Genomic DNA, 56,978 nt, shown 5'->3' with positions numbered 1-56,978 from the left:
CTGCCGATCGTGGACGGCGACGCGATGGGCCGCGCCTTCCCCGAGGCGCAGATGGTGCTGCCGACGCTGATCGGCGTGCCGAACACGCCGATGGCGCTGGCCGACGACAAGGGCAACACGCTGGTGCTGGAGACGGTGTCCAACGTGTGGGCCGAGCGCCTGGCCAGGGCGGCGTGCGTGCAGATGGGCTGCCAGGTCTCCTGCGCCGACACCGTCATGCGCGGCGACCAGCTGCGCGACGGTCTGGTGCCGGCCACGCTGACGCTGGCCGAGGACCTGGGCCGGGCCGTGCGGCTGGCCCGCGCCGGGCACGCCGACCCGGTGGCGGCGGCCCTGGACGTGCTGGGCGGCCTGAAGCTGTTCACCGGCAAGGTCGTGGACGTCGAGCGCCGCACCACCGGCGGCTTCGCCCGCGGCCAGGCCCGTCTGGAGGGCACCGGCACGCTGGAGCTCAGCTTCCAGAACGAGCACCTGCTGGCCCGCCGGGACGGCGAGATCGTGGCCACCACGCCCGACCTGATCTGCGTGCTGGACACCGACTCGGGCGAGCCGGTCACCACCGAGGCCATGCGCTACGGCCTGCGCGTCACCGTCATCGCCGTGCCCTGCGACCCGCGCTGGACCTCGCCGGGCGGCCTGGAACTGGCCGGGCCGCGGTACTTCGGCTACGACTGCGACTACCGGCCGCCGGCCACGACCCCGGCGTAGACCCAGCGGCCGTCCAGCCGGACGAACCTGCTGTGCTCGTCGAGCACGCCCGGCACCCGCCGGTTGACGAAGTGGGCGCGGAACCGCACGGTGCCCTCGGTGTGGACGGGGCTGCCGCCGGTGCTCTCCAGCACCTCCAGCTCCGTCCACGCGACCTTCCTGTCGAGGTCGAGGCGGGCCGGGCGGTCGGCGGGATGCCAGGTGGCCATGAGATAGGCCTCGTCGCCCACGGCGAACGCGCTGAACCTGGACCGCATGAGCGACTCCGCGGTGGGGGCCGACCCCTCACCGCGGTGGTATCTCCCGCAGCAGTCCGCGTAGGACGCGGGCAGACCGCAGGGGCATGGACGAGGAGGCATGCCCCCCATTGTGCCGCCCCCGCGCCGCCTTGCGCTCCGCCCGGCGCGCGCGTGGGGTCAGCCTTGCGCTCCGCCCGCTACCGGCGTGCGGGTCGGAGGCGGGCGGCCAGCTCGGTCAGGGTGGCGCCGAGCGGGGCGTCGAGCAGGAGCGCGGCGTCGGCGTCGGCGCCGGTCGGGCCCTGGTTGACGATGGCGACGGGCAGCCCGAGCTCGGCCGCCCTGGTGACGAAGCGCAGCCCCGACCTGATCGCCAGCGACGACCCCAGCACGAGCAGCGAGCGCGCCCCGCCCACGAGCGCGAAGCACTCCGCCACCCGGTCCCTCGGCACGTTCTCGCCGAAGAAGATCACGTCGGGCTTGAGCAGACCGCCGCAGGAGACGCAGTCGACCACCTGGAACCCGGCGACCTGGGCGTCGGTGAGGGCGGCGTCGCCGTCGGGGTTGACGCGGCCCTCGGCGGCCCAGCGCGGGTTGGCCGCGCTGAGGCGGCGCTCCAGCTCGGCGCGCGGGGTGCGTTCGCGGCACGACAGGCACACGACGCGGTCGAGGCCGCCGTGCAGCTCGATCACCCGGCGTGCCCCGGCGGCCTGGTGGAGCCCGTCGACGTTCTGGGTGACGATGCCGGTCAGCAGGCCGCGCCGCTCCAGCTCGGCCACCGCGCGATGGCCGGCGTTGGGTGCGGCCCGGCCGATCTGCCGCCAGCCGACGTGGCTGCGCGCCCAGTAGCGCCGGCGCGCCTCGGCGCTGCCGGTGAAGCGCTGGTACGTCATCGGCTCGGCACGCCGGGACCGCCCGGTCGGGCCCCGGTAGTCGGGAATGCCGGACTCGGTGGACAGCCCGGCCCCGCTGAGCACCACGACGCCGCCACCGGCCACCAGCTCGGCCAGCGACGCCATCGCCGGTGCCGTCACGGGCGCCGTCACGGATGCCGTCACGGGTGCTGTCGCAGTCTCTTGCACACCCTCCATGATGCCCGGTCAGAGGTAGTTGCTGAGCTCGATCAGGTTCCCGTCGGGGTCCCGCAGGTAGACGCTCCTGATGGGGCCGAGGGCTCCGGTCCGCTCCACCGGGCCCTCCTCGATCCCGACGCCGTGCCGGGCCAGCTCGTCCATGACCGTCTCGACGGGGTCGGCGGTGATCAGGCACAGGTCGGCGCTGCCGGGCACGGGCCGGGCCGCCTTCGGCTCGAACTCGCGTCCCGCCTCGTGCAGATTGATCTTGCTCTGCCCGAACGCCAGCGCCCGCCGCCCATCTCCGAACGTCACCGCCTCCATCCCCAGCACCGCGGTGTAGAAGCGCACCGCGGCCTCGACGTCGGCGACGGTCAGCACCAGGTGGTCCAGGCGGTCGATCCTCATGTGGTCCCTCGCTCCTCGATCGGTTCTCCGTCCCATAGTCTGCGCATCTCGGGACACGTACGCAGCAGCTCCCCCAGCGGCCCACGTCCCGCCACGCGGCCCCGGTCGAGGACGACCACCTGGTCGGCGCGTTCGAGCGCGGCCCGGCGGGAGGAGACCACCAGCAGCGTGGCGGGGCCGTGCCGGGCGACGCGCTCCCACAGCAGGTTCTCGGTCCCGACGTCCAGGGCGGACGACACGTCGTCCACGACGAGCAGGTCCGGGGCGCGGACCAGGGCGCGGGCGGCGGTGGCGCGCTGCACCTGGCCGCCGGACAGACGCACGCCCCGGGGGCCGACGACGGTCTCCAGGCCGTCCGGCATGGCGGCCAGGTCGTCCTCGAAGGCGGCCAGTTCCAGGGCGCGGGCCAGGTCGGCGTCGTCCGCGGGCAGGCCGAGGAGCAGGTTCTCGCGCAGGGTCTCCGAGAACAGGCGCGGGATCTGGCTCGCGTACGCCGCCCGTCCCGGCACCAGGAACGCGCCCGGGTCGGGCACCGGGCGGCCGTTCCAGGTGATCGTCCCGGTGTCGAGGGGCAGCAGGCCGAGTACGCCGCGCACGAGCGTGGTCTTGCCCGCGCCGACGGCCCCGGTGACGACGGTGAACGTGCCGCGCCGGAGCGTCAGATCCACGTCGTGCACCCCGCGGCCACCGGGGTGCACGACGCTCAACCCACGCACCTCCAGCACCTCCAGCGTCGTCGGCGCGATCGGCCCCTCCCCGCCCGAGGGCGGCTCCATAGGCGGCGTGGAGAGGCGGGGGCCGCGCCTCAGGGGCGACCTTCCCGCAGGTGGGGGCGAGGTGGGACGGGGGTGCGGAGTGCGACTCGGGGGCGGTGCTTCCGGCGGTGGGGTGGGACGAAGGTGGAGGGGGTGGTTGCGGGTCAGGTCGGGGGTGTCATGGTGGGGGGCGAGCAGGGCGGTCAGGCGTTCGGCGGAGACGTCCGCCCGGGGCAGGCGGTACAGGATGGAGCCGATGGTGCGGGGCAGGGCGGTGAGCCAGCCGACGTAGCTGGTGAACAGCGCGAGGTCGCCCACGGTGAACTCGCCGCGCCGCATCGCCCCGGCGGCCAGCAGCAGCACGACGCCGACGCCCAGCTCGACCGTGGTGCCCGTGGCGGCCTCCAGCAGGTCGGTGGCCAGGCGGCTGCGTACGGCGGCGTCCCGGCGGCGGGCGTTGAGCGTGCGCAGGCGGTCCAGCGCCGCCCGCTCGGCCCCGGCTGTCTTCAGCGTGAGCACGCCGCCGAACAGTTCGCCGACGAAGGCCGTCACGCCCGCGCCCAGTTCCCTGGCCCGCTGGTGCCGCCGTCTGATCACCCGTCCCATGAGCCTGCTCAGCACGCCGATCGCGAGCATCGGCACGACCAGCGTCACGGTGACGACGGGGTCGATCGAGACCATGACCGCCAGCGCCACCCCGCCGAACAGCACGCCTCCGGCCAGGGGGACGGACTCGTCGGCGAGCTCGACCAGCTCGGCCACGTCGTCGCGCAGCCGGGCCAGCGACTCGCCCGGGGAGCGCGGCAGCCGGGCGGCGACCGGGCCGCGCGCGGTCAGCACCGAGCCCAGGACGTTGGCGCGCAGCAGCGTGGCCGCCGCGTCCCACCAGTAGGAGCCGTAGGACCAGGCGAACACCAGGACGATCCCGCGGACCAGCTCGACGCCCGCGAACGCCGCGCACAGCCACAACGACTGCCGCAACGTCGCCGGGCTGTGCCCGCTGATCTGGTCGAAGAGCTGCCGCAGCACGAGGCCGCCGCCGAGCGGCAGCACGTGGACCGGCAGCCAAAGCAGGATCTGCAGCACGTACAGGCGCACGTCGAAGCCGATCAGGCGGCCCGCCACCGCCAGGGCCCGGCGCGCGCTCACCGGCTCGTCCCGGCGGGGTCCGGGAGCCGGCCGAGCCTGAGCCCGGCGCGCGTTCACCGGCTCACCCCCGCGGCGTCCAGGAGCCGGCCGAACCTGCTGCCGGGGTCGGCGGCCAGGTCGGCGCGGCGGCCGTACTCGACGAGCTTGCCGCGTTCCAGCACGGCGATCTTGTCCACGTGCGCCAGCGAGGAGAGCCGGTGCGCGATGAGCACGCCGGTCCGCCCGTCCAGCAGCCGCCGTACGCCGTCCTCGACGTGCCGTTCGGTGGCCGGGTCGAGCCTGCTGGACGCCTCGTCCAGGATCACCAGGCCGGGGTCGGCCAGGAAGGCCCGCGCGAAGGCGAGCAGCTGGGCCTCCCCCGCCGACAGGCCGCCCGGCTCGCCGTCGAGCCCGCCGGGCAACGCGGCCGGCCGGCCGCCCAGCCCCACCCCGGCCAGCACCTCCAGCAGGTGAGCGTCGTCGTGGCGGGGGTCGGTCAGGGCGCCGAACAGGGTGAGGTTGTCGCGGACGCTGCCGTCGAACAGCCGTACGTCCTGGGTGACCACGCCGACCCGGCGGCGCAGCGACTCCGGGTCGCACTCGCGCAGGTCGAGACCGCCGATCTCGACGGTTCCGCCGGTCGGGTCGTACAGGCGCAGCAGCAGCTTGGCGAGGGTCGTCTTGCCGCTGCCGGTGCGTCCGACCAGGCCCAGGCGTTCGCCGGGCGCCAGGGTGAGGGTGATGCCCGACAGCGCGGTCTCGCCGTCGTCGGGGTAGGCGAAGCTCACGTCGTCCAGCCGCAGGCCGAGCGCGCCCGAGGCGGGCAGCGGCCGGGGCGCGGCGCGGACGGGCAGCGCGGGCCGCTCGGCCAGCAGGGAGCCGATGCGGGCGAACCCGGCCAGCGCCCCCTGGAACTGCCTGAGCTGGTCGATCAGCCGCTCGAACGGCGTGCGGATCATCAGGGTGTACTGGAAGAGCAGCACGGCGGTGCCGACCGTGAGCGCCCCGGCGTCCAGCAGCCAGGCGGCCAGGGCGAGCATCAGCGCGGTCCCGGCCGCGAACGCCACGTTCGTGGCCGCGAGCAGGCCGCCCGCGATGCGCGAGCCGTGCCACTCGGCGCGGAACCAGGCCCCGGCGACCTGGTGGAAGCGGCCGAGCGCGTGCCCGCCCGCGCCGTTGGCCCGCAGGTCCTCGGCTCCGGCCAGCCGCTCTTCGAGGTGGCCGTAGAGCGCGGCGCTCGCCTCCCGCGACCGGGTCGCCGACGGCACGGCGAGCCGCTGCGCGCCCGTCATGGCGAGCCCGGTCAGCAGGCAGTAGGCCAGCAGCGCCGCGCCCAGCCGCCAGTCGACGGTGAACACGACGGCGAGCACGCCGGCCAGCAGCAGCAGCCCGGCCACGACGTCGAGGACGAAGGCGACGACGAACTCGGCCACGGCCGCCACGTCGCCGTCGACGCGTTCGATCAGCTCGCCGGGCGAGTGGCGGGCGTGGAAGGCCAGGTCGAGGCCGAGCACGTGCCCGGCCAGGTGTTCGCGCAGGCGGTTGGTGCCGTCCCAGGCCAGGCGGCCGGCGAGCCAGGCGGCGGCCATGCGGGCGGCCTGACCGGCGGCGGCCAGGGCGAGGTAGGCGAGCGCGATCACGATCAGGTGGCGCAGCCCGGCGCCGCCGGCGGCGTCGTCGACGAAGCGGCGGGTGACGTGCGGCGCGGCCAGCGGCAGCGCGGTGGCCGCGGCGGTGGCGGCGCCCAGCGCGAGCGCGGCGCGCGGGGCGGGCCGCAGGTGGCGCAGGGCCTGCCGGGCGGGTCTAGCTACCTGCGGACGGGTCCTGGTGAGCGGGGATCTCAAGAAGCGTCATGCCCTCTGAATAGGTGGGTGTCCTGTGCTGGGAGGTCATGAACGCTGTCCTCATCGATCCGCTCCTTCGTCCGGCGATCGGTGCCGCCGGGAAGTACAACAGCCGCCCGCGGCGCGCCGCAACCGGTTTTGGCCGCCTACGGGATCTATACGCCGCCTATACAGCCGCTGCTCACGCTGAGCACCGAACGGCCTTACACCCCCCGCGGAGGTTGGACGGTGTTGAAGAAACCCAGGCGGCTGACTCCCTTACCGCCGCTCGTCGTCCTGTTGCTGACATCCACGGCCCTCGTGCCGCTTCCCGCGCGGGCCGCCCCGCCCGCGCCCGCCAAGGCGCAGGCGGCGGTCGCCTGCCCGGACGAGATGCCCACCGAGATCTCCGCCCGGCTGGCCGCCGCGGTCTGCGGCAAGCGGATCAGGGCGGCCTCGCTGACCACCGAGACCGACGAGTTCTTCGTCAACCCGGCCGGCACGGTCACCCAGGAGCACCGCTACCGCCCGGTCCGGGTCAAGCGGGGCGAGGCGTGGGTGCCCGCCGACCCGACGCTCGCGGCGGGCCGGGACGGCACGGTCGCGCCGAAGGCCGCGGCGGTCTCCTACAGCTTCTCCGGCGGCGGCGACGGCCCGCTGGTCACCGCCGCCGAGCGGGGCACCCGCCTCACGCTCGGCACGCCGCTCGGCTCCCTGCCCGAGCCGGTGCTGGACGGCGCCACCGCCACCTACCCCGACGTGCTGCCGGGCGTGGACCTGGTGCTGACCGCGGACGTGGACGGCTTCGCCGAGAAGCTCGTCGTCAAGACCCGGCAGGCCGCGGCGAACCCGGCGCTGAAGGAGCTGACGTTCGCCACGTCGGTGAAGAAGGGCGAGGTCAGGACCGACAAGCACGGCAACGTCTCGATCCTCGACGCCGAGGGCGAGCCGGTGTTCGGCTCGGCGGCGCCGGAGATGTGGGACGCCGCCACCGAGTCGGCCATGACCCGCAACCCGGCCACCCCGGCAATGGCCGCCCAGCCGGGCCGGCGGGCCAGGATGGGCGTGCGGCTGTCGGGCCGCGAGCTGCGCGTCACCCCCGACGCCGCGCTGCTGGCCGACCCCGCCACGGTCTACCCGGTGACGATCGACCCGAGCTTCACCTCGGCCAAGTCCGGCTGGACGTACGTGGACTCGGCCTATCCCACCAGCGCGTACTGGAACTCGGCGAACGACGCGACGGCCGGCACCAGCAACGGCGGCGGCTACAAGCGGCGCTCGTTCTTCAACATGGGCCTGTCGGGCCTGGCCGGCAAGCACATCACGGCGGCCACGTTCAACATCAAGGAGACGTGGGCCTGGTCCTGCTCGGCGCGGAACGTCGAGCTGCACAGGACCGCGGCCGTCGGCTCGGGCACGACGTGGAACAACCAGCCCGCCTCGAACCTGAACATCGGCGCCAAGAACGTCGCCTACGGCTGGTCGTCGGCCGGTCAGGGCGGCGCGTCGAGCTGCCCGGCGGCCTGGGTCGGCTGGGACGTCACCAGCGCGGTGCAGAGCGTGGTGAGCGCGAACGGCACGTCGGTCACCTTCATGGTCAAGGCCGGCAGCGAGACCGACAACTACTACTGGAAGCGCTTCGCCAACAACCCCAACATCGCGATCACCTACAACTCGCTGCCGGGCACGCCGTCGGCCCTGGCCGTCGCGCCCTGCTCGGTGTGCGCCAGCCCGGCCGTGGTGGGCGCGGCGCAGCCGACGCTGTCGGCCAAGGTGAGCGACGCCGACGGGCAGGCGCAGCGGGCCGACTTCGAGATCTGGACGGCCGACCACGCGACCAAGGTGACCGGCGGCTCGGCCGCGAACGTGGCGAACGGCGCCACCGCCTCCTGGAAGGCCGGCACGGCCCTGGCGAGCACGTCGTACGCCTGGCGGGTGCGCTCGCACGACGGCACCGACTACGGCCCCTGGTCGGCGTGGTTCGCCTTCACGGTGGACGCCGCCCCGCCGCCCGCCCCCGAGGTGTCCTCGAACGACTACCCGGAGGACGCCTGGGCCAAGGGCTCGGGCCAGGCCGGCCAGTTCACCATCACGCCGGCCTCGGCCGACGCGTCCTCGGTGTTGTGGTCGTTCGACGGCGGCGCCCAGCAGTCGGCCGCCAATTCCGGCGCGCCTCACACGGTGAGCTGGACGCCGCCCGCTGACGGCCCGCACACGCTCAAGGCGTGGGTCAAGGACAAGGCGGGCAATCTGTCGGAGGCGACGACGTACGCGTTCAACGCGGGCGGCTCGGCGGTCACCTCGCCCAAGGACGGGCAGTCCACCGCCCGCCGGACGGTCCTGTCGGCCACCGGCAGCGCGGGGCTGAGCGCGGTCACCTTCTCCTACCGGCGCGGCGAGGCCGACTCCTGGCACCAGGTGCCCGCGGCCGACGTGCGCAGGAAGTCCGACGGCTCGGCGGTCGCCTGGCCGGTGGCGATGAGCGCGGGCGCCTCGCCCGAGCTGGTCTGGGACGCCACGCACACGCTGGCCGAGGACGGCTCGATCGAGATCAGGGCCGAGTTCGTCACCTCCTCGGGCACGGCCGCCTCCCAGCCGGTGGACCTGGTCGTGGACCGGGACGGCGAGGGCGCCTCCACCCAGCCGGTCGGCCCCGGCTCGGTCAACACGCTGACCGGCGACTTCAGGATGGCCGCCACGGACGCCAACGTGTACGGCATCGGCCTGATGCGCTCGTTCTCCTCGCGTGACCCGCGCAAGGGCTCGGCGCTGCCCGGCGTGGCGGCGATCTTCGGCACCGAGTGGACGCCGACCGGGCTCGCCCAGTCGGGTCAGGGCACGTTCGCCCAGCTCCGGGCCACCTCCGCCACCTCGGTCGAGCTGAGCGGCGAAGGCTCGGCGGTGGCCTTCACCAAGAACGCCGACGGCTCGTACGAGCCGCAGCAGGACGCGGCGAGCCTGAAGCTGACCTTCGACGCCGCGGCCGACCGCTACACCCTGTCGGACACGAACTCGGCCGAGCGCACGGTGTTCGCCAAGGTGGACGCCGCCGCGCCGATCTACCTGGTGCGGGCGGTCTACCCGGCCAGCGGCAAGGGCAGCACGGCGTTCGTGTGGCAGTCGGTGACCGGCTCGGACGGCAAGGCGCTGGCCCGGCCGGTCAAGATCATCGCGCCGTCGTACACGCAGGCCGACTGCGACGTGGACACGCTGGCGAGCCTGCCGCAGGGCTGCCGCCTGATCAAGCTGGACTACGCCACGACCACGACCGCGGGCGCGCAGCTCGGCGACGTGGCCGGGCAGGTCAAGGCGATCAGCCTGTGGGAGGGCGGCGCGAGCGCGCCGCTGGGCCTGTCGGAGTACCGCTACGACGACCTGGGCCGCCTGCGCGAGCAGTGGAACCCGGCCACCCCCGACATCAGGACGCGCTACGACTACGACCTCGGCGGCCGGGTGAACCGCTACACCCCGCCCGGCGAGCTGCCGTGGACGTTCGGCTATGGCAAGGCGGGCAACGCCGACACCGCCGCGGACGGCATGCTGCTCGCGGTCTCCCGCCCGACGCTGCGGCCCGGCACGCCGAGCGAGACGAACGGCACCGCGGTCACGTCGGTGGTCTACGACGTGCCGATCAGCGGGACGGGGGCGCCCTACGGGATGAGTGAGACGGCCACGGCCGCCTGGGGGCAGAGCGACTCCCCGGTGGACGCGACCGCGATCTTCCCGGCCGACCAGGTGCCGGCCAACCACACCGGGCGCGGCGGCCTGGCCGCCTCCGACTACGGCCGGGCCACGATCACCTACCTGAACGCCTCCGGGCAGACGGTCAACCGGGTGGAGCCCGGCGGCGCGGTCTCCACCAGCCAGTACGACGCGCAGGGCAACACGGTGTTGTCGCTGTCGGCCGGCAACAGGGCGCTCGCCCTGGCCCAGACGCCGGACGCGGGCGCCGAGCTGACCCGGCTCGGGCTGCTCAACGCCTCGCCCGCCGACCGGGCGCGGCTGCTGGCCGAGGAGTCCGCCTACAGCTCCGACGGGCAGCGGATGGTCTCCGAGCTGGGCCCGCTGCACCTGGTCACGCTGAACGGCACGCAGGTCGCGGCCAGGAAGCACACGGTCAACACCTTCGACGAGGGCCGGCCGGCCGACGCCAAGGTGTCGAACCTGGCCACGACGGTGGCGGTGGGCGCGTACGTGCCCGGCGCGACCTCGGACGCCGACGTGCGCACGAGCCGGACGTACTACGACTGGAACACCGGCAAGAGCGTCAGGACGGTGGAGGACCCCGGCGGCCTGGCGATCACCAAGACGACCACGTACGACTCCGACGGCCGGGTGGTCGCCACCACGATGCCGAAGTCGTCGGGCGACGACGCGGGCACCACGACCAGCGAGTACTACACCGCCGACGGCACCGGCGCGTGCGGCGGCAAGGCCGAGTGGGCCGGGCAGCTGTGCCGGACGAGGTCCAAGACGGGCGTCGGCGACAGCGGCACCCGTCCTGCCGAGCTGGTCACCAAGGTGTACGCCTACGAGCCCGGCGGCCGCGTGTCGTCGGTGACCGAGACGGCCAACGGGGTGACCAGGACCACGACGACCACGTACAACCCGGCGGGCGACATCGTGAAGACCGTCGTGTCCGGCGGGGCCGGGACGGCGGTGCCCGAGGTGAGCACCACCTACGACGCGGCCGGGCGCGGGGTCAGGACCACGGCCTCCAACGGCACCTCGATCACCCGCGAGTACGACGCGCTGGGCCGCCAGACGTCCTACACCGACGCCGACGGCGGCGTGACCAGGGTCGAGTACGACGCCCTCGACCGCATCACCAGGAAGACCGACGGCGCGCCCTCGACGGTCACCTACGCCTACGACGACGTGCGGGGCGCGCTGTCCACCATGACCGACTCGGTGGCCGGGACGTTCACCGCCACGTACACCGTCGACGGCGCGATCAGCCACGAGAGCCTGCCGGGCGGCCTGTCCTACGACCTCGCCCGGGACCCGTCCGGCGCGCCGGTCTCGCGGGTCTACCGGACGGCGGCGGGGACGCGGCTGCTGGACGACTCGGTGACCTGGTCGATCCACGGCCAGCAGGTGAGCCACAACGGGCTGTCCGCCCAGAAGATCGGCTACGACAAGCTGGGCCGGATCGCCTCGGTGGACGACACCGTGAGCGGCCTGTGCTCGCGCCGGGCCTACGGCTACGACGCCAACTCCAACAGGACGGGGCTGACCACGAGCGCCTGCGACGGCTCGGGGGCGGTCACCGAGAACCACGCCTACGACGGCGGCGACCGGCTGGCCGACGCCGGCTACGAGTACGACGCCTACGGCCGCACCACGGCCACGCCGGCCGGGCTGAAGGCGGAGTACTACACCACCGACCTGGTCCGGCAGATGACGTCGGGGGCGGTGCGGCAGTCGTACACGCTGGATCCGGAGCTGCGCCGCAACACCACCACGCTGGAGCAGCTGTCCGGCGGCACGTGGAGCGCGGCCGGCAAGCGGGTCGAGCACTTCGACGCCGACGACGACACGCCCGCCTGGGTCGTGGAGGGCGGCGCGGTCACCAGGAACGTGCACTCCATCTCCGGCGGCCTGGCCGCGGTCACCTCGGCGACCGGCGACGTGCGGCTGCAGCTGACGAACCTGCACGACGACATCAACGTGATCCACGCCGACGGCGTGCCGCTGGCGCTGGACTTCGACGAGTTCGGCAATCCGCGCGCCGGTCAGCCCGCGATGCGCTACGGCTGGCACGGCGCGGCCGAGCGGGCCGCCGACACCCCCGACGGCACGATCCTCATGGGCGTGCGGCTCTACCAGCCCAAACTAGGACGGTTCCTACAGACCGACCCGGTGGAGGGCGGCAGCGCCAACGCCTACGACTACGCCAACCAGTCGCCGACCTCCAACGCCGACCTGGACGGCAAGAAGTGGTACTGGTGCACCAACTTCTGGCACTTCGCCTTCAACCACTGCGGCGTCAGCTACGCCTACTACCACGGCAGCTGGCGTTACGTGCACTGGAAGAAGACGCCGGCCGGCTGGTGGGTGCGCGGCGTGTACTACGACTACTGCACCAAGTCACCCGACAAGCCGCTCGGCTACGACTTCCGCCAGGCGTGCATGATGCACGACTACGGGTACGCCCTGCGCAACATGGGGTATATCCACAGCAAGTACCAGGTGGACTACATCTTCTATTACGTCCTGTACTGGGGCGTCTGCTCCCACTACTTCTTCAAGGGGACATGTCGCAGCATCGCGTACGCGTACTTCCTTTCGGTGGTCGCCTTCGGCCACCCGTGACCTAGGATGAGCCACCGGCGGGAGCTACCACGAAAGGCTCCCGCCGGTGCCTTTTTCTCCCGGTCGGCGCAGGGTTGACGGGAGTCGGACGTTGATGCACATTGAAGCAGCTTTGATCTTCCTTGTGCACCAACGTCCTTGCGGGGAGCGCGATGGAGTTCGCCGTACTTGGGCCGCTTCACGTCTCGGATGACCAAGGGCCGCTGCCGCTCGGCGTCGGCAAGCAGCGCACCCTGCTGGCCGAGCTCCTGTGCCGGGCCGGCCGCCCGGTCTCCCCCGCCACGCTCGTCGAGGCCCTGTGGGAGCAGCGCCCGCCGCGCACCGCCGCCGACAACCTGCGCCTGTACGTGCACCAGCTCCGCCGGACGCTCGGCCAGGACCGCATCACCCGCACCGACGCCGGTTTCGTCCTGGCCGTGCACCCCGGCGAGCTGGACGCCGAACGCTTCGAGACCCTGGCCGGCCGCGGCGGCGACGCGCTGTCCGGCGGCGACCACGAACAGGCCGCCACGCTGCTGCGGCAGGCGCTGGCGTTGTGGCGCGGGCCCGCCTACGCGGGGCTGAACCTCACCGCCGGGCTGCGCGACCACGCCCGCCGCCTGGAGGAGGAGCGCCTGGCGGCCCTGGAGCACCGGATCGAGGCCGACCTGGCCCGCGGCCTGCACGCCGTGCTGATCGCGGAGCTGACCGAGCTGGTCGCCGAGCACCCGCTGCGCGAACGCCCGCGCCGCCAGCTCATGCTCGCCCTGGCCCGGTCGGGACGGCAGGCCGAGGCGCTGGCCAGCTACCGCGAGGCCCGCCGGGTGTTCGCCGCCGAGCTGGGCCTCGACCCCGGCGCCGAGCTCAACCGCCTGCACCAGGCCATCCTCACCGGCACCCTCGACCCGGCCCCCGGCGGCGCCGCCGGTCCCGCGGCGCGCTCCCCCGCCCAGCTCCCGACCGACATCTCCGACTTCACCGGACGCGGCGAGCAGCTCGCCCAGCTCACCGCCCTGCTCGGCGACGAACCGCCGCAGGGCCCCGGCCAGGTGCGGGTGTGCGTGATCGCGGGCATGGGCGGCGTCGGCAAGACCACGCTGGCCGTGCACGCCGCGCACCGCATCGCCCGCCACTACCCCGACGGCCAGCTGCACACCAACCTGCACGGCGCCGAGGCCAGCCCCGCCGACCCCGGCCAGGTGCTGGCCGCCTTCCTCACCGCGCTCGGCGTGCCGCGCTCCACGCTGCCCGAGAGCGTGGACGAGCGGGCCGCGCTGTTCCGCAGCAGCCTGGCCGAGCGGCGCATGCTGATCGTCCTCGACAACGCCGCCTCCGAGCAGCAGGTGCGCCCGCTGCTGCCGGGCACGTCCGGCTGCGCCGTCATCATCACCAGCAGGGCCAGGCTGAGCGGCCTGTCCGGCGCGGCCCTGATCGAGCTGTCGGTGCTGCACCTGCGGCAGGGCGTGCGCCTGCTGGCCAGGATCGCCGGCGCCGGGCGGGTGGAGGCCGAGCCGGAGGCGGCGGCGGAGATCGTCCGGCTCTCCGACGGGATCCCGCTGGCCGTGCGGGTGGCCGGGGCCCGGCTGGTGGCCCGGCCGCACTGGCCGCTGACCCGGCTGGCCGGGCAGCTCAAGGACGAGCGGCGGCGGCTCGACCAGTTCGCGACCGGCGACCTGGCGGTGCGGGCGAGCCTGGCGCTCAGCTACGTGGGGCTGGAACCGGCCGCGCGGCGGGCCTTCCGGCTGCTCGGTACGCTGGAGGCGCCCGACTTCGCCGGATGGGTGGCGGGCGCGCTGCTGGACCTGCCCGTGCCGGTGGGTGAGGAGCTGGTGGAGTCGCTGGTGGACACCCAGCTCGTGCTGATCAGCGGCGTCGATCCGGCCGGGCAGCCGCGCTACCGCTTCCACGACCTGGTCCGCCTGTACGCCCGCGAACGCGCCGAGCTGGAGGACCGGCCCGAGGCGGTCGCGGCGGCGCTCGGCCGGGCCTTCGGCGGCTGGCTGGCGCTGGCCGAGCAGGCGACCGAACGCGTCCAGGGCAGCTCCTCGGCCATCATCCACGGCTCGGCCCCGCGCTGGAGCTCGCCCGACGGCACGCCGCTGGAGATCCGGCAGGACCCGATGGCCTGGTTCGACACCGAGCGCACCGCGCTGGTCGCGGCGATCCGCCAGGCGTGCGCGCTCGGCCTGGCCGAGGTCGCCTGGGACACCGCCTGCTGCGCCGAGCGCTACTTCGACGTCAGCGGCCTGTTCGACGACTGGCGGGCGCTGCACGAGCGGGTGCTGGCCGCCTGCCTGGCCGCCGGCGACCGGCTGGGCGAGGCGGTGATCCGGCGCGGCCTCATGCACGCCACCACCTGGACCGAGACCGGCGGCGCCATGGCCGCCCAGTACGACGGCGCCGAACGCCTGATCGCCATGTTCACCGAACTGGACGAGCGGCGCGGCCTGTCCGACGCGTACGTGCTGCGCGCCTGGGGCGAGGCCGCCAGGGGCGACATGGCGCAGGGCCTGCGCTCGGGCCGCATCGCGCTGGAGCTGGCCGAACGCAGCGGCCACCAGGGCGGCGAGGCCAGGGCGCACGTGTGCATGGCGGTCGCCTACGGCACCAGGGACATCAGGATGGCCATCGTCCACCTGCTGCGCGGCCTCGACCTGGCCACCAAGCTCGGCAACCCCCGCTTCGAGGCCACGACCCTGCAGTTCCTCGGCCTGGCCCACGCCCACGCCAAGGAGTTCGAGGCCGGGCTGGAGTACATGGTGCGGGCGCTGGCCATCTACCGGCAGATCCGCGACCCGCTGCTGGAGACGATGGGCCTGGTCGCCCTGGCCAAGCTGTACGCCGGCCACCACGACCCGCGGGCCAGGGCGGTCGCCGAGGCGGCCGAGCTGCTGAGCCGCTCCCACCGGCTGGCCCACCACCGGGCCGACGCGCTGTGGGTGCTGGGCGGGGTGGACCTGGCCGAGGGCCGGGTGAAGGAGGCCGTCGCGCACCTGGAGGAGTCGGTGAACCTGTGGCGCGCGCGGGGCTGGCAGGAGTTCCTGGCGGGGGCGCTGGACAGCCTGGCCGAGGCGTACACGGCGGCGGGCGACCCGGCGGCGGCGGCCGCGGCCCGGCGGGAGGCTCGCTCGCTTGCCGGTTCTCCTCAGACGGGTTGAGTATCCGAGCGCTCGTGTCCCCGCCCCCGCCGCGGGCATGCTGGCCGTCAGGACCAGTGTGAGGAGAGAGATGCCGCGTTCCGCCCTGCTGTGGGCCGTGATCCTGATCGCCGGAGGCGTCGCCGCCGTGGCCGTGTGCGTGCTCACCGCGCCCGCGGTCGCGCCCGGCGCGCCGAAGGACGTCCTGGACTCCCCGGCGCTTGTGCCGGCCTTCGCCGCGCTGGCGGTCCTGGCCGGGCTGGCCGCGTGGGCCGTCCCGCATCCGTTGTGGGGGGCCGTCGCCGCCGCGCCGTTCTTCGTGCACTTCGCCGCCGGGGTGGTGAGCGAGCTGCGCGGGGGCGGGCAGGGGTTGTGGCCGGTCGGGCTGATGTTCCTGATCGGCCTGACGTTGCTGCCCCTGGCCGCCTCGCTCGTCACGTCGCTGATCGCCAGATCGCGCTGAGCCCCACGGCGACCGTACTGCGTACGGTACGATCGCCTACCCGCTCCCCATTTGATGTGACAAGAAGGGATTCCGTGGCCATCAGCGCCAAGTCCGACGCCGTACGCACCCGATCCGCCGATCACACCGCCGCCGACAGCCACGACGTCATCCAGGTCCGCGGCGCCCGCGAGAACAACCTCACCGGCGTCGACCTCGACCTGCCCAAGCGCCGCCTCACCGTGTTCACCGGCGTGTCCGGCTCGGGGAAGTCCTCGCTCGTCTTCGACACGATCGCCGCGGAGTCCCGGCGGCTGATCGACGAGACGTACACCACGTTCGTCCAGAACTTCATGCCGAGCCTGGCCCGTCCCGACGTGGACTCGCTGCGGAACCTCAGCGCGGCGATCATCGTGGACCAGGAGCGGATGGGCGCCAACGCCCGCTCGACCGTGGGGACCGCCACCGACACCTACACGATGCTCCGGATCCTGTTCAGCCGGCTGGGCTCCCCCCAGGTGGGGCCGCCGTTCGCGTTCAGCTTCAACCGCGCCGAGGGCATGTGCCCCGAGTGCGAGGGGCTCGGCAAGGTCGCCGGCGTCGACGTCGACGAGCTGGTGGACCGGGACAAGTCGCTGAACGAGGGCGCCATCAAGGTCCCCGGGTACGCGGTGGACACCTGGTACTGGCAGATCATGGTCGGCTCGGGCCTGTACGACCCCGACACCAAGCTGCGCGACTTCACCCCCGAGCAGTGGGCGGACCTGCTCGACAAGCCCGCCACGAAGATCAAGTACGGCACCAGCAACTTCACCTACGAAGGGCTGGTCACCAAGGTCAAGCGCCAGTACCTGGCCAAGGACCGCGAGTCGATGCAGCCGCAGGCGCGCGCCTTCGCCGACCGGGCGCTCAAGCTGACCGGCTGCACCGCCTGCGGCGGCTCGCGCCTGAACGAGGCCGCCCGGTCCTCCCGCATCGACGGCCGCAACATCGCCGACTGCTCGGCCATGCAGATCAACGACCTGGCCGAGTTCGTCAAGGGCATCGGCGACCCGAGCGTCGGCCCGGTGCTCCAGGGGCTGCGCGACACGCTGGACTCGCTGGTCGAGATCGGCCTCGGCTACCTCAGCCTCGACCGCGAGTCCGGCACGCTGTCGGGCGGCGAGGCCCAGCGGGTGAAGATGGTGCGGCACCTCACCTCCAGCCTGACCGACGTCACCTACGTCTTCGACGAGCCGACGGCCGGGCTGCACCCGCACGACATCCAGCGGATGAACAACCTGCTGCTGCAGCTGCGCGACAAGGGCAACACCGTGCTCGTGGTCGAGCACAAGCCCGAGGTGATCGAGATCGCCGACCACATCGTGGACCTCGGTCCCGGCGCGGGCACCGGCGGCGGCCGCATCTGCTACGCCGGCGACCTCGACGGGCTGCCCGGCTCGGGCACCCTGACCGGCCGCTACCTCGGCCACCGGGCCGCGCTGCGCGCCTCCGTCCGCCCGGCGAAGGGGCAGCTGGAGGTGCGCGGCGCCACGCTGCACAACCTGCGCGGCGTCGACGTGGACATCCCGCTCGGGGTGCTCACCGTCGTCACGGGCGTGGCGGGCTCGGGCAAGAGCTCCCTCATCCACGGGTACGTGTCCGGCCGCGAGGGCGTGGTGGTCGCCGACCAGTCGCCGATCCGCGGGTCGCGGCGCAGCAACCCGGCCACGTACACGGGCGTGCTCGACCCCATCCGCACGGCGTTCGCCAAGGCCAACGGGGTCAAGCCGGCCCTGTTCAGCGCGAACTCCGAGGGCGCCTGCCCGGCCTGCAAGGGCATCGGCCTGATCTACACCGAGCTGGCGATGATGGCCGACGTGGCCTCGGTGTGCGAGGCGTGCGAGGGGCGCCGGTTCACGCCGGAGGTGCTGACGTACCGGCTGCGCGGCAAGAACATCAGCGAGGTGCTGGAGATGCCGGTGGCCGAGGCCCGCGCGTTCTTCCCGAGCGGCCAGGCCAGGACGATCCTCGACCGCCTCGACTCGGTCGGCCTGGGCTACCTCGGGCTCGGCCAGCCGCTCACCACGCTGTCGGGCGGCGAGCGCCAGCGGCTCAAGCTGGCCATCCACATGGCCAGGAACGGCACCACGTACGTGCTGGACGAGCCCACCACCGGCCTGCACCTGGCCGACGTGGACCAGCTCCTGGCCCTGCTCGACCGGCTGGTGGACGACGGCAACACGGTCATCGTCATCGAGCACCACCAGGCGGTGATGGCCCACGCCGACTGGATCATCGACCTGGGGCCCGGGGCGGGCCACGACGGCGGCCAGGTGGTGTTCACCGGCACCCCGGCCGAGCTGGTGGCGAGGGGCGACTCGCTCACCGCCGTGCACCTGCGCGACTACGTGGGACAGGCGTAGCGCGACGCCCCCCGGGCCACCGGGCTCGGGGGGCGCGGCGTCAGCCCTGCCTCAGACGGCCAGGCGGGCGAGGATGCGGGCGAACTCCGGCGGCGGGGCCACCACGAGCCTCGTCTGCCCCTGCTGCAACACGATGTCGGCCTTGATCAGCGTCAGCCGTCCCTGGTGCCACCAGTAGACCTGCGCGCTCAGCCCGCCGGTGCGGGCCGCGTGCACCCGCAGGCGTTCGATGGCGCGCACCACCCCGATGCCGTCCACCGGGCGCACCAGCACCGTGTACGGGTCCGGCAGCACCACCAGCACCCCGTCGGCGGGCACCGTGAGGTGGTCGCCGAGCCAGCGCAGGTGCGTGGCGGCCGACGGTTGGGCGCCGGTCAGCCGGGTCACCGGCGTGCCGCCCAGCTCGATGCGCTCGACCTGCAGCCGCTCGGCCCGCCGGACGTTCGCCACGGCCAGGTCGAGCGCCTGAGCCGTCGGGACGGGCCAGCAGCCGGCCTCCTCGGGCCGCACCAGGCGGGAGCCGACGGTCAGCAGCTCCACCAGGTCGGCGTTGAGGTGCCGCCCCACCACCCGGGTCAGGTCGGGGACCTCGTCCACCGCCTCGACCCGGGTGCGCAGCAGGGGCGCGGCCTGGTCGAGGTCGCAGGCGTCGTAACGCTCGTCGGCGGTGGCCAGGGCGTGCGCGAGGTGCTCGGAGACCAGCACCGGCCAGTCCTCCCTGGCCCGGCGCCCGGCCTCGCGGCGCAGCCCGGTCAGCCTCACCACCAGCTCCGCGACGCCGTCGCCGCGCAGGGTCAGCGACGCGCCGTCGCGGGCGAACTCGCACACGAACCCCAGGGACTCCGCGACGAGGCCGAGCAGCGAGTCGAGGTCGACGTCCTCGATCGGCCGGCGGGAGGGCTCCCGGTCACGCCTGAAGAAGCTCACACACCGTCCCCTCTGTCGGATTCGTCCCTTTAGGTGTCTTCCTACCTTGCCTGCTCGCCGTCGCGGAACGGACCAGCCAGGGAGCACGATTCGGTATCGATAACCCCAAGCTCCCCCAGCCACACGCTCATCTGTGGTGACCCGTGCCCCACCGGAAGCCCGGCCACCACGGGCACCCCGAGCGGCGCGAGCCGGTCGGCCAGCACCGGGTACGGATCGCCACAGTCCACCCACGACCCGAGCGCGATCCCCCGCACGCCGTCGAACGCCCCGGCCTGCAGCAGCTGCGTCAGCATCCGGTCGATCCGGTACGGCTCCTCCCCGATGTCCTCCAGCAGCACCAGCTTGCCGTCGAAGGAGGGCTGGTACCGGGTGCCGCACATCGAGGCCAGCAGCGACAGGTTGCCCCCGGTGAGCACGCCCTCGGCCCGTCCGGGCACCAGCACCCGGTCGCCCCGCACGGTCGCGCTCTCCCCGGCCAGCGCCGCCCACAGGCTCTCCCACGAACGCGGCTCGGGGCCCTGGTCGGCGGCGATCGTGTCGCAGGCCGTCATCGGCCCGTGCAGCGTGGGCACGCCCAGCTCGATCGCGAAGGCGTTGTGCAGGGCCGTGATGTCGCTCGACCCGACCAGCACCTTGGGCCCGGCCGCGCGCATGGCGTCCCAGTCGAGCAGGCCGAGCAGCCGGGCCGCGCCGTAGCCGCCCCGGCCGCAGAACACCACCGACACGGCCGGGTCGCACCAGGCGGCCTGGAGGTCGGCGGCGCGGGCGGCGTCCTGGCCGGCCAGATAGTCGAGATCCTGGCGGTCGAGCGCGTGCGCCCCCGCCACCACCTTCAGCCCGAGGGCCTCCAACCGCTCGACGCCGCGCTGGAACAGCACGGGTGAGGGCGGCCCCGACGGCATGACGATCGCGACGGTGTCACCTTGCTGCATCGGTCAACTCCTGCACGCCTGGGAGCGCCGGGGCCCGGGTAAGCACCGAAACGCTGATTGGCTCGTTCACCTGCCAAACGGTGTCACACTTGTGGTCCAGTATGCGACTTCCGCCCCACATCCTCGTGGTCAACGGCATCAAGGTCCGCAGGCCCGTCTTCCTGCTCGGCGCCCCGCACTCCGGCGCGGACCTGCTGGCCCGCGCCCTCAAACGCTCCCCCGGCTTCCACGTCACGACGGGCCGCGCGAGCGTGGCGCACGTCGTGTACGCCTTCGCCCGCAAACCGTCCATCGGCCGCACGTCGGGCGCGGTCCGCGTGCTGCGCGACGCGCTGGCCGAGTCCTGGCAGGTCTCCCCGCGCTCGTGCGGGCAGTGCGCCGAGCCGTGCCGGGAGGCGGGCGGCGTGACCGGCAGCGGACCGTGCGTGGAGCCCGGCGAGGTGACGCGGTTCGGCGACGGCAGCCCCGACCTGCTCTACAGCGCGCCCGTGCTGCTGCAGGCGTTCCCCGACGCCCGGTTCGTCCAGCTCATCAGGGACGGCAGGGACGCCGTCGCCGGCATGCTCGCCGACCCGGCCTGCCTGGCCTGGTTCAAGCCCGCGATGCTCTCCGACAGCACCGAGTTCCCCAACGCCTTCCTCGGCGTCAACAAGGACGAGCACCTCGACCGGTGGAAGGGCATGCCCGCGGCGGGCAAGGCGGCGCTGCGCTGGCGCAGCGCCGTGCGGCTGAACGCCGAGCTGCGCCGGGAGCTGCCCGAGCGGCAGCTGCTCACCATCCGCTACGAGGACCTGGCGCTCAAGCCCGCCGACACGCTCGCCGCGCTCACCGAGTTCCTGGAGACGCGGGTGTCCAAGATCGCGCTGTACGGCTCGCGCGTCCCCGAGGTCGGCGCCTGGCGGGCCCGGCTGCGGCCGGCCGACCTGGAGCTGGTGGAGAAGGTCGCCCGGCAGGAGCTCACCCGGCTGGGCTATCTCCCGAGCTGAACTGGGTGCGGTAGAGCTCGGCGTAGTGGCCGCCGCGCGCCAGCAGCTCCTCGTGCCGGCCCCGCTCGGCCACGCGCCCGTCGTGCACGACCAGGATCTCGTCGGCCTCCCTGATCGTGGACAGCCGGTGGGCGATGACCAGCGACGTACGGCCGTGCAGGGCCGTCTTGAGCGCGAGCTGCACGGCCGCCTCGGACTCGGAGTCGAGGTGCGCGGTCGCCTCGTCGAGCACGACCACGCGCGGCGCCTTCAGCAGCAGCCTGGCCAGCGCGAGCCGCTGCTTCTCGCCGCCGGACAGCCGGTAGCCGCGGTCGCCGACGACGGTGTCGAGCCCGTCGGGCAGCCCCTCGACCAGGTCGCCGATCTGCGCGGCCCGCAGCGCGTCGCGGATCTCCTCCTCGCTCGCGCCGGGCCTGGCGTAACGGAGGTTGGCCCCGATCGTGTCGTGGAACAGGTGGGCGTCCTGCATGACGACGCCGACGGTGTCGCGCAGCGAGTCGAGCGTGGCCTCGCGCACGTCGAGCCCGTTGATCCGGACGGCCCCCTCGTTGACGTCGTAGAGCCGGGAGAGCAGGGAGGTGATGGTGGTCTTGCCCGCGCCGGAGTGGCCGACCAGCGCGATCATCTCGCCGGGCCGGGCGGTGAAGGAGACGCCCTTCAGCACCTCCTGCGACGGGCCACCGGAGTCCTGGCGGGCCACCGACTCCAGGGAGGCCAGCGAGACCTCCTCGGCCGCCGGGTAGCGGAAGCGCACGTCGTCGAACTCGATGGTGACCGGGCCCTCGGGCACCGGACGCGCGCCGGGCCGCTCGGCGACCATCGGCTTGAGGTCGAGGATCTCGAAGACGCGGTCGAAGCTGACCAGCGCCGTCATCACGTCGACGTGCACGTTGGACAGGGACGTCAGCGGGCCGTACAGGCGCATCAGCAGGGCGGTCAGGGCCACCAGCGTGCCCAGCTCGAAGGCGCCGCCGACGGCGAGCACGCCGCCGATGCCGTAGACCAGCGCGGTGGCCAGCGCCGCGACCAGGCCGAGCGCGACCCGGAAGACCGTGCCGTACATGCCGACGGTCACGCCGACGTCGCGGACGCGCCCGGCCCGGGCGGCGTAGGTGGCCGCGTCGTCCTCGGGCCGGCCGTAGAGCTTGGCGACCATCGCGCCGGCCACGTTGAAGCGCTCGGTGGTGACCGAGCTCATCTCGGCGTCGAGCTGCATCTGCTCGCGGGTCAGCGCGGACATGCGCCGGCCGACGTACTTGGCGGGCACGATGAAGATCGGCAGCAGCACCAGCGCGACCAGCGTGACCTGCCACGACAGCGCCAGCATCGCGCCCAGCACCAGGACCAGGCTGACCACGTTGGACACCACGGACGACAGCGTGCTGGTCAGCGCCCGCTGGGCGCCGATCACGTCGCTGTTGAGCCGGCTGACCAGCGCGCCGGTCTGCGCCCGCATGAAGAAGGCCACCGGCATGCGCTGCACGTGGTCGAAGACCTCGGTGCGCAGGTCGTAGATGAGCCCCTCGCCGATGCGCGCGGAGAACCAGCGCTGCGCCAGCGTCAGCGCGGCGTCGAGGACGGCGAGCGCGGCGATGGCCACGGCCAGGCCGATCACCACGTCGGTGCGGCCGGTCATGATGCCGTCGTCGATGATCGCCTTCATCAGCAGCGGGTTGGCCACCACGATCACCGCCCCGGCCACCACGAGCAGCAGGAACGCCGCGATCTTCCTGAGGTGCGGGCGCGCGTGCCTGCCGATGCGCCGGACCGTGCCCGGCGCGATGCGCTGCTTGGTCACCGAGCCGTCGCGGCGCAGTGACATCCAGACCTGAGGGCCGAAGCCCCCTCCCATCATCGCCATACGGGGGATCCCTCCTCCTCCCCCGGATTCAGCGTCGCGAGGACCTCCGGCGATTCCGCGATCCGCTCACGGCGAACCGGAGCCCCGCCTCCGGCCGGCCGTCCTAACGCGGGCCGAACAGGGCCTTGATGCGCTTGGCCTGCTCTCTGCCCTCGGCCGCACTCTGCTCCTCCAGGGTGCGCGCCCGCGCCCCCTGGAGGAGGCGCTTCGTCGCCGCCGCCGCGTCCCGGTTCGTCGACAGCAGCTCCGCAATCTTGTTCTGTACGGTCTTGTCCAGGTCGCCCCCGGCGACCACCTGCTCCGCGAGGCCGATGCGCATGGCCTCCTCGGCGTACACGTTCCTGGCGGTCAGGCAGATGTCGATCGCCTTGGCCAGTCCGACCAGCTCGACCAGCGGTTTGGTCCCCGTCAGATCCGGGACCAGGCCCAGTGCGGGCTCTTTCATGCAGAAGGTGATGTCGTCGGCCACGATGCGCAGGTCACAGGCGAGCGCGAGCTGGAACCCCGCGCCGATCGCGTGCCCCTGCACGGCGGCGATGGAGACGATCTCCGGGCGGCGCAGCCACAGGAAACCGTCCTGTGCCTGACGTATGCGCTGCTCGAAGGCCTCGCCGTCGGTTGCGGCGGCCGAGCTGAACGAGCCCTGTCCGGGCACTCCCTCCGGTGTGAACATCCGCAGGTCGATTCCTGCTGAGAAGGACGGTCCCTCACCTTTCACGACGACGACGCGCACCTGTTCGGGAAGGCTCTCCCCGATGCGAGCCAACGCCGACCATGTCGCGAACGTCTGGGCGTTGCGCTTTTCCGGCCGGTCCAGCGTGATCGTCGCTATCTCACCGTCCACCTCATGGCGAAGCCCGATCTCCGCCAGCCTTTCGGCAGAGACGTCCTCCGCGTTCCCCCCGCGCTGTGGTGCCTGTGCTTCCGCCATCGCCTGCTCCCTGTGTCCGGTCGCGCACGGGGTGCGCCACCAAGGCTGACCGTCGCGCCCGAGCTTACAGAATATGATTCTGGCTCGGGCGCGACAGCGGCTGACTAGGGACGGGCGGCTGCGGTCGCACGTTCCGAGACAGCCGTCAGCGCTTGGTCTTGCCTCGGGTCGCCCCGCCGCGCCCGCGCAGAGTCACACCGGACTCGCTAAGGATGCGGTGGATGAACCCGTAAGACCGACCGGTCGAAGCGGCCAGGGCGCGGATGCTCTCGCCCTGTGCGTAGCGCTTCTTGAGATCGCCGGCCAGTTTTTCCCGGTCGGCCCCGGTGACCCGGGTGCCCTTCTTCAGTGTCTCGGCCACGAGTACCTCCTGTAGTGCCGGACTTCCGCAGCGTTACTCCGCCATGATCAGTCATTTCAGCGGGATCGGCTACCTACTCCACGGGAAAAGATCCGTACCCACTCAAATTAAGATCAGGCAAGTGCCACAAGATCGGAAAATTCGTCGCTCCACGCGTCTTCAGTTCCGTCAGGCAGCAAGATCACCCTATCCGGTGACAAGGCGTCAACGGCACCCTCGTCATGGGTGACGAGGACGATTGCTCCTGAATACGACCTCAGAGCGTTGAGAACCTGCTCGCGGCTGACCGGATCGAGGTTGTTCGTGGGCTCGTCGAGCAGCAGGACGTTGGCGCTCGACAGCACCAGGATCGCCAGCGCGAGCCGGGTCTTCTCGCCGCCGGACAGGACGCCGGCGGGCTTGTCGACGTCGTCGCCGGAGAACAGGAACGAGCCGAGGACCTTGCGCAGCTCGGTGTCGGTGAACTCGCCGCCCGCCGAGCGCATGTTCTCCAGGAGCGTGCGGGAGGGGTCGAGGGTCTCGTGCTCCTGGGCGTAGTAGCCGACCTTCAGGCCGTGGCCGGGCCGCAGCTCGCCGGTGTCGGGGGACTCGATGCCGCCGAGTATGCGCAGCAGCGTGGTCTTGCCGGCGCCGTTGAGGCCGAGGATGACGACCCTGTGACCTCGGTCGATGGCCACGTTGACGTCGGTGAACACCTCCAGGGAGCCGTAGGACTTCGACAGGCCCTCGGCCATGAGCGGCGTGCGGCCGCACGGCAGCGGCTCGGGGAAGCGCAGACGGGCGACCTTGTCGCTCTGGCGCTCCTCCTCGGTGCCGGCCAGCAGGCGGTGGGCGCGGCGCATCATGTCCTGGGCCGCCTTGGCCTTGGTGGCCTTGGCGCGCATCTTGTCGGCCTGGGCCAGCAGCGCGCCCGCCTGCTTCTCGGCGTTGGCGCGCTCGCGCTTCCTGCGCTTCTCGTCGGTCTCGCGCTGGGCCAGGTAGGCCTTCCAGCCGACGTTGTAGTGGTCGATCACCGAACGGTTGGCGTCGAGGTGGAGGACCTTGTTGACCGTGGCTTCAAGAAGGCCGACGTCGTGGCTGATGATCACCAAGCCACCTTGATGAGAGCGCAAAAAATCACGAAGCCACCCGATTGAGTCCGCATCTAGGTGGTTTGTCGGCTCGTCGAGAAGGAGAGTTTCCGCTCCGCTGAAAAGAATTCGCGCCAATTCCACGCGGCGCCGCTGACCGCCGGAAAGCGTTTGCAACGTCTGGCCGAGGACCCGGTCGGGCAGGCCGAGGCTGGAGGCGATGGAGGCGGCCTCGGACTCGGCCGCGTAGCCGCCGAGCACGTGCATCTGGTCTTCGAGCCTGCCGTACCGCTTGACGGCCTTCTCGCGGGTGCGCTCGTCGGCGGAGGACATGCCGATCTCGGCCTCGCGCAGCTTGCGCAGGACCTCGTCGAGGCCGCGCGCGGACAGGATGCGGTCGCGGGCCAGCACCTGGAGGTCGCCCGTACGGGGGTCCTGGGGCAGGTAGCCGATGCTGCCGGAGGAGGTGACCGAGCCCGCGGCGGGCAGCGCCTCCCCCGCGAGCACCTTGGTCAGGGTGGTCTTGCCCGCGCCGTTGCGGCCGACCAGACCTATCTTGTCGCCGGGGTTGACCCGGAAGGAGGCGTTCTCGATGAGCAGGCGCGCGCCCGCGCGCAGCTCGATGTCACTGGCGATGATCATATTGGCGGACACTCCCGAGCTAGGAAACGAGGATTGGGCGTGCGACCGCCGGTCAATCGGGAGTATGCATACAGATCAGTGTAGGGCCCCCGTGCCAGGCGCTACCTCTGCTTATAGGGGCTCCAGGTGCCCTGCGGTACGCGTGGGACAGGGGCTGTCAGGCCGGCAGCGCGGTCGCGGCGCCGGCGGCCATCCCGTCGAGCATGAGGTGCAGGTACCTCTCCGGACGGGCGGCCACGGGGGCGGGCAGCCCGTCAGGGTGGCAGGTGAAGACGTTGAGCAGGCCGACGACGTCCTCCCAGGTCACGTCGGGACGCATGCCGCCCTCCGCCTGGGCCCGGCGGACGAGCCCCTGGAGCAGCGCCAGCCAGCGTTCCTTGCTCTCGGCGAACTCCGCCGTGCCCGCGATGGCCTCCTCCGGCAGGTGGGCCAGCGCGGCGGCCAGCGCGACGCGGCCGGGGGCGGCGGCCCACAGCACGAAGCCGCGCAGCGCGCTCCAGGCGTCCCGCTCGCCGTCGACGGCGTGCTCCAGGGCCTCGGCCAGCGACTGGACGTAATGCTCGCCCAGCGCGGCGATGAGCGCCTCACGGTCGGGGAAGCGGCGGTAGAGGGTGCCGACGCCGACGCCGGCCTGCCGCGCGATGAGCTCCATGGGCGCGTTGACGCCGCGCTCGGCCATCACCCTGGCGGCCGCGTCGAGGATCTTGACCAGGTTCCTTCTGGCGTCCGCGCGCACGTCCCGACCTCCTAAGTGGACGAATTGTTTCCGCTTAGTGTAGCGTCCATGAAAGCGGACGAAGAGATTCCACTTAGGAGGCCATCATGATCGTGATCACCGGCGCGACCGGGTCCATCGGCCGGGCCCTGGTCGCCCAGCTCGCCGGCCAGGACGTGCTCGCGGTGTCGCGGACGCCCGCCGACCTGGGCGTACCGCACGCCGTCGGCGACTTCACCCGGCCGGAGACGATCGGCCGGCTGCTGTCCCCCGGCGACCGGCTGTTCCTCAACAGCTCGCCGTTCCCCGGGTTCGCCGAGCGGCTCAAGGAGGTCGTCGACCTGGCCGCCGAGGCGGGCGTGGCGCAGATCGTCGAGGTCTCGGTACGCGACGCCGCCCCCGGCGCCGCGCTCAGCGCCGGGCCCCACGGCGAGGTCGACGAGCACCTGCGGGCCTCCGGCGTGCCGCACGCCGTGCTGCAGCCGACCGGGTTCATGCAGAACCTGCTCGGCGAGGTGCGCGGCGACCGCTTCCACGGCTCGTGGGGCACCGGCGGGATGAACTACATCGACGCCAGGGACATCGCCGCGGTGGCCGCCGCCCTGCTGACCCGGCCGGTGGGCGCGTCGGGCTCGTACCTGCTGACCGGGCCCGAGTCGCCCACCCACGAGGAGATCGCGGCGACGATGACCCGCGTGCTGGGGCGTCCGGTGTCCTACGTGGACCTGCCGGTCCCCGAGATGGCCGCACGGCTGGCCGGGCAGGGGATCCCTGAGCCGTTCGCCACCGAGCTGGCCGCCACGCAGGCGACGCTGAGCCGGACCGGCTGGGCGGAGATCACCACCACCGTCGAGGACGTCACCGGCCGCCCGCCCCGCCCCCTGGCCGCCTTCGTCGCCGACCACGCCGACGCCTTCCTTCCGGCGTCCTGACCGCCTGAACGAACCCTCAGGGCTCAGGACGGGTCGACCACCCGGATCCGGACGGCCCGGAACCGGGCGGGCGCGTCGCGCAGGACCGCGAGCCTCGGGTCGGGCACCACCAGGAACGGCTCGCTCTCCAGCGCGAACACCGGCGCGAGCCGCCGGTCGCCGCGCAGCGCGTCGACCGCCCGCCGGTCGCCGCCGAGCACCACCGCCTCCAGCTCGCCGAGCCGCGGCACGAGCACCCGCGCCGCCGTCTCCGCCGCGCTGTCGAACGCCTGGGCCGCCTGCTTCTGCCGCCTCCTGGCGAAGCGCTGCTGCGACCACCCGCCGGCCGCCGTACGGCCCTGCACCAGCCGGGAGCCGACCTTGGAGTCCAGCAGCTCGGCGCCGTGGAACACGCCGGCCGCGTACCCGCCGAGCCGGACCAGCAGCACGCCCACCCGCCGCGCGGCCTGCGCGTGCGCGACCAGCCTGGTCACGTGCGGCGGGCCGGGGGTCATCGGCGGGAACGGCACGTGCAGCTCGGCCAGCGCGCCGTCGGCGGCGGTCAGGCGGACCACGCGGTCGTCGCCGGCGGCCTCGAAGGGGCCGTGGCGGCCGGCGAACCCGTCGATCCAGGGATGCACGCGCTCGGGCGGCACCGTGACCCAGCGGCCGCCGCCTCTGGCCGGACGCGCGCTCATGCGGGAAGGGTAACCGAACGACATTCCCTTCACGAGAAGGGGGGAACTATAGCGGAAATGTCGGTGAACTTCGTTTCGGAGGGCTTCTGCCGAAACCGTGCCGGTCGGATCATCTGAACGTGTCCTCCCTGCTCACCAGCCCTGTAGTGGATCTCGACAACGGGGCCGTCATCGCGCAGCCCGCCGTCGTCGACCCGGCGGGCGTTCTCCGGGCGGCCCCGCTGCCCATGGTGCTGCCACTGCCCCTGCACGTGGTGCTCTCGGGCGCCGGGGCGCTGGCGCCGCTCCACGAGGCCCTGCGGCGGGCGGGCAGGCATCCTCGTGAGGCGATCCTGATGCTCACCGGAACGTGCCAGGAGCAGGACCGCCGCCTGCTGAAGGTCAGCCTCGACGGGCTGCGCACGATCGGCTACCTGCTGGGCTTCGCCGACGTGGGCGCGGGCGGCCCGGCGCTGGACGTCGTCACCGACTCCGCGCCGTACCTGCTGGCGCTGGACGAGGAGCTGGTGACCAGGTTGCCCGGCGACCACCGGGCGGCGGCGGTGGCGCGCGCGGTGGTGACGCTGGCCCGCGGGATCGGCGCGCACGTGCTGGCCCCTGGCGTCGAGCGCGAGGGGCAGGTGGCGGTGGCCCGCGGCCTGGGCGTGCGCCTGGCCCACGGCCCGCTGCTGGCGCCCGGCCCCGACGGCAAGATCCGGGTGCCGCTCCCGGTGGCCGACGAGTCGCCGGACACGCTGATGCTCGGCCCGCGCGTGCAGGAGCTGCTGGTCCCGGCGGTGACGCTGCCGGCCGGGGCCAAGGCGGAGGAGGTCGTGGCGGCGTTCGGGCACGAGCCCACGATCACCAGCGTGATCCTGGTGGACGAGTACCAGCGCCCCAAGGGCAGCCTCGACCGCAGCCGCTTCCTGCTGTCCTTCGCCGCCCGGTACGGGCACGCCCTGCACGGCGCCAAGCCCGCCCAGCGCCTGGCCGACCCGCCGCGCACGGTCCCGAGGACGACCCCGGCCATCGCCGCCATGCAGGCCGCCGGCCGGGACGCGGCCCGCATCTACGACGACCTGGTGGTCACCGACGAGCTCAACCGCTGCCTGGGCATCGTGCGGGTGTCGGACCTGATCCGCCAGATCGCCGCCATGCGCACCTGAGGTCCAGCCGGGCCCGGCCAGACCCAGCCCCGCCAGACCCAGCCCGGCCAGACCCAGCCCGGCCAGACCCAGCCCGGCTAGACCCAGCCCTGGGCCTTGGCCCGCCGCACGGCCTCGATGCGGTTGCGCGCGTGCGTCTTCTGGATGGCCGAGGACAGGTAGTTGCGCACCGTGCCCTCCGACAGGTGCAGGCGGCGGGCGATGTCCCCGATCGTGGAGCCGTCGGCGGCGGCGGCCAGCACGTCGCGCTCGCGCGCCGACAGCGGGTTGGGCCCCGCGCTCAGCGCCGCCGCGGCCAGCCCCGGGTCGATGACCCGCTCCCCCGCCTGCACCCGGCGGATGGCCGCCGCGAGATCCTTGGCCGGGCTGTCCTTGACCAGGAACGCCACCGCCCCCGCCTCCATCGCGGTGCGCAGGTAGCCGGGCCGCCCGAACGTGGTCAGGATCATCACCCGGCAGCCCGGCACCCGGGCGGCGATCTCGGCGGCGGCGGTCAGGCCGTCCTTGCCGGGCATCTCGATGTCGAGCAGCGCGATGTCGGGGGTCGCGGCGACCGCGACGGCGACGGCCTCGTTCCCGTCGGCGGCCTCGCCGACCACCTCGATGTCGGGCTCCAGGCCGAGCAGCGAGGCCAGCGCGCCGCGGATCATGCCCTGGTCCTCGGCCAGCATCACCCGGATCACGCGGCCGTCCCCACTCTGACCGGCACCAGCACCCGCAGCCGGAAGCCGCCCTTGGGCGCGCCGCCGGCCTCCATGGTGCCGCCCGCGCCCGTCACCCGTTCGCGCAGGCCGCTGAGCCCGCTGCCGGTGCCCTGCGGCTCGCCGCCGCGTCCGTCGTCCATGATCTCCAGGGTGGCGTGTTCGCCGTCGCACGTCACCTGGATCTCGCAACGGGCCGCCCGCGCGTGCCGTACGACGTTGGTGACGCCCTCGCGCACCGCCCAGCCGAACAGCCCGTCGAGCAGGTCGGGCAGCGGCGTGCCGGACACCCGCACCTCGGCCCGCACGCCCGCCGCGCGTAGCACCGAGCGGGCGCCGTCGATCTCCTCCGACAGGCTGCGCTGCCGGTAGCCGGTGACCGCCTCGCGCACCTCCACCAGCGCCTGCCTGGCCACGGACTCGATGTCGGCGATCTCCTGCCGCACCTGCGGCGACTCCTCGGCCAGCCGCCCGGCCAGCTCGCTCTTGAGCACGATCAGCGACAGGCTGTGGCCCAGCAGGTCGTGCAGGTCGCGGGCGATGCGCAGGCGCTCCTCCGTGGCCGCCAGCCTGGCCACCTCGCCCTGCGCCTCGTGCAGCCTCAGCGTCAGCACCCGGCTGTTGCGGATGCTGATGAACAACACGCCCAGCGTGACGACCTGCAGCCCCAGGACGACGACGCCGGCGAACTCGTCGCCGGTCAGCACCCCGGCCGCCACCACCACCGCCAGGTTCACGCCCACCCCGGCCAGCGCCCAGGCGGGCGGGAGGGTGAACCCGTAGAGCACGACCGTGTAGACCGGCAGCGTGAGCCAGGCGCCGCCGAAGGCGAACGCGCTGACCACCGCGATCGCCGCGGTCACGCCGAGCAGGGGGAAGGTGGCGCGCGAGCGCTCGTGGAAGCTCTTGGCGCTGATCACCGTGCCGGCGAAGCAGCCGATGAACGCGACCAGCGCCACGGCCCCCCAGATCGCCCGGGCGCCCGTGACGCCGCCCGCGACGATCTCAGCGATCGGGAAGACGAGGTAGACCATGCCGACGGACATCCCGAGCAGCCGCCGCCTGGGCGACGGCCGCCCGTCACCGAAGTGCAGCTTGTCGGCGAAACTCATGCCCGAACAGTAGCCCGGCGGTACAGGTAGGCGGCAGCCCCGCCCAGGACGACCGCCCATCCGCCGACCACCAGCACGTCGGTCAGCGCGACGCCGTTCCCGGCGACGATGCTCCAGCCGAGGCTCGCGTAGTGGTAGGAGGGCATGATGTCGGCCACGGTCCGCATGGTGTCGCCGAACACCTCGGGCGGGAACCACAGGCCGCCCGCGATGGCCAGGACGAACATGCAGATCATCGCGGCCGGCTGCGCGGCGTCGGCCGTCAGCAGCGACCCGATCGCCAGGCCCAGCGCGATGAACGGGATCGTCCCCAGCCACATGGCCAGCAGCAGCGGCACCCACCGGCCGACCGGCATCGACACGCCCTGCTGGACGATCCCGACGACGGACACCAGCAGCAGCGAGGGCAGCACGAGCAGCATGGCGGTGCCGAGCTTGGTGGCGATGATCATCCAGTTGGGCAGCGGGGTGATCTGGAGCTGGCGCAGCCAGCCGGACTGCCGTTCGGTCGCCCACGGCACCGCCGAGCTCATCATCGACGAGGCCAGCGCCCCGTAGGCAGCCATGGAGACCATCAGCACGACGCTGTAGCTCACCCCGGCGCCGTCGGTCTGCTTGCCGTAGATGTTGGCGTTGATCAGGTACAGCACGACCGGGAAGATGACCACGAAGATGATGTAGCGCCGGTTGCGCAGCATGCGCATCGCCTCGGTCTTGGCGTAGAACAGCATCAGGACTCCCTGGTGAGCGCGAGGAAGGCGTCTTCGAGGTCGGCGCCGGTGAGCTGGAGGCCCCTGACGTCGAGCTCGGTGCCCCGGAACAGGGCGGCCACGGTCGCGTCGGGGTCGGAGGTGTGCAGCGTGGCGGTGCCGGCGGCGACCTCGACGGCGGTGACGCCGGGCAGCCGGTCGAGCCCGGCCGCGGGCTGGTCGCCCAGCGTGAACCGGACGACCTGCCCGCCCACGCCGGCCTTGATCTCGGCGGCGGTGCCGTCGGCGGCCAGCCGGCCGCGGGCGATGACGATCACCCGGTCGGAGTGCTCGTCGGCCTCCTCCAGGTAGTGGGTGGCGAACAGCACGGTCCTGCCGCCGGCGGCGTAGTCGTGCATGCTGGCCCAGAACCGCAGCCTGGACTCCACGTCCATGGCCGCGGTCGGCTCGTCGAGCAGCAGGATCTTCGGCGCGCCCGCGATGGCCAGGGCGAACCTGACGCGCTGCGTCTGGCCGCCGGACAGCTTGTTCGCGCGCCGCTTGACCAGGTCCGACAGGTCGGCCAGCTTCAGGATCTCGGCCAGCGGCAGCGGGTCGGGGTAGAGCCGGCGGACGAGGTCGATGAGCTCCTTGACCGACAGCTCGGGGATGAGGGCGCCGTTCTGGAGCATCGCGCCCAGCTCGCCGGCGCGCACCGCGTGGTCGGGCGTGCGGCCGTGGATGGTGATCGTGCCGCTGGTGGGGCGGAGCAGGCCGAGCAGCATGTTGATCGAGGTGGACTTGCCCGCGCCGTTGGGCCCGAGCAGGGCCACGGTCTTGCCCGGCTCGATGGCGAGCGAGAGGTCGTCGACGGCAAGCACGTCCCCGTAGCGCTTGTTGACCTGGTCGAACACGATGGCGTTCATGTCAGCAAACGCTACGGGCGCGGCTTTTCCGCCGTTAGTGCGATCCTTCCGGGGTTGACGGTGACATTTGTCAGAGGCGGCAGGCGTAGATGTCGGTGACCAGGATGGCCCGCGCGCCGATGTCCCAGAGCTGGTCCATCACCTGCTGGTGGCCCTTGCGCCGGACCATGGCCCGGACGGCGACCCAGCCCTCGCGGTGGAGCGGCGAGACCGTGGGCCCCTCCATGCCGGGCGTGAGGGCGATGGCCTCCTCGATGCGCTCGGCGCGGATGTCGTAGTCCATCATCACGAAGTCGCGGGCGTGCACGACGCCCTGCAGGCGGCGGACGAGCTGGCCCATGCCCGGCGTCTCCGGCGCGCTCTGCCGCTTGATCAGCACGCCCTCCGAACGCATGATCGGCTCGCCGAACACCTCCAGGCCGACGTTGCGCAGCGTGGTGCCGGTCTCCACGACGTCGGCGACCGCGTCGGCCACGCCGAGCCGGATCGCGGTCTCGACGGCGCCGTCGAGCTTGATCACGCGGGCGTCGACGCCCTGGTCGGACAGGTACTTGTCGAGCAGCCCCGCGTAGGAGGTGGCGATGCGCTGCCCGTCGAGGTCGTTGACCGACGACATCGTGCCCGCCTTGGCGGCCAGGCGGAAGGTGGAGCCGCCGAAGCCGAGCGGCATGATCTCCTCGACCGGCGCGCCGGAGTCGATCAGCATGTCGCGGCCGGTGATGCCGAGGTCGAGGGTGCCCTCCCCGACGTAGACGGCGATGTCGCGGGGACGCAGGAAGAACAGCTCGCAGCCGTTGTCCTCGTCGACGACGACGAGCTCCTTGCTGTCCCTGCGGGACCGGTAGCCGGCCTCCTTGAGCATGTTCTGGGCGGCCTCGCTGAGCGCGCCCTTGTTCGGTACGGCCAGACGCAGCATGTTCGGGTCTTCTTCCTCACTCATGGTCGATGGGACGCCGGGGCGGGCGCGAGGCGCCCTAGAGATGCTTGTACACCTCGTCGAGCCCGATGCCCTTGGCGATCATGAGCACCTGCACGTGGTAGAGGAGCTGGGAGATCTCCTCCGCCGCCCTGTCGTTCGACTCGTGCTCGGCGGCCATCCAGCTCTCGGCGGCCTCCTCGACGACCTTCTTGCCGATGGCATGCACGCCGGCGTCGAGCGCGGCCACGGTGCCCGAGCCCGCGGGCCTGGTACGCGCCTTGTCTGACAGCTCGGCGAACAGCTCTTCGAAGGTCTTCATGGTCTCTCTCGTCGGTCGGTTGGCGTGCCTGACAAGCCTAGTCTGCGCGCGACGGTGACGCCGCCCGGAGTCCGCCACGCGAGACGGCCGCTTCCTGCCCGTCGTCCGGCCGCCGTTTGATCTCCGGAGGGCCGTTCTAGGCTGGTGGTCATGGACATCGCGACCGTGGGCAAGCTCTGGGACGCCGACCCGGGCTGGCTCAACACCCCTTCGTACGGCCTTCCGCCCCGCCCGGCCTTCGAGGAACTGCAGGCCGTGCTCACCGAGTGGCGGCACGGCAGCGGCGACTGGGCGCCCTGGGACGCCTCGGTCGGCCGGGCCCGCACGGCCTTCGCCCACCTGGTCGGCGCCGAGCCGGCCGACGTGACGGTCGGCTCGACGGTGTCGCAGATCATGTCCACGGTGGCGACCGCGCTGCCGCCGGGGGCGCGGGTGCTGGTGCCGGAGATCGAGTTCACCAGCAACCTGTTCCCGTGGGCGGTGGCGGCCGAGGTCGAGACCGTGCCCGCCGAGCGCCTGGCCGACGCCGTCACGAGCCGGACCGACGCCGTCGCCTTCAGCCTCGTGCAGTCGGCGACCGGCTACGTGACGCCGCTGCACGACGTCGTCGCCGCCGCCCGCGCCCACGACGCGCTGGTCATCGCCGACGGCTCCCAAGCGTGCGGGTGGCTGCCGGTGTCGGTGGCCGACGGCATCGACGTGCTGGCGTGCGCGGCCTACAAGTGGCTGATGGCGCCGCGCGGGGCCGCGTTCGGCTACCTGTCGCCCCGGGTGCGCTCCCTGATGCGGCCGCTGGCGGCCAACTGGTACGCCGGCGACGATCCGGGCGGCTCCTACTATGGGCCGCCGCTGCGGCTGGCCTCCGACGCCCGCGCCTTCGACCTGTCGCCGGCCTGGTTCTGCTACGTCGGCGCGGCGCCCGCGCTCGAACTGCTCAACGAGATCGGCGCCCAGCGCGTCCACGAGCACGACGTCGGGCTGGCCAACCGGTTCAGGGCCGGGCTGGGGCTGGAACCGTCCGACTCGGCGATCGTGTCGGTGGAGGCGCCGGGCGAGCGGCTGGCGGCGGCCGGCATCCGCGCCGCGGTGCGCGCCGGCCGGGTCCGCGCGGGCTTCCACGTTTACAACACCGTCGACGACGTCGACCGCGCTCTCGACGTCCTGACCTCGTAGCTCGCCCGGGAACGACGAAGCCCGCCGCCCCTCCCCTGCGGGAGGCGCGACGGGCAGTCGGTCGTTCAGCCGGCGTCAGCGCTCGAAGCGGCGGCCGCCGTTGTTGCGGCGGAACCCGCCGTTGCCGCGCTCCTCGGAACGGAAGCCGCCGCCGGAGCGGAAGCCGTCGCGGGGGGCGCGCTCGTCGGAGCGGGCGGGCCGGTCACGGTCGCCCGAGAACGGGCGGCCACGGTCGGCGCCGAAGCGGCCGCGGTCGTCGGAGCGGAAACCGCCGCCGCCGCGCTGGCCGTCACGGTACCCGCCGCCACGGGGCGCCTCGGACCGGTAGCCGCGGTCGTCCTGGCGGAACGCCGGGCGGTCGTCGGAACGGAAACCACGGTCGTCCTGACGGGCAGGACGGTCGTCGGAACGGAAACCACCGCGGTCGTCCTGACGGGCGGGACGGTCGTCGGAGCGGAAACCACCGCGCGGCCGGTCGCCACGCCTGCGGTCGTCGCCGAACGTGCGCGCCTCGGCCGGACGCTGCCCGCCGCCGAACGGCCGCTCGCCCTCGGCGTGCCGGCGCGGACGACGGTCCTCACCGGACTCCTCGTGACGGCGCGGACGACGGTCGTCGCCGCCGGCGAAGGTGCCGTCCTCGTGCCGGCGCGGACGGCGCTCGCCGTCGAACTCGCGGCGCGGACGACGCCCGCCCCGGCGCTCGGCGCCGCCGTGACCGCCCTCACGGCGCGGGCGCAGCGGCTTGCGGACGTCGGGCTCCCACACGGGGATGGCCTCGCCGCTCGGCGTCCGGGCCCCGGCCACCTCGGCCAGCCGGGGGTGCCCCGGGGTGGCCTTGAGCCGGAACGGGTGGATGCCGGCGCGCCTGGTCAGGGCGTCGGTCGAGCGGCGCTCGTTGGGCAGCACCAGGGTGACGACGGTGCCCTTCTCGCCCGCGCGGGCGGTACGGCCGCCGCGGTGCAGGTAGCTCTTGTGGTCCTGCGGCGGGTCGACGTGCAGCACCAGGCTGATGTTGTCGACGTGGATGCCGCGGGCCGCGACGTCGGTGCAGACCAGCACGTTGATCGAGCCCTCGCGGAACTCGGCCAGGATGCGGGTGCGCTGGTTCTGGCGCTTGCCGCCGTGCAGGCCGCCGGCCTTGATGCCGACCCGGGCGAGCTGCTTGCACAGCCGGTCGACGCCGTGCTGGGTGCGGACGAAGATGATCGTACGGCCCTCGCGGTTGGCGATCTCGGCCGTGACGTCGAACTTGTCGTCCCGGGTGACCTGCATCACGTGGTGCTCCATGGTGTCGACCGGCGAGGTCGCCGGGGCCACGGAGTGGGTGATCGGGTCCTTGAGGAAGCGGCGCACCAGCTTGTCGACGTCGCCGTCGAGGGTGGCCGAGAACAGCAGACGCTGCCCGTCGGTCGGGGTCTGGGCCAGCAGCTCGGTGACGACGGGGAAGAAGCCGAGGTCGCACATGTGGTCGGCCTCGTCGAGGACGGAGACCTCGACCTGCGCCAGCGAGCACTCGCCCTGCCGGATCAGGTCGCCCAGGCGGCCCGGGGTGGCGATCACGATGTCGACGCCGCGGCGCAGTGCCTCGATCTGCTTGCCCATGGACATGCCGCCCACGACGACCTTCATCCGCAGCCCGAGGCCGCGGCCGAGCGGTTCGAGCGCGTCATGCACCTGAAGGGCCAGCTCACGGGTGGGCACAAGGATCATCGCGCGCGGGTGGCCGGCGGCGGGCCGCACCCCCGCGATGCGAGCCATGGTCGGCAAACCGAAGGCCAGGGTCTTGCCCGAGCCGGTCTGGCCACGGCCCAGGACGTCATGGCCGGCGAGCACGTCGGGGATCGTCGCACTCTGGATGGGGAACGGGCTGTCGATGCCCTGCTTGGCCAGACCGCTGATGAGCGGCTTGGGAAGGCCGAGCAGTTCGAACTCCGACGGGCCCGTCTCGGGGGCGGTCTCGTCGAACGCGGGCATGACAGCGTCAAGCATGGTCACGAAATTCGTGCCTTTCAGTCGAAGTGGCGCGTCACTTCTGCGAAAGGACGAGCCGGGACATACGGCCTGATGCCGTACACGTTGCATTTACGCCCGCCATCGAGGCGGGACTTCACAGGGGGGATACACCGGGGCACCGGCCGCAGGCGGCGCGATGACGCGAGATGAGGCGTCTGGTGTATACCTGGTGCCAACGCCGGGGATGGTATCGGATATTCCCTGGCTGGGTACGGACCTTCCGAAACCCCTCCTTGGCACACTGAAACGGCTGACGCCCACCGCCAGCCGTTACAGCTAGAAAGATCAGACGTTGAAGCCTAGCATACGGAGCTGCTCACGCCCCTCGTCAGTGATTTTGTCCGGGCCCCACGGCGGCAGCCAGACCCAGTTGATCTTCACGTCGGAGACCATGCCCTCCAGGGCGGAGTGGGCCTGGTCCTCGATGACGTCGGTCAGCGGGCAGGCCGCGCTGGTCAGCGTCATGTCGATGGTGGCCACGGGCTGACCGGCGTCGGACGGGTCGAGGTTGAGCCCGTAGATCAGCCCCAGGTCGACGACGTTGATGCCGAGCTCGGGGTCGACGACGTCTTTGAGCGCCTCCATGACCTCCTCGACGGTGGTGTCACCGTCGAAGCCGGTCGGAGTCTCCACAGGCTTGCTCATTGGGCACTCCTCACCACAGCGTCCTTGTAGGCCATCCACGACAGCAGCGCGCACTTGACGCGGGCCGGGAACTTGGCCACGCCCGCGAACGCCACCGCGTCCCCGAGCACCTCCTCGTCGGCCTCGACCTGCCCCCGGCCCTGCATGAGCCGGGTGAACTCGTCGACCACCGACAGCGACTCCTCGACCGTCGAGCCGGTGGCCAGCTCGTGCAGCACGGAGGCGGCCGCCTGGCTGATCGAGCAGCCCTGGCCGTCGTAGGAGACGTCTTCGATTTTACCGGCGTCGCCCACCCTGACCCGCAGCGTGATCTCGTCGCCGCACGTCGGGTTCACGTGGTGAACCTCGGCGTCGTACGGCTCGCGCAGCCCCCGCCCCTGCGGGTGCTTGTAGTGTTCCAGGATCAGCTCCTGGTACATCGACTCGCCGATCATGGCTATGCGAACACCTTCTGAACGTGATGGAGGCCGCGCACCAGGGCGTCGATCTCGCCCGTGGTGTTGTACAGGTAGAACGACGCCCGCGTGGTCGCCGGTATTCCGAACCGCAGGTGCAGCGGGCGCGCGCAGTGGTGCCCGACGCGGACGGCGACCCCGAACTGGTCGTCCAGGATCTGCCCCACATCGTGGGGGTGTATGCCTTCCAGCGTGAACGACAGCGTGCTGCCGCGCTGGTCGAGGGAGTCGGGCCCGATCAGCCGCAGCGACGGCACCTCGCGCAGGGCGTCGAGGGCGTAGGCCGTCAGCGAGCGCTCGTGCGCCTCGATGGCGTCCATGCCGACCGCGGTGAGGTAGTCGACCGCCGCGCCGAGGCCGATGGCCTCGACGATGGGCGGCGTGCCGGCCTCGAACTTGTGCGGGATCGGCGCGTACGTCGAGCGGTCCATCCAGACCGCCTCGATCATCTCGCCGCCGCCCAGGAACGGCGGCATGGCCTCCAGCAGCTCGGTACGGCCCCACAGCACGCCGATGCCCGAAGGGCCGACCATCTTGTGACCGGTGAAGGCCACGAAGTCGGCGCCCAGCGCGGCCATGTCCACCGGGTGGTGCGGCACGGACTGCGAGGCGTCGAGCATGATCAGCGCGCCGACCTCGTGCGCCCGCGCGGCCACCGCGGTGACCGGGTTGACCGTGCCGAGCACGTTCGACTGGTGGGCGATCGAGACGATCTTCGTGCGCTCGGTGACGACGGCCGGGTCGAAGTCGAGCCGCCCGTCGTCGGTGACGCCGAACCACTTCAGCGTGGCGCCGGTGCGCTGCGCGAGCATCTGCCACGGCACGATGTTGGAGTGGTGCTCCATCTCGGAGATGACGATCTCGTCGCCGGGGCCGAGGGTGAAGCGCGGGTCGGTGCCCGCGGGGTTGCCGAAGGAGTAGGCCACGAGGTTGAGGGCCTCGGAGGCGTTCTTGGTGAAGATCACCTCGTCGCGCGAGCCCGCCCCGACGAACGCCGCCACCTTGTCGCGCGCGCTCTCGTACGCCTCGGTCGACTCCGCGCCGAGCACGTGCATGGCCCGCCCGACGTTGCTGTAGTGCAGCGCCAGGTGGTCGCGCATGGTGTCGATGACCTGGTTGGGCTTCTGCGAGGAGTTGCCCGAGTCGAGGTAGACGAGCGGGCGCCCGTCGGGCAGCTCGCGGGAGAAGACCGGGAAGTCCTTCCTGATCTTCTCCACGTCCAAGCTGGTGGAAGTCATGCAGATGCCTTCGTGTACTGCTCGTAGCCCTCGGCCTCGAGCTTGTCGGCCAGCTCCGGCCCGCCCTCCTCGACGATCCGGCCGCCGGCGAAGACGTGCACGAAGTCGGGCTTCACGTAGCGCAGGATGCGGGTGTAGTGGGTGATCAGCAGCACGCCGGTCTCACCCGTGGAGCGGAAGCGGTTGATGCCCTCGGAGACCACCCGCAGCGCGTCGACGTCGAGGCCGGAGTCGGTCTCGTCGAGCACGGCGATCTTCGGCTTGAGCAGCTCCAGCTGGAGGATCTCGTGGCGCTTCTTCTCACCGCCGGAGAAGCCCTCGTTGAGGTTGCGCTGGGCGAAGGCGGCGTCGATGGACAGCGCGTCCATGCCGGCCTTGAGGTCCTTGGCGAACTCGCGCAGCTTGGGCGCCTCGCCGCGGACCGAGGTGACGGCCGAGCGCAGGAAGTTCGACACCGACACGCCGGGGACCTCGACCGGGTACTGCATGGCGAGGAACAGGCCGGCGCGGGCGCGCTCGTCGACCGACAGCTCCAGCAGGTCGACGCCGTCGAGCAGCACCTGGCCGCCGGTGATCGTGTACTTGGGGTGACCGGCGATCGCGTAGGCGAGGGTGGACTTGCCCGAGCCGTTGGGGCCCATGATGGCGTGCGTCTCGCCGGACTTCACCGTCAGGTTGACGCCGCGCAGGATTTCCTTGTCCTCGACGGCGACCTTGAGGTCACGGATCTCTAGGGTGGACACGTTTATGACTCCTTCGAGAGCGAGACGAGGACGTCGTCGCCGTCGATCTTGACTGTGTAGACGTTCACGGGCTTGGTGGCGGGCGGGCCGGTGGGCTTGCCGGAGCGCACGTCGAAGCACGAGCCGTGCAGCCAGCACTCCAGCGTGCCGTCGTAGACCTCGCCCTCGCTGAGCTTCACCTCGGCGTGCGAGCAGACGTCGTGCAGGGCGAAGACGTCGGCGCCCTTGCGCACCAGCGCCACCGGGGTCTCCCCGACCTCGACGCCGATGACGCCGCCGTCGGGGATGTCGGCGACCTGGCAGACCTTCTCGAAACTCATCGCGCGAGCTCCGCCTCCACCGCGGCCAGCACGCGGTCGCGGATCTCCTCGATCTGGATCTTCTCGATGAGCTGGCCGAGGAAGCCCCTGATGACCAGGCGGCGGGCCTCGTCGTAGGGGATGCCGCGGGCCTGGAGGTAGAAGATGTGCTCGTCGTCGAGGCGGCCCGAGGCCGAGGCGTGCCCGGCTCCGGCGACCTCGCCGGTGAGGATCTCCAGGTTGGGGACCGAGTCGGCGCGGGCGCCGTCGGTGAGGATGAGGTTGCGGTTGAGCTCGTAGGTGTCGGTGCCCTCGGCCTCGACCCTGATGATCACGTCGCCGATCCAGACGGCGTGCGCGTCCTGCCCCTGCAGCGCGCCGCGGTAGTCGACGTTGCTCTTGCAGTTGGGCTGGGAGTGGTCGACCAGGAGGCGGTGCTCCAGGTGCTGGCCGGCGTCGACGAAGTAGACGCCGGACATGTCGGCGTCGCCGCCGGGCGCGGTGTAGGCCACGCTGGGCGAGAGCCGGACCAGGTCGCCGCCGAGGGTCACCACGAAGCTGCGGAAGGTCGCGTCCTTGGCGAGCTGGGCGTGGTGGTGGGAGACGTGCACGGCGTCGTCGTCCCAGTCCTGGAGGCTGACGACCTTGAGGTTGGCGCCGTCGCCGACGACGAACTCGATGTTGTCGGCGTAGACGGCGCTGCCCTTGTGGTCGAGCACGACCACGGCCTCGGCCATCGGCTCCACCTTGACCACGATGTGGCCGTAGGCGGCGCCGTCGCCCTCACCGGTCAGGGTGAGCACGGTCGGCTTCGACGTGACGGCCTCGCGCGGCACCGTGATCACGGTCGCCTTCTCGAAGCTGTTCCACGCCTGCGCGCTGACCCGGTCGGTGGGCGTGAACGCCTTGCCGACGCGGGCGTCGTCGCGCCCGACCGTCTCGACGACGACCTCGGGCGCGGCCTCGACGTCGAGGCGCACGTGCCCCACGGGGTCGGCCTTGCCGTTGTGCAGGCCCTTCAGGCGGGACAGCGGCGTGAAGCGCCACGACTCCTCGCGCCCGGTCGGGACCTCGAAGTCGCCCAGGTCGTAGGACGCCTTCTCGTGCAGGGTCGACAGGGGCTTCTCGTTCAGGCCCATCAGCCGACGGCTCCTTCCATCTGCAGCTCGATCAGCCGGTTGAGCTCGAGCGCGTATTCCATGGGCAGCTCGCGGGCGATCGGCTCGACGAAGCCGCGCACGATCATCGCCATGGCCTCGTCCTCGCCGAGCCCGCGGCTCATGAGGTAGAAGAGCTGGTCCTCGCTGACCTTGGAGACCGTGGCCTCGTGGCCCATCGAGACGTCGTCCTCGCGCACGTCGACGTACGGGTAGGTGTCGGAGCGGCTGATCTGGTCGACCAGGAGCGCGTCGCACTTGACGGTGCTGGCGCTGCCGTGGGCGCCCTCCTCGATCTGCACGAGACCGCGGTAGGAGGTGCGGCCGCCGCCGCGCGCCACCGACTTGGAGATGACGCTGGAGCTGGTGTTGGGCGCCAGGTGCACCATCTTGGAGCCGGCGTCCTGGTGCTGGCCCTCGCCGGCGAAGGCGACGCTCAGCGTCTCGCCCTTGGCGTGCTCGCCCATCAGGTAGACGGCCGGGTACTTCATCGTGACCTTGGAGCCGATGTTGCCGTCGATCCACTCCATGGTCGCGCCCTCGTAGGCGACGGCGCGCTTGGTGACCAGGTTGTAGACGTTGTTCGACCAGTTCTGGATGGTCGTGTAACGGCAGCGGGCGTTCTTCTTCACGATGATCTCGACGACCGCGCTGTGCAGCGAGTCGGAGGAGTAGATCGGCGCGGTGCAGCCCTCGACGTAGTGGACGTAGGAGTTCTCGTCCACGACGATCAGGGTCCGCTCGAACTGGCCCATGTTCTCGGTGTTGATCCGGAAGTAGGCCTGCAGCGGGATCTCGACCTCGACGTTCGGCGGCACGTAGATGAACGAGCCACCGGACCACACGGCGGTGTTGAGCGCGGCGAACTTGTTGTCGCCGACCGGGATCACCGAGCCGAAGTACTCCTTGAAGAGCTCCTCGTGCTCCTTCAGGCCCGTGTCGGTGTCGACGAAGATGACGCCCTTCTCCTCAAGGTCCTCACGGATCTTGTGGTAGACGACCTCCGACTCGTACTGGGCCGCGACGCCGGCGATGAGGCGCTGCTTCTCCGCCTCGGGGATGCCGAGCTTGTCGTAGGTGTTCTTGATGTCGGCGGGCAGCTCGTCCCAGGAAGCGGCCTGCTTCTCGGTCGAGCGCACGAAGTACTTGATGTTGTCGAAGTCGATGCCGGTGAGGTCGGAGCCCCAGGTGGGCAGCGGCTTCTTGGCGAACAGGCGGAGGCCCTTCAGGCGAAGGTCGAGCATCCACTCCGGCTCGTTCTTGAGCGCGGAGATGTTGCGGACGACCTCCTCGGACAGGCCACGCTTGGCCGCCGCGCCCGCGGCATCCGGGTCGGCCCAGCCGAACTTGTAATTCCCGAGGCCTTCCAGCTCCGGGCGGTCGGTGACAGTCACCTTCCGGTCTCCTTGCTCTTGTCTCTGTGTGCGGATTCAGCCAGCGACTTGGGGCTCACGTGGGTCGTGCAGACCCCGTCGCCGTGCGCGATCGTGGCCAGGCGCTGCACCGGGGTGCCGAGCAGTTGCGCGAACGCCTCCGTCTCGGCCTCGCAGAGCTGCGGGAACTCCGCGGCCGCGTGAGCCACCGGGCAGTGGTGCTGGCAGAGCTGGTCGCCGCCCGACTTGGCCTTGCTGGCCGAGGCGGCGTACCCCTCTGCCGACAGCGCCTGCGCCAGCACCTGTACGCGCTGGTCCGCCGGCACCGTCCGCATGACCGGCTCCAGCCGCGTCAGCAGGCTCGACACCTGCGAGCGGGCGAAGTCGGTCACGGCTTCTCGCCCCATGCGCTCGGCCAGGAAGCGGAGTGCGCTCCCGGCGAGGTCGTCATAGGCGTGCTCGAAAGCACTGCGCCCCGCGTCGGTGATGGCGAACAGCTTGGCGGGCCGTCCGCGCCCGCGCTGACCGCGCGGCCTGACCGTGCGAGGCTCTATCATTCCCTCGGCCAGCAACGCGTCGAGGTGCCTGCGCACCGCGGCGGGCGTCAGCCCCAGCCGCTCGCCGAGCGAGGCGGCCGTCACGGGACCATGCTCAAGGATCAGCCTGGCGACGCGCGCGCGGGTGCTGCGCTCGCTACCGGGCTCGATCGTGGGCATGTTTTTCACAACATCAGTGTGCCGTAATTCCTTCCCGCTGCACAAACGAATCGGAGCAGGCCACCAATGGAATTGCTCACGCAGGTAAGGCTTACCTAACCTTTCGGCGTCCCAGGATCGCGAACGCGAGCGTGGAGCAGACGATGAGGCCGAGCATCACGCAGGCCATCGGCACGGCCGTGCCCTCGCCCGCCAGGCCGACCAGCGGGGCGGCCAGGGCGCCCAGCGCGAACTGCAGCACGCCGAGCAGCGCCGAGGCGCTGCCGGCGATCTGGGCGGGCTGCCCGGCCAGCGCGAGCGCGCCGGTGCCGGGCAGGACGAGCCCCTGACCCAGCATGATGACGAACAGGCCCGCCACGATGCCGGCCAGGCCGAGCCCGGTGAGCGCGGCGGTCAGCAGCAGCCCGGCGCCCACCAGGCCGGTGACCAGCCCGATGACGACCAGGCGGGCGGGCTCCACGCGCCCCGACAGGCGGCCGCCGAGCTGGGCCATCGCGGTCAGGCCGAGCGCGTTGAGCCCGAAGATGAGCGAGTACTGCTGCGGGGTGGCGCCGTACACCTGCTGGAGCACGAACGGCGAGCCGGAGATGTAGCCGAACATCGCCGCGAAGGCCAGCCCGGCGGTGAGCGCGCAGCCCATGAACGCGCGGTCGCGCAGGAGTTGCCAGAAGGTGCGCACGGTGTGCCCCAGCCCGCCGCTCTCGCGCCGGTCGGCGGGCAGCGTCTCGCGCACCCCCGGCAGCACGGCCAGCAGCAGCACGAGCCCGGCGACGCTGAGCGCCACGAACACGCCGCGCCAGGAGGTGAAGGCGAGCAGCTGGGCCCCGGCGATGGGCGCGAGGATCGGCGCCAGGCCGCTGACCAGCATGAGCGTGGCGAAGATGCGGGCGATGGCGGCGCCGTCGTACAGGTCGCGGACGACCGCGCGCACGATGACCAGCGCCGCCCCGCCCAGAATGCCCTGCAGCAGCCGCAGGACGATCAGCACGGGCACCGACGGCGCGAACGCGCACAGCAGCGAGGCGACCATGAACCCCGACACGCCCACGATCAGCGGGACGCGCCGCCCGCGCACGTCGCTGACCGGGCCGGCGACGACCTGGCCGACGGAGACGCCGATCAGGCAGGCGGTGAGGGTGAGCTGGACCTGCGCGGGAGCGCTGAGCATCTCCTCGGTGATGGCGGGCAGGGCGGGCAGGTACATGTCGATGGACAGCGGGCCGATCGCCGACAGCGCGCCCAGGATGACCAGCAGCAGCCCCCGCCTCCCGCCCTTGGTCTCGCCCTTGCTCCCAATGGCGGCGGACGCGGCTTCTGCCACGGACATGCGTGAACCCCTTCCCCTCGCAGGCCGATGACCCACGAGGGCCGAGGGATCAAACCGGGATTCGGTCCTCCTAATTCCCGGTTATCAGATATTTCATGACGTTTCGTTGAGCTGGATGACTCCGAACGCCGCGCCCTGCGGGTCGATGAGCTGCGCGAACCTGCCGGGCGGCGCCTCGGTCACGCCGGTGAGCACGTCGGCGCCCGCGTCGGCGGCGGCGTGCAGGGCCGCGTCGAGGTCGGCGACCGCGAAGTAGGTCAGCCAGAACGACGGCAGCTCCGCCGGGGCCTCGTCGGGCATCGGGATCATCCCCGCGACGGCCGCCTCCCCCGCCACCCACTCGGTGTACGCCATGCCGCCCAGGTCGGACGTGCGGGACGTCCAGCCGAAGACCGCCGAGTAGAAGCGCTCGGCGGCCGGCGCGTCCCGGGTGCACAGCTCGTTCCAGCAGAACGCGCCGGGCTCGTTGACCAGCTCCGCACCCGCGTGGGCGGCCGCCTGCCAGGCGGCGGCGTAGGAGCCGTCGGGGGCCCGCAGGGCGACCATGGTGCCCTCGTCGAAGATCGCCATGGGCTCCGCCACGACGGTGCCGCCGGCGTCCCTGACCCGGCCGGCCAGCGCGGCGGCGTCGTCGGTGGCGACGTAGGTGTTCCAGAGCGAGGTGGAGCCGCCGTCGCGGACGGGGCCGATCCCGGCGACCTTGCTGCCCTCGTGGACGAACATCCCGTAGCCGCCGGCCGCCGGGTCGTCGACCATGTCGGCCCGCCAGCCGAACAGATCCCCGTAGAACCGGACCGAGCCGGGGACGTCGGTGCTGGCCAGGTCCACCCAGCACGGAACTCCTGGGTCGTATCCACTGCGTCGCGACATGTGGAGCTCATCGCCGCGCGTCCCCCGGTTCTCACGTCTTTCCGGGGAACGGTCCGGTCAAGAGCCGTCCATTTCCGGGCAGGGCCGCCCGGCAGGCGTTCGCCGGGCGCGTACCTGGGGGCCGGACCGCCCGGCGCAGTCCCTAAACTCGTGGCCATGGATTCCCCAGCCGTCGAGATCGTCGACCTGGTCAAACGCTACGGCGGCCGGACCGCCCTCGACGGCCTCACCCTGCGGGCCGGCCGCGGCGCGGTCACCGCCGTCCTCGGGCCCAACGGCGCGGGCAAGACGTCCACGGTCGAGATCTGCGAGGGGTTCCGCAAGGCCGACTCCGGCACCGTTCGGGTGCTCGGCCTGTCGCCCACGCTGCCCGAGCTGCGGCCGCGCGTCGGGGTGATGCTCCAGGCGGGCGGGGTGCCGCCGGCGATGCGCTGCGCCGAGTGGCTGCGCCTGGTCGCGCGCTTCTACGCCCGTCCGCACGATCCCGGCGCGCTGCTGACCCGGCTCGGGCTGGCCGAGCACGCACGCACCCCCTACCGGCGGCTGTCGGGCGGGCAGCAGCAGCGGCTGTCGCTGGCCGCGGCCGTGATCGGCAGGCCGGAGCTGGTGTTCCTCGACGAGCCGACCGCCGGGCTCGACCCGCAGGCCCGGCACGCCTGCTGGGACCTGGTCGGCGAGCTGCGCGGCGCCGGGGTGTCGGTGGTGCTGACCACCCACCACATGGAGGAGGCCGAGCGGCTGGCCGACCACGTCGTGATCATCGACAGGGGGCGCGTGGTGGCCGAGGGCAGCCCGGCCTCGCTGACCGGGGCCGAGCGGCAGCTCAGGTTCAGGGCCAGGCCGGGGCTCACGCTGGAGGAGCTGCTCAACGCGCTCCCGGTGGGCAGCGCGGCCAAGGAGTCGCCGGCCGGCCACTACATCATCGAGGGCCAGGTGGGGCCCGAGCTGCTGGCCACCGTCACGGCCTGGTGCGCGGCGGAGGGCGTCACGGCCGACGACCTGCGCATCGAGCGCCGTACCCTCGAAGACGTCTTCCTCGAACTGACCGGCAGGGAGCTGCGATGACCCCCGTGCTCGACCTCTCGCCCGCGCCGGGCGCCGCGCCGTTCCCGCGCATGGTGCTCGCGCAGGCCGGCTCGGAGGTCCGCACGATGCTGCGCAACGGCGAGCAGCTCCTGCTCACCCTGATCATCCCGGTGCTGCTGCTGGTCGGCTTCTCGCTGGCGCCGCTGGTCGACGTCGGGGGCGGCCGGCGGGTCGACTTCCTCGTGCCGGGCGTGCTGGCCCTGGCCGTCATGTCCACGGCCTTCACCGGGCAGGCCATCGGCACCGGCTTCGAGCGCCGCTACGGCGTGCTCAAGCGGCTGGGCGCGACCCCGTTGTCCAGGGCCGGGCTCATGCTGGCCAAGACGGCCGCGGTGGTGGCCGTGGAGGTCATCCAGGCGGCGGTGATCGTGGCGGTGGGGCTGGCGCTGGGCTGGCGGCCCCACGGGTCATTCCTGGCCGCCGCGGTGCTGGTCGTGCTGGGCACGGCGGCCTTCAGCGGCCTCGGCCTGCTCATGGCGGGCACGCTGCGGGCCGAGGCGACGCTGGCCGCGGCCAATCTGGTCTACCTGGTGCTGCTGGGGGCGGGCGGGGTGATCTTCCCGCTGTCGAAGTTCCCCGAGGGCGCGCGGCCGGTCCTGGAGCTGCTGCCGATCTCGGCGCTGACCGGCGGCCTGCGCGCGGTGCTCGCCCAGGGGGCGGCGCTGCCGCTGGGGCCGGTGCTCGTCCTGGCCGGCTGGGCCGTGCTGACCCTGGCGCTGGTCTCGCGGCTGTTCCGCTGGGAGTGAGGCGGCTGTGCCGCTGGGGGTGAGGCTGCTCCGCTGGGAGTGAGGGGGCGCGCCACCCCGCGTGCGGAGATGTCGTCCGAGGTCAGTACGCTCTGGACGACCGCCCCACCTTCCGCGCGAGGAGTTCCGTGACCGACTTCGCCCTCGACGATCCCTTCGATCGCCGCCCGGCGCTGCCCCGGCCTGGCCGCCTGCTGCGCCAGGCCGCGGACTCGATCCCGCCCTCGTCGCTGGTCCTGCTGTCCATCGTCTCGGTGCAGCTCGGCGCCGCGTTCGCCAAGAACCTGTTCGCCGTCCTGCCGCCGAGCGCCGTGGTGTTCCTGCGCATCGCGGCGGGCGGCCTGATCATGGCCGCGGTGGCCAGGCCGAAGCTGCGCGGGCTGGGGTGGCGCGACTGGGCGGTCGGGGCCGGTTTCGGCCTGACGCTCGCGCTGATGAACCTGTCGTACTACGAGGCCCTGTCGCGGCTGCCGATGGGCGTCGCGGTGGCGATCGAGTTCCTCGGCCCGCTGGGCGTGGCCGTGGCCGCCTCCCGGCGCAGGCTCGACCTGGCCTGGATCGGCCTGGCCGGCCTCGGCGTGGCGCTGCTGGCGCCCTGGGGGCAGCAGGCGTCCGCGGCCTGGTGGCTGGGCATCGGGTTCGCCCTGGTGGCGGGCGCGTGCTGGGCGGCCTACATCCTGCTGTCCGCGGCGGCCGGGCGGCGTTTCCCCGGCACCACCGGGCTGTCGTTCGCGATGATCGTCTCGACCCTGGTGATCGCGCCGGTGGGCGTCACGACCGGCGGCGCGGACCTGTTGCAGCCGTCGCTGCTGCTGATCGGACTGGGCGTGGGGCTGCTGTCGTCGGTGATCCCGTACTCGCTGGAGCTCCACGCGCTGCGGCGCATGCCCAAGCACGTGTTCGGCATTCTGATGAGCCTGGAGCCGGCCGTGGCGGCGCTGGCGGGCGTGCTGGTGCTGGGCGAGGTCCTGCACGTGCAGCAGTGGGCGGCGATCGTGTGCGTCGTGGCCGCCAGCCTCGGCTCGACCAGGATGACCGGGCGCTGACGACCGGGCGTCAGGGAGTGCCGAGGAGGTGCCGCCGCGCGCCCGCGGGGATGGGGATCTCTCGGGCGCGCGGCGGAGGGCTCGGCTTGAGGTGGGCGGGTCGCCGAGCCCGGTGAAGGTCAACGGATGCGGGCATCCGCGTGACCGGGCTTGTGAGGCTCTCAGGAAGATCAGTTCGTGAAAGCTTTCGCCAACACATTACCTCAAAACGGACAAACCCTATTAATTCGGACGGTAAAGAAACGCGGCAGGCGTCAGTGCTCGGCCCAGATCCCCCGGACGTGGCCGATGTGCTCGCCCATCAGGTGGCCGACCGCCTTGCCGTCGCCGCTCTTGAGCGCGTCGAGCATGGCCAGGTGCTCCCTGGCGGAGTCGGTCAGCGAGCCGCGCTCGGCCAGCTGCGACAGACCGTAGAGCCGGGCCCGGTTGCGCAGGTCGCGCACCACCTCCACCAGGTGGACGTTGCCCGCCAGGGCCAGTAGCTCCAGGTGGAAGCGCAGGTCGGCGTCGATGTAGGCGAGCAGGTCGGCCCGGTCGGCGGCCGAGACGATCTCCTCGGCGATCGGGCGCAGCCGTTCGAACTCCTCGGCGCGGGCGCTGTCGGCCAGCCGCGAGACGGTGGGCACCTCGATCAGCTCACGGATCTGGGTCAGCTCGTCGAGGTCGCGGTCGGACAGCTCGGTCACCCGGAAGCCCTTGTTGCGCACGGCCTCGACCAGGCCCTCCTTGGCCAGGTCGAGCATGGCCTCGCGGACCGGCGTGGCCGAGACGCCGAACTGCGCGGCGAGCACGGGCGCGGAGTAGACCACCCCTGGCCGCATCTCACCGGTGATCAGCGCGGCCCGCAGCGCGTGCGCGACCTGCTCGCGCAGGCTCTGCCGCTCCCCCACCATCGGCAGGTCGAGCCGGTCCTCGGCAGCCATCCGCCTTCCCTCCTACTTCCACGCCTCGTACGCGGCCGCGGCGACCACCAGGTCCTGCCACGCCATGCCCGTGCTCTTGAACACCCGCGGGCCGGGACCGGCCACCACCCTCCCGGCGATCAGCTCGGCGAGGTTCCCGGCGAGATGACCAGAGGTGATCGTACCGTGGCGGATCGGGATGATCACGTCGCCGGCTTCCTCCAGGGCGGCCGATCTGGCCTCGACGACCACGGTGGCGCGGGCGACGAGGTCGCCGTCGAGCTCGCGGACGCCGGGCTCGTGCGACCCGACCGCGACCACGGTGACGCCGTCCCGGGCGAGCTTACCGGGGAACAGCGGCTGCGCGGCCGTGGTGCAGCAGGCGACGAGGTCGGCGGCCCGGACCGCGTCCGCCACCGCCCCGGGCACCACCTCGGCTTCGGCGGTGGGAGCTCCGGTGGTCAGGGGTTCGGCGGTCAGGCCCAGGGCGCGGCAGCGGGTGGCCAGGGCGGCGGCGCGGGCGGGGTCGCGGCCCACGACCGTGACGTGCTCGACGGGCCGCACCTCGCGCAGGGCCAGGACGTGCCCGTACGCCTGCGGTCCGCTGCCGAACACCACCAGGCGGCGCGCGTCCGGCTCGGCCAGGTGGGCGACGGCCAGGGCGGAGACGGCGGGCGTGCGCAGGGACGTGAGCGCGATGCCGTCCAGGGCGGCGAGCGGGGCCAGGGTCGGGCCGTCCAGCAGGAGGTACGTCCCCTGGATGCGGGGCAGCCCGCGCCCGGGGTTGTCGGGCGTGACGGTGACGGCCTTGACCCCGGCGTAGCGGCCGGCGGCGGCGGGCATGAGCAGGAGCTGCCCGGCCGGCAGGTCCACGGCCGGCCGCCGGGGCGTCAGCTCGGGGTCGAGCCCGTCGCGCAGGGCCTGTTCGAGGACGGCCACCGCGCGGCCGACCGGCACCAGCCGCTCCAGCACGGGCCCGTCGATGTAGGGAAGAGCGCTCATCGCAGCGTGAACCCCGTTCCGATCGGGTCGTCGGGATCGAGCTCGAAGACGTGCCGGCCGGTGCGGTAGGCCATGCCCTCGATCTCCGGCACGATCCCCTCGGCCGTCACCGCGGCCACCCGCGCCCGGAAGACGGACCCGACGACGCTCTCGTGCACCAGGGTGCCGCGCAGGCCGGCGTCGTGCAGCAGCGCCATCCTGGCGGCGGTGCCCGACCCGCACGGCGACCGGTCCACCTCGCCGTCGGCGAAGACGGTGACGTTGCGCTGCCGGACGTTCAGCCCGTCACCCGACAGCTCGCCGTCCGGCACGGCGTCGGCCGGCACGGCGTCGGCCGGCACGGCGTCGGCCGGCACGGCGTCGGCCGGCAGGGCGTCGGCCGGCAGGGCGTCGTAGAAGATGACGCCGTAGACGCCGGACAGGCGGTCGTCGCGTGGGTGGCGGGTGGCGGGGTGGCCGGCCAGGGCGGCCTTGATGCGGCGGGCGTGCCCGACGAGGGCGGTCAGGTGGCGGGGCTCGACGGACAGCCCCAGCTCCCCCGCCGAAATAGACGCATAAATCGCCCCGCCGTACGAAATATCGACCTTCGTTCCAGCGACGGCCACGTCCCGCGCGATCACGTACGACGGGACGCTCACGAACGTCACCCCCGCCACCCGCCCGCCCGAGCACCGCACCCGCGCCCTGACCCGCCCCGACGGCACGTCCACCACCACGTCGGTCTCCCCCTCGGGGTCGGCCTCGACCAGCCCCTCCTGCACCGCGTAGGCCCCCAGGGCGATCGTGCCGTGCCCGCAGGCGGTGGAGAAGCCGTCCTTGTGCCAGAACAGCGCGCCCAGATGCGCCCCGGCGTCGTCGGGCGGGACGAGGAAGCAGCCGTACATGTCGGCGTGCCCGCGTGGCTCGTGGCACAGCAGCCGCCTGACGTGGTCGGCGTGGGCGGGCGCGTTCTCCCGCCGGGTGAGCACGTCCGCCCCGGGGATGCCGGGGACGCCTCCGGTGACGATCCGGAACGGCTCGCCGCCCGTGTGGTAGTCGACAGTTGTGATCACAGTTCGAAGCCCTCCGGACCGGGTCGGGAAAGTCGCCAGGAGTAACATGTCACATTGTCACGTTCCGGAGAAGCCCCTGACGGGACCGTCCCACCTGGCCCGTACCATCGTTGACGTGAAGGAATCCACCACCCGCCCCAACGTCCTGGCCCGCGCCCTGCGCTCGTTCTGGGCGCCGACCGCGCGCTCGATGCGCGGCTGGGCACTGGCCTCCGTGGTGGCCAACGCGGGCATCGCGGTGACCGGCGCGGGCGTGCGGGTGACCGGTTCCGGGCTCGGCTGCCCGACGTGGCCGAGGTGCACGCCCGACAGCTTCGTGCCCGTCGCCCATCCCGAGATGTCGATGCTCACGATGCTCATCGAGTTCGGCAACCGGCTGCTGACGTTCCTGGTGCTGGCGGTGGGCGCGGCGTGCGTCGTCGCGGCGCTGCGCCTGGTCCCGCGCAGGCGGGCGCTGGTGCGCCTGGCGCTGTTGCAGCCGGCGGGCGTGCTGGCCCAGGCCCTGTGGGGCGGGCTGGTGGTCAGGACCGCGCTCAGCCCGTTCACGGTCGGCATGCACTTCCTGATCTCCATGGCGCTGATCGCCGCCTGCTGGATGCTCTACGCCCGCGCCGGCGAGGGCGACGGCCCGGCCGCCGGGGTGGCCCACCGCGACGTCCGGCGGCTCGGCCACGCGCTGCTCGCCGCCACGGCGGTGCTGCTGGTGGCGGGCGTGGTGGTCAGCGGCACGGGCCCGCACTCGGGCGACGTCATCGCCTCCCGGTTCGGCTTCGACATCGAGACCGTGGCCCGGCTGCACGCCGACATCGTCTACGTCGTCGTCGGCCTGACGTTCGCGCTGCTGTTCGCGCTGCGCGTGACCGGCGCGCCCCGGGCCGCCAGGCGGGCCGCGCTCGGGCTGTTCGTCGTGGAGCTGGGCCAGGGCGTGATCGGCTACACCCAGTACTTCCTGGCCGTGCCGGCCGCGCTGGTGCTGCTGCACGTGCTCGGCGCCTCGCTGGTGTGGATCGCCGCGCTGCGGGTGGTCACCTCGCTGCGCAGCAGAGGCCCGCTGGAGGCCCCGGCCGCCGCCGCTCACACGGAAGCGCCCGCTCCCGTCTGACCGTTGTGCGATGGTATGGGGTGTGCTGCGACTCCCTAGGCTCTCGCGCAGGCTGCTGCGCCGTACGTACCAGGGGCTGGTGCTGGTCAGCGTGCTCGCGCTGGCGCCCATGACCTGGGCCTGGCTCGACAGCTCGCCGCACCGCGTGGTGGCCGGCAGCGGCGGCTGGCTGGGCCGGGTGCCGCCCGCGCAGGCCGCGCTGGTGCTCGGCGCCGGGTTGTGGCGCACCCAGCCCACGCCGATGCTGGCCCGCCGGCTCGACGTGGCCGCCGAGCTCTACCGGGCGGGCAAGGTGCGGGCGCTGCTGCTGTCGGGCGACAACAGCCGCAAGGAGTACGACGAGCCCACCGCCATGCGCGACTACCTGCTGCGCAGGGGCGTGCCGGCCGACGTGATCGTGCTCGACTACGCCGGGTTCGACACCTGGGACTCGTGCGTACGGGCCCGCCGGGTGTTCGGCGCCGAGCGGGTCACCGTCGTCACCCAGGTCTTCCACCTGCCGAGGGCCGTCGCGCTGTGCCGGACGGCCGGGCTGGAGACGTTCGGCGTGGGCGACGACTCCACCCGCCAGTGGGCGGCCACCACGTACGTCTACGCCACCCGGGAGCTGCTGGCCACCGGCAAGGCCGTCGTGGACGCGCTGCTGCTGCACTCCGACCCGGTCTTCCCCGGGCCGCGCGAGGTCTCGCTGACCCAGATCCTGGCTCAGCGGGGCGCGCCGGGCGCGTAACCGGGCGGCGGGGTGCCCCTGGCCATCCGGCGGGCGTGCACCGGCGGCACCGGGAAGTCGGCGCGGGCGGTGCTCATGCACTCCAGCAGGGCCCGCTGCTCCTCGTGGAAGGCCTGCTCGTCGACGATGTGGCGGGCCGCCCGCTCGTGCAGCAGGCCGAGCTCGGTGGCGGCGAGCTGGTAGTCGCGCATGGCGCGCACGCCCCGCTTGCCGCCGTAGGCCCTGGCCCACTGCCTGGCCTGGCGGCGCCTGGCGAACGTGGACAACATGTAGATGTCGGCCGGCCCGACCAGCCTGGTCGGCTCGTACGGCGGCAGGTAGGTCTGGATGAGCGCGACGATGCGCCGCCGGTCCCTGAACACCACGCCGATCAGCACGACGAGCACCACCAGCAGCGCCAGGTAGGCCACCACGAGCCCGGGGAAGCCGCCGTAGGAGGCCAGGCCGTTCCACAGGCCGTGCAGGATCATCGCCCCCGACCAGCCGGCCAGCACCAGGAACACCCGCTCGGGCCCCTGGCGCTGGGCCGCGTAGGCGACGGCCACCCCGATCATCGAGCTGAACAGCGGATGGGCGAACGGCGACAGGATGCCGCGCAGCACCACGGTGACCGCCAGGCTGCTGACGCCGTTGCCGTTGAGCGCCGACAGGTAGTAGCTGACGTTCTCGCTCATGGCGAAGCCGAGGCCGACCATGCTGGCGTAGATGATGCCGTCGGTGGGGCCGTCGAGCTCGGCCCGGCGGAACTTCAGCAGGCCGAGCAGCACCAGGCCCTTCATCGTCTCCTCGACCACCGGCGCGCCGAAGGTGGCCGCCAGGTTGCGGGCGCTGGTCGGCGAGAGCTTGGCGGTGTCGATGAAGTAGTGGAGGTTGAGCGAGTTGATCGCGCCGGCGACCAGCACGGCGATGCCCGCGCCCCAGGCGAAGGCGAAGATCAGGTTGCTGCGCGGCTCCGGCTCCATGCGGTCGAGCGCCAGCACGGCGGCCAGCAGCAGCGGCACCGGAGCCAGGGCGAGCCCGAGCGCGATGAAGAACTGCACCGGCTCACCGTTGATCACGTCGAAGGAGAACGAGACCAGGGCGCAGATGCCGGTGAGGACCAGCCCGGTGATCAACGCGAACGACGGGCGGTCCTTCAACACCCAGCGTGGATCACGGGTCGCCATACCGTGACTTTAACGGATCGAAGGGCCGGGGTCCGTGCCGACCGCCCGTGCGGGACAGCCACTCCTCACCGTCCGGACACGCGCGTCGCGGGCCTCGCGCACGGCGGTCAGGACGGTCACGGCGCTCAGGCCAGCAGCGGGTCGATCGCGACGGCGAGGAAGAGCAGCGCGAGGTAGGCGTTGGACCAGTGGAAGAAGCGCATCGGGCGCAGGTCGACGCCGCTCTTGCCGGCGTTGAGCCGGGCCAGCAGGCGGTGGACCTCCCACAGGCAGACCACGCCGAGCACGACCGCGACGACCGGGTAGAACAGCGTGGTGCCGGCCACCGGCCACAGGGCCAGCGAGCACAGCACGGTCGCCCAGGTGTAGGCCACGGACTCCAGGATCACCCGCCGCTCGGTGGCCACCACCGGCAGCATCGGCACCTTGGCCGCCGCGTAGTCCTCCTTGTAGCGCATGGCGAGGGTCCAGGTGTGGGGCGGCGTCCAGAAGAACACCACGCCGAACAGCACCAGGGGCGCCCAGTCGAGCCGCTCGGTGATGCCCGCCCAGCCGATCATGACCGGCATGCAGCCCGCGATGCCGCCCCAGACGATGTTCTGGGCCGTGCGGCGCTTGAGCACCATCGAGTAGACGATGACGTAGAACAGGATCGCGCCGGTGGACAGCACCGCGGCCAGCCAATTGGTGGTGAGCCACAGGCCAACAGTGGACAAAATCCCCAGGACGATCCCGAAGATCAGCGCGCCGCGCGGCGACACCTGGTGCCTGGCCAGCGGCCGGCGGCGGGTGCGCCGCATCTTCTGGTCGATGTCGCGGTCGACGTAGCAGTTGAGCGCGTTGGCGCTGCCCGCCGACAGGGTGCCGAAGACCATGACGGCGATCGACTTCCACAGCGGCGGCAGGCCCCCGGCCGCCAGGAACATCACCGGCAGGGTCGTGATCAGCAGCAGCTCGATGATCCGCGGCTTGGTGAGCGCGACGTAGGCCTTCACGACCATGCCGAACGTGCGCGGCGCCCCGGGCTCGGTCGAGGGGGTCGTGGCCTGCCTGTTGGTCAGCACCGTCAAGGCGCTTCCAGCCTGTGCGGAGTCAACGCGTAACCTCTGATTAGAGCGGATCGATGAGTGGCGCCGTGGCGCCTCTGCGAACAAACAAACTGTAGTCGCAGGGGCGCACGGTCCGGCCAATGGGGGGCTTGCGCCGTTCATGGACACGCGAGGGTGGAATGGGAATCGATCGCCAGCTCCACTCGGTTAGGGTCCCGTGTGGGCGGGATAGCCAACAGGTACTGCCAAATGACAACTAGATTCCGGAGATCGAGCACTTGAGCACCGAACTCGTGCCAGCCCTTGAATGGACCGACCTCGACAAGAAGGCCGTCGACGTCGTCCGGGCCCTGGCGATGGACGCAGTGGAGAAGGCGGGCTCGGGTCACCCCGGCACCGCCATGAGCCTGGCCCCCGCCGCATACCTGCTGTTCCAGCGCGTGATGCGCCACGATCCCAGCGACCCCAACTGGGCGGGCCGCGACCGGTTCGTGCTGTCGTGCGGCCACACCAGCCTGACGCTCTACATCCAGCTCTACCTGTCGGGCTACGGCCTGACGCTCGACGACCTGCGGCGGCTGCGCCAGTGGGACAGCCTGACCCCGGGGCACCCCGAGCACGGCCACACCGCCGGCGTGGAGACCACCACCGGCCCGCTCGGCCAGGGCCTGGGCAACGCGGTCGGCATGGCGATGGCGGCCCGCCGCGAGCGCGGCCTGTTCGACCCCGACGCCGAGCGCGGCTCCTCGCCGTTCGACCACCACATCTGGTGCTTCGTCAGCGACGGCGACATCGAGGAGGGCATCAGCCACGAGGCCAGCGCCCTGGCCG

The 56,978-nt window shown here is 72.4% G+C and carries 50 protein-coding genes (2 of these 50 only partly in view); 15 read left to right on the top strand and 35 right to left on the bottom strand.

Features of this window, described 5'->3' with window-relative positions; all coding sequences use genetic code 11:
• Nucleotides 1-708, top strand: the 3' portion of a protein-coding gene (locus ACFYUV_RS43585; protein WP_358300040.1) for a DUF917 domain-containing protein. 357 nt of this gene lie to the left of the window's left edge; 708 of the gene's 1,065 nt are visible here — the last part of the coding sequence; the start codon falls outside the window, past its left edge; its stop codon occupies nt 706-708.
• On the opposite strand, the gene ACFYUV_RS43580 is transcribed toward ACFYUV_RS43585, so the two are convergent.
• The 5 genes from ACFYUV_RS43580 to ACFYUV_RS43560 form a co-directional block, all read right to left on the bottom strand.
• A complete protein-coding gene (locus tag ACFYUV_RS43580) occupies nt 678-965 on the bottom strand; it encodes a YchJ family metal-binding protein (RefSeq protein ID WP_358300042.1) in 288 nt (95 codons plus the stop codon). The genes ACFYUV_RS43585 and ACFYUV_RS43580 overlap by 31 nt on opposite strands.
• A gap of 179 nt (nt 966-1,144) precedes the next feature.
• Entirely contained in the window at nt 1,145-1,963 is an 819-nt protein-coding gene (locus tag ACFYUV_RS43575) for an NAD-dependent protein deacetylase (protein WP_387680359.1), read from the bottom strand.
• A gap of 81 nt (nt 1,964-2,044) precedes the next feature.
• Entirely contained in the window at nt 2,045-2,425 is a 381-nt protein-coding gene (locus ACFYUV_RS43570) for a VOC family protein (RefSeq protein WP_387680056.1), read from the bottom strand.
• Nucleotides 2,422-4,329, bottom strand: a complete 1,908-nt coding sequence (locus tag ACFYUV_RS43565) for an ABC transporter ATP-binding protein (RefSeq protein WP_387680054.1) — start codon at nt 4,327-4,329, stop codon at nt 2,422-2,424. Before ACFYUV_RS43565 ends, ACFYUV_RS43570 begins: the two co-directional genes overlap by 4 nt.
• 53 nt (nt 4,330-4,382) lie before the next feature.
• Complete coding sequence (locus ACFYUV_RS43560) at nt 4,383-6,152, bottom strand: ABC transporter ATP-binding protein (protein ID WP_387680051.1); 1,770 nt, start codon at nt 6,150-6,152, stop codon at nt 4,383-4,385.
• Nucleotides 6,153-6,431: 279 nt separating this feature from the next.
• Here ACFYUV_RS43560 and ACFYUV_RS43555 point away from each other — a divergent pair, with 279 nt between their 5' ends.
• From ACFYUV_RS43555 to ACFYUV_RS43540, 4 genes are all read left to right on the top strand, one after another.
• Nucleotides 6,432-12,446, top strand: coding sequence for a phospholipase A2 (locus ACFYUV_RS43555; RefSeq protein WP_387680048.1), 6,015 nt, complete (start codon nt 6,432-6,434; stop codon nt 12,444-12,446).
• Between the two features lie 152 nt (nt 12,447-12,598).
• Complete coding sequence (locus ACFYUV_RS43550) at nt 12,599-15,583, top strand: BTAD domain-containing putative transcriptional regulator (RefSeq protein ID WP_387680046.1); 2,985 nt, start codon at nt 12,599-12,601, stop codon at nt 15,581-15,583.
• Between the two features lie 70 nt (nt 15,584-15,653).
• Nucleotides 15,654-16,025 carry a hypothetical protein gene (locus ACFYUV_RS43545; protein ID WP_387680043.1) on the top strand — a complete coding sequence of 124 codons (372 nt, stop codon included), beginning with the start codon at nt 15,654-15,656 and terminating at the stop codon, nt 16,023-16,025.
• A 74-nt stretch (nt 16,026-16,099) separates the two neighbouring features.
• A complete protein-coding gene (locus ACFYUV_RS43540; RefSeq protein WP_387680040.1) occupies nt 16,100-18,409 on the top strand; it encodes an ATP-binding cassette domain-containing protein in 2,310 nt (769 codons plus the stop codon).
• A 51-nt stretch (nt 18,410-18,460) separates the two neighbouring features.
• Here ACFYUV_RS43540 and ACFYUV_RS43535 read toward each other — a convergent pair whose 3' ends face one another.
• A complete protein-coding gene (locus tag ACFYUV_RS43535) occupies nt 18,461-19,336 on the bottom strand; it encodes a hypothetical protein (protein WP_387680037.1) in 876 nt (291 codons plus the stop codon).
• A gap of 41 nt (nt 19,337-19,377) precedes the next feature.
• Nucleotides 19,378-20,271, bottom strand: a complete 894-nt coding sequence (locus tag ACFYUV_RS43530; RefSeq protein WP_387680034.1) for an LD-carboxypeptidase — start codon at nt 20,269-20,271, stop codon at nt 19,378-19,380.
• A 101-nt stretch (nt 20,272-20,372) separates the two neighbouring features.
• Between ACFYUV_RS43530 and ACFYUV_RS43525 the strand changes: the two genes are divergently transcribed.
• The gene (locus ACFYUV_RS43525) at nt 20,373-21,257 is read left to right on the top strand and encodes a sulfotransferase family protein (protein WP_387680032.1); all 885 of its coding nucleotides are present in this window, start codon (nt 20,373-20,375) and stop codon (nt 21,255-21,257) included.
• On the opposite strand, the gene ACFYUV_RS43520 is transcribed toward ACFYUV_RS43525, so the two are convergent.
• The 5 genes from ACFYUV_RS43520 to ACFYUV_RS43500 all read right to left on the bottom strand — a co-directional run bounded on the left by ACFYUV_RS43520 (nt 21,229) and on the right by ACFYUV_RS43500 (nt 26,858).
• Nucleotides 21,229-23,118, bottom strand: a complete 1,890-nt coding sequence (locus ACFYUV_RS43520) for an ABC transporter ATP-binding protein (RefSeq protein WP_387680029.1) — start codon at nt 23,116-23,118, stop codon at nt 21,229-21,231. The genes ACFYUV_RS43525 and ACFYUV_RS43520 overlap by 29 nt on opposite strands.
• 103 nt (nt 23,119-23,221) lie before the next feature.
• Nucleotides 23,222-24,049, bottom strand: a complete 828-nt coding sequence (locus ACFYUV_RS43515; protein ID WP_387680027.1) for an enoyl-CoA hydratase/isomerase family protein — start codon at nt 24,047-24,049, stop codon at nt 23,222-23,224.
• A 145-nt stretch (nt 24,050-24,194) separates the two neighbouring features.
• Nucleotides 24,195-24,410, bottom strand: coding sequence for a helix-turn-helix domain-containing protein (locus tag ACFYUV_RS43510; RefSeq protein WP_352363545.1), 216 nt, complete (start codon nt 24,408-24,410; stop codon nt 24,195-24,197).
• A 113-nt stretch (nt 24,411-24,523) separates the two neighbouring features.
• Complete coding sequence (locus tag ACFYUV_RS43505) at nt 24,524-26,122, bottom strand: ABC-F family ATP-binding cassette domain-containing protein (RefSeq protein ID WP_358300088.1); 1,599 nt, start codon at nt 26,120-26,122, stop codon at nt 24,524-24,526.
• Nucleotides 26,123-26,279: 157 nt separating this feature from the next.
• Entirely contained in the window at nt 26,280-26,858 is a 579-nt protein-coding gene (locus ACFYUV_RS43500; protein WP_387680022.1) for a TetR/AcrR family transcriptional regulator, read from the bottom strand.
• Nucleotides 26,859-26,944: 86 nt separating this feature from the next.
• On the opposite strand from ACFYUV_RS43500, the gene ACFYUV_RS43495 reads away from it, so the two are divergent.
• Entirely contained in the window at nt 26,945-27,769 is an 825-nt protein-coding gene (locus ACFYUV_RS43495; protein ID WP_387680019.1) for an NAD(P)H-binding protein, read from the top strand.
• A gap of 23 nt (nt 27,770-27,792) precedes the next feature.
• Here ACFYUV_RS43495 and ACFYUV_RS43490 read toward each other — a convergent pair whose 3' ends face one another.
• Nucleotides 27,793-28,446, bottom strand: coding sequence for an acVLRF1 family peptidyl-tRNA hydrolase (locus ACFYUV_RS43490; RefSeq protein ID WP_358300097.1), 654 nt, complete (start codon nt 28,444-28,446; stop codon nt 27,793-27,795).
• A 119-nt stretch (nt 28,447-28,565) separates the two neighbouring features.
• On the opposite strand from ACFYUV_RS43490, the gene ACFYUV_RS43485 reads away from it, so the two are divergent.
• Nucleotides 28,566-29,591, top strand: coding sequence for an EAL domain-containing protein (locus ACFYUV_RS43485; protein WP_358300100.1), 1,026 nt, complete (start codon nt 28,566-28,568; stop codon nt 29,589-29,591).
• 77 nt (nt 29,592-29,668) lie between these two features.
• On the opposite strand, the gene ACFYUV_RS43480 is transcribed toward ACFYUV_RS43485, so the two are convergent.
• The 6 genes from ACFYUV_RS43480 to ACFYUV_RS43455 all read right to left on the bottom strand — a co-directional run bounded on the left by ACFYUV_RS43480 (nt 29,669) and on the right by ACFYUV_RS43455 (nt 34,257).
• Entirely contained in the window at nt 29,669-30,274 is a 606-nt protein-coding gene (locus ACFYUV_RS43480) for a response regulator transcription factor (protein WP_358300103.1), read from the bottom strand.
• Nucleotides 30,271-31,404: a sensor histidine kinase gene (locus tag ACFYUV_RS43475; RefSeq protein WP_387680014.1), complete on the bottom strand. Its 1,134-nt coding sequence runs from the start codon at nt 31,402-31,404 to the stop codon at nt 30,271-30,273. Before ACFYUV_RS43475 ends, ACFYUV_RS43480 begins: the two co-directional genes overlap by 4 nt.
• Nucleotides 31,401-32,135 carry an ABC transporter permease gene (locus tag ACFYUV_RS43470; protein WP_387680011.1) on the bottom strand — a complete coding sequence of 245 codons (735 nt, stop codon included), beginning with the start codon at nt 32,133-32,135 and terminating at the stop codon, nt 31,401-31,403. The genes ACFYUV_RS43475 and ACFYUV_RS43470 overlap by 4 nt, the downstream gene beginning before the upstream one ends.
• Complete coding sequence (locus ACFYUV_RS43465; RefSeq protein WP_387680009.1) at nt 32,135-33,019, bottom strand: ABC transporter ATP-binding protein; 885 nt, start codon at nt 33,017-33,019, stop codon at nt 32,135-32,137. The genes ACFYUV_RS43470 and ACFYUV_RS43465 overlap by 1 nt, the downstream gene beginning before the upstream one ends.
• Nucleotides 33,020-33,089: 70 nt before the next feature.
• Nucleotides 33,090-33,935: an ATP phosphoribosyltransferase gene (gene hisG, locus ACFYUV_RS43460; protein ID WP_387680356.1), complete on the bottom strand. Its 846-nt coding sequence runs from the start codon at nt 33,933-33,935 to the stop codon at nt 33,090-33,092.
• A gap of 58 nt (nt 33,936-33,993) precedes the next feature.
• Complete coding sequence (locus ACFYUV_RS43455; protein ID WP_189652386.1) at nt 33,994-34,257, bottom strand: phosphoribosyl-ATP diphosphatase; 264 nt, start codon at nt 34,255-34,257, stop codon at nt 33,994-33,996.
• Between the two features lie 150 nt (nt 34,258-34,407).
• Here ACFYUV_RS43455 and ACFYUV_RS43450 point away from each other — a divergent pair, with 150 nt between their 5' ends.
• Nucleotides 34,408-35,430 (top strand): aminotransferase class V-fold PLP-dependent enzyme, encoded by a 1,023-nt coding sequence (locus ACFYUV_RS43450; protein WP_387680006.1) that lies wholly within the window; start codon nt 34,408-34,410, stop codon nt 35,428-35,430.
• A 75-nt stretch (nt 35,431-35,505) separates the two neighbouring features.
• Here ACFYUV_RS43450 and ACFYUV_RS43445 read toward each other — a convergent pair whose 3' ends face one another.
• From ACFYUV_RS43445 to ACFYUV_RS43395, 11 genes are all read right to left on the bottom strand, one after another.
• The gene (locus ACFYUV_RS43445; RefSeq protein WP_387680003.1) at nt 35,506-37,419 is read right to left on the bottom strand and encodes a DEAD/DEAH box helicase; all 1,914 of its coding nucleotides are present in this window, start codon (nt 37,417-37,419) and stop codon (nt 35,506-35,508) included.
• A gap of 309 nt (nt 37,420-37,728) precedes the next feature.
• Complete coding sequence (locus ACFYUV_RS43440; protein WP_352325530.1) at nt 37,729-38,088, bottom strand: metal-sulfur cluster assembly factor; 360 nt, start codon at nt 38,086-38,088, stop codon at nt 37,729-37,731.
• Nucleotides 38,085-38,522: a Fe-S cluster assembly sulfur transfer protein SufU gene (gene sufU / locus ACFYUV_RS43435; protein ID WP_352325531.1), complete on the bottom strand. Its 438-nt coding sequence runs from the start codon at nt 38,520-38,522 to the stop codon at nt 38,085-38,087. Before sufU ends, ACFYUV_RS43440 begins: the two co-directional genes overlap by 4 nt.
• A 2-nt stretch (nt 38,523-38,524) precedes the next feature.
• Nucleotides 38,525-39,781, bottom strand: coding sequence for a cysteine desulfurase (locus ACFYUV_RS43430; protein ID WP_352364375.1), 1,257 nt, complete (start codon nt 39,779-39,781; stop codon nt 38,525-38,527).
• Nucleotides 39,778-40,524 (bottom strand): Fe-S cluster assembly ATPase SufC, encoded by a 747-nt coding sequence (gene sufC / locus ACFYUV_RS43425; protein WP_352325533.1) that lies wholly within the window; start codon nt 40,522-40,524, stop codon nt 39,778-39,780. Before sufC ends, ACFYUV_RS43430 begins: the two co-directional genes overlap by 4 nt.
• A 2-nt stretch (nt 40,525-40,526) precedes the next feature.
• Entirely contained in the window at nt 40,527-40,844 is a 318-nt protein-coding gene (locus ACFYUV_RS43420; RefSeq protein WP_352325535.1) for a non-heme iron oxygenase ferredoxin subunit, read from the bottom strand.
• Nucleotides 40,841-41,962, bottom strand: a complete 1,122-nt coding sequence (sufD, locus tag ACFYUV_RS43415; protein WP_358300127.1) for a Fe-S cluster assembly protein SufD — start codon at nt 41,960-41,962, stop codon at nt 40,841-40,843. Before sufD ends, ACFYUV_RS43420 begins: the two co-directional genes overlap by 4 nt.
• On the bottom strand, nt 41,962-43,374 hold the full coding sequence (gene sufB, locus ACFYUV_RS43410; protein ID WP_352364380.1) for a Fe-S cluster assembly protein SufB: 1,413 nt from the start codon (nt 43,372-43,374) through the stop codon (nt 41,962-41,964). Before sufB ends, sufD begins: the two co-directional genes overlap by 1 nt.
• Nucleotides 43,371-44,069, bottom strand: coding sequence for a metalloregulator ArsR/SmtB family transcription factor (locus ACFYUV_RS43405; protein ID WP_352328768.1), 699 nt, complete (start codon nt 44,067-44,069; stop codon nt 43,371-43,373). The genes sufB and ACFYUV_RS43405 overlap by 4 nt, the downstream gene beginning before the upstream one ends.
• Nucleotides 44,070-44,160: 91 nt before the next feature.
• Nucleotides 44,161-45,396: a multidrug effflux MFS transporter gene (locus tag ACFYUV_RS43400; RefSeq protein ID WP_387679998.1), complete on the bottom strand. Its 1,236-nt coding sequence runs from the start codon at nt 45,394-45,396 to the stop codon at nt 44,161-44,163.
• Nucleotides 45,397-45,489: 93 nt separating this feature from the next.
• The gene (locus ACFYUV_RS43395; RefSeq protein ID WP_387679996.1) at nt 45,490-46,266 is read right to left on the bottom strand and encodes a VOC family protein; all 777 of its coding nucleotides are present in this window, start codon (nt 46,264-46,266) and stop codon (nt 45,490-45,492) included.
• A 156-nt stretch (nt 46,267-46,422) separates the two neighbouring features.
• On the opposite strand from ACFYUV_RS43395, the gene ACFYUV_RS43390 reads away from it, so the two are divergent.
• From ACFYUV_RS43390 to ACFYUV_RS43380, 3 genes are all read left to right on the top strand, one after another.
• A complete protein-coding gene (locus tag ACFYUV_RS43390) occupies nt 46,423-47,331 on the top strand; it encodes an ABC transporter ATP-binding protein (protein WP_358300138.1) in 909 nt (302 codons plus the stop codon).
• Nucleotides 47,328-48,098: an ABC transporter permease gene (locus ACFYUV_RS43385; protein ID WP_358300141.1), complete on the top strand. Its 771-nt coding sequence runs from the start codon at nt 47,328-47,330 to the stop codon at nt 48,096-48,098. Before ACFYUV_RS43390 ends, ACFYUV_RS43385 begins: the two co-directional genes overlap by 4 nt.
• Before the next feature lie 128 nt (nt 48,099-48,226).
• Nucleotides 48,227-49,144, top strand: coding sequence for an EamA family transporter (locus ACFYUV_RS43380; protein ID WP_352328758.1), 918 nt, complete (start codon nt 48,227-48,229; stop codon nt 49,142-49,144).
• A 254-nt stretch (nt 49,145-49,398) separates the two neighbouring features.
• Here the strand turns inward: ACFYUV_RS43380 and ACFYUV_RS43375 are convergent, their stop codons facing one another.
• Genes ACFYUV_RS43375 through ACFYUV_RS43365 form a run of 3 tightly spaced genes read right to left on the bottom strand, consistent with a single transcriptional unit; the run spans nt 49,399 to nt 52,100 of the window.
• Entirely contained in the window at nt 49,399-50,067 is a 669-nt protein-coding gene (locus tag ACFYUV_RS43375) for a GntR family transcriptional regulator (protein ID WP_352364390.1), read from the bottom strand.
• A 12-nt stretch (nt 50,068-50,079) separates the two neighbouring features.
• A complete protein-coding gene (locus ACFYUV_RS43370; protein WP_387679992.1) occupies nt 50,080-51,048 on the bottom strand; it encodes an ornithine cyclodeaminase family protein in 969 nt (322 codons plus the stop codon).
• Nucleotides 51,045-52,100 carry a proline racemase family protein gene (locus ACFYUV_RS43365; RefSeq protein ID WP_387679989.1) on the bottom strand — a complete coding sequence of 352 codons (1,056 nt, stop codon included), beginning with the start codon at nt 52,098-52,100 and terminating at the stop codon, nt 51,045-51,047. Before ACFYUV_RS43365 ends, ACFYUV_RS43370 begins: the two co-directional genes overlap by 4 nt.
• A gap of 115 nt (nt 52,101-52,215) precedes the next feature.
• Here ACFYUV_RS43365 and ACFYUV_RS43360 point away from each other — a divergent pair, with 115 nt between their 5' ends.
• Nucleotides 52,216-53,202, top strand: a complete 987-nt coding sequence (locus tag ACFYUV_RS43360; protein ID WP_387679987.1) for a heme A synthase — start codon at nt 52,216-52,218, stop codon at nt 53,200-53,202.
• Nucleotides 53,203-53,224: 22 nt separating this feature from the next.
• Nucleotides 53,225-53,932, top strand: a complete 708-nt coding sequence (locus tag ACFYUV_RS43355) for a vancomycin high temperature exclusion protein (RefSeq protein WP_387679984.1) — start codon at nt 53,225-53,227, stop codon at nt 53,930-53,932.
• Here the strand turns inward: ACFYUV_RS43355 and ACFYUV_RS43350 are convergent.
• Nucleotides 53,908-55,098, bottom strand: a complete 1,191-nt coding sequence (locus ACFYUV_RS43350) for a PrsW family intramembrane metalloprotease (RefSeq protein WP_352364398.1) — start codon at nt 55,096-55,098, stop codon at nt 53,908-53,910. The genes ACFYUV_RS43355 and ACFYUV_RS43350 overlap by 25 nt on opposite strands.
• A 125-nt stretch (nt 55,099-55,223) precedes the next feature.
• Nucleotides 55,224-56,162 (bottom strand): heme o synthase, encoded by a 939-nt coding sequence (locus ACFYUV_RS43345; RefSeq protein WP_387680354.1) that lies wholly within the window; start codon nt 56,160-56,162, stop codon nt 55,224-55,226.
• A 341-nt stretch (nt 56,163-56,503) separates the two neighbouring features.
• On the opposite strand from ACFYUV_RS43345, the gene tkt reads away from it, so the two are divergent.
• Nucleotides 56,504-56,978, top strand: partial view of a transketolase gene (tkt, locus tag ACFYUV_RS43340; protein ID WP_387680351.1) — the 5' portion only. The gene runs 1,556 nt beyond the window's last position; the window shows 475 of its 2,031 coding nt (coding positions 1-475); it begins with the start codon at nt 56,504-56,506; its stop codon lies beyond the right edge, outside the window.

The sequence above is a fragment of the Nonomuraea sp. NPDC003560 genome (genome assembly GCF_042878785.1).
Classification (GTDB): domain Bacteria; phylum Actinomycetota; class Actinomycetes; order Streptosporangiales; family Streptosporangiaceae; genus Nonomuraea.
Note: the sequence above shows the minus strand (reverse complement) of the source record. Positions and strands in the feature narration are given on the sequence as shown.

What these genes read in the sequence shown, in the direction of transcription:
- ACFYUV_RS43580 (WP_358300042.1), bottom strand. Translation starts at nt 965, where the DNA reads ATGCGGTCCAGGTTCAGCGCGTTCGCCGTGGGCGACGAGGCCTATCTC.
- ACFYUV_RS43575 (WP_387680359.1), bottom strand. Translation starts at nt 1,963, where the DNA reads ATGGCGTCGCTGGCCGAGCTGGTGGCCGGTGGCGGCGTCGTGGTGCTC.
- ACFYUV_RS43570 (WP_387680056.1), bottom strand. Translation starts at nt 2,425, where the DNA reads ATGAGGATCGACCGCCTGGACCACCTGGTGCTGACCGTCGCCGACGTC.
- ACFYUV_RS43550 (WP_387680046.1), top strand. Translation starts at nt 12,599, where the DNA reads ATGGAGTTCGCCGTACTTGGGCCGCTTCACGTCTCGGATGACCAAGGG.
- ACFYUV_RS43545 (WP_387680043.1), top strand. Translation starts at nt 15,654, where the DNA reads ATGCCGCGTTCCGCCCTGCTGTGGGCCGTGATCCTGATCGCCGGAGGC.
- ACFYUV_RS43530 (WP_387680034.1), bottom strand. Translation starts at nt 20,271, where the DNA reads ATGCAGCAAGGTGACACCGTCGCGATCGTCATGCCGTCGGGGCCGCCC.
- ACFYUV_RS43525 (WP_387680032.1), top strand. Translation starts at nt 20,373, where the DNA reads ATGCGACTTCCGCCCCACATCCTCGTGGTCAACGGCATCAAGGTCCGC.
- ACFYUV_RS43520 (WP_387680029.1), bottom strand. Translation starts at nt 23,118, where the DNA reads ATGGCGATGATGGGAGGGGGCTTCGGCCCTCAGGTCTGGATGTCACTG.
- ACFYUV_RS43515 (WP_387680027.1), bottom strand. Translation starts at nt 24,049, where the DNA reads ATGGCGGAAGCACAGGCACCACAGCGCGGGGGGAACGCGGAGGACGTC.
- ACFYUV_RS43505 (WP_358300088.1), bottom strand. Translation starts at nt 26,122, where the DNA reads ATGATCATCGCCAGTGACATCGAGCTGCGCGCGGGCGCGCGCCTGCTC.
- ACFYUV_RS43495 (WP_387680019.1), top strand. Translation starts at nt 26,945, where the DNA reads ATGATCGTGATCACCGGCGCGACCGGGTCCATCGGCCGGGCCCTGGTC.
- ACFYUV_RS43490 (WP_358300097.1), bottom strand. Translation starts at nt 28,446, where the DNA reads ATGAGCGCGCGTCCGGCCAGAGGCGGCGGCCGCTGGGTCACGGTGCCG.
- ACFYUV_RS43475 (WP_387680014.1), bottom strand. Translation starts at nt 31,404, where the DNA reads ATGAGTTTCGCCGACAAGCTGCACTTCGGTGACGGGCGGCCGTCGCCC.
- ACFYUV_RS43470 (WP_387680011.1), bottom strand. Translation starts at nt 32,135, where the DNA reads ATGCTGTTCTACGCCAAGACCGAGGCGATGCGCATGCTGCGCAACCGG.
- ACFYUV_RS43465 (WP_387680009.1), bottom strand. Translation starts at nt 33,019, where the DNA reads ATGAACGCCATCGTGTTCGACCAGGTCAACAAGCGCTACGGGGACGTG.
- hisG (WP_387680356.1), bottom strand. Translation starts at nt 33,935, where the DNA reads ATGCTGCGTCTGGCCGTACCGAACAAGGGCGCGCTCAGCGAGGCCGCC.
- ACFYUV_RS43455 (WP_189652386.1), bottom strand. Translation starts at nt 34,257, where the DNA reads ATGAAGACCTTCGAAGAGCTGTTCGCCGAGCTGTCAGACAAGGCGCGT.
- ACFYUV_RS43450 (WP_387680006.1), top strand. Translation starts at nt 34,408, where the DNA reads ATGGACATCGCGACCGTGGGCAAGCTCTGGGACGCCGACCCGGGCTGG.
- ACFYUV_RS43445 (WP_387680003.1), bottom strand. Translation starts at nt 37,419, where the DNA reads ATGCTTGACGCTGTCATGCCCGCGTTCGACGAGACCGCCCCCGAGACG.
- ACFYUV_RS43440 (WP_352325530.1), bottom strand. Translation starts at nt 38,088, where the DNA reads ATGAGCAAGCCTGTGGAGACTCCGACCGGCTTCGACGGTGACACCACC.
- sufU (WP_352325531.1), bottom strand. Translation starts at nt 38,522, where the DNA reads ATGATCGGCGAGTCGATGTACCAGGAGCTGATCCTGGAACACTACAAG.
- ACFYUV_RS43430 (WP_352364375.1), bottom strand. Translation starts at nt 39,781, where the DNA reads ATGACTTCCACCAGCTTGGACGTGGAGAAGATCAGGAAGGACTTCCCG.
- ACFYUV_RS43420 (WP_352325535.1), bottom strand. Translation starts at nt 40,844, where the DNA reads ATGAGTTTCGAGAAGGTCTGCCAGGTCGCCGACATCCCCGACGGCGGC.
- sufD (WP_358300127.1), bottom strand. Translation starts at nt 41,962, where the DNA reads ATGGGCCTGAACGAGAAGCCCCTGTCGACCCTGCACGAGAAGGCGTCC.
- ACFYUV_RS43405 (WP_352328768.1), bottom strand. Translation starts at nt 44,069, where the DNA reads ATGCCCACGATCGAGCCCGGTAGCGAGCGCAGCACCCGCGCGCGCGTC.
- ACFYUV_RS43400 (WP_387679998.1), bottom strand. Translation starts at nt 45,396, where the DNA reads ATGTCCGTGGCAGAAGCCGCGTCCGCCGCCATTGGGAGCAAGGGCGAG.
- ACFYUV_RS43395 (WP_387679996.1), bottom strand. Translation starts at nt 46,266, where the DNA reads ATGTCGCGACGCAGTGGATACGACCCAGGAGTTCCGTGCTGGGTGGAC.
- ACFYUV_RS43390 (WP_358300138.1), top strand. Translation starts at nt 46,423, where the DNA reads ATGGATTCCCCAGCCGTCGAGATCGTCGACCTGGTCAAACGCTACGGC.
- ACFYUV_RS43385 (WP_358300141.1), top strand. Translation starts at nt 47,328, where the DNA reads ATGACCCCCGTGCTCGACCTCTCGCCCGCGCCGGGCGCCGCGCCGTTC.
- ACFYUV_RS43375 (WP_352364390.1), bottom strand. Translation starts at nt 50,067, where the DNA reads ATGGCTGCCGAGGACCGGCTCGACCTGCCGATGGTGGGGGAGCGGCAG.
- ACFYUV_RS43370 (WP_387679992.1), bottom strand. Translation starts at nt 51,048, where the DNA reads ATGAGCGCTCTTCCCTACATCGACGGGCCCGTGCTGGAGCGGCTGGTG.
- ACFYUV_RS43350 (WP_352364398.1), bottom strand. Translation starts at nt 55,098, where the DNA reads ATGGCGACCCGTGATCCACGCTGGGTGTTGAAGGACCGCCCGTCGTTC.